This window comes from Desulfoscipio geothermicus DSM 3669 (assembly GCF_900115975.1).
Taxonomy (GTDB): Bacteria; Bacillota; Desulfotomaculia; order Desulfotomaculales; family Desulfallaceae; genus Desulfoscipio; species Desulfoscipio geothermicus.
The window spans coordinates 57,672-115,342 of record NZ_FOYM01000007.1 but is presented as its reverse complement, the minus strand read 5'-3'; the positions used below and the strand labels follow the sequence as shown (position 1 = coordinate 115,342).

61 protein-coding genes and 1 riboswitch (2 of these 62 cut by a window edge) are annotated in these 57,671 nt (G+C 51.3%); of the genes, 10 read left to right on the top strand and 51 right to left on the bottom strand.

The annotated features are described in order from the left end of the window. Nucleotides 1-1,123 carry the 5' portion of a sigma-54 interaction domain-containing protein gene (locus tag BM299_RS06010; RefSeq protein ID WP_131820611.1) on the bottom strand. Its footprint begins 335 nt before the window's first position, so the window shows 1,123 of its 1,458 coding nt (coding positions 1-1,123); its start codon is at nucleotides 1,121-1,123; its stop codon lies off the left edge, out of view. Nucleotides 1,124-1,395: 272 nt separating this feature from the next. On the opposite strand from BM299_RS06010, the gene BM299_RS06005 reads away from it, so the two are divergent. Next, a complete protein-coding gene (locus BM299_RS06005) occupies nucleotides 1,396-2,028 on the top strand; it encodes a septum site-determining protein MinC (RefSeq protein ID WP_165608203.1) in 633 nt (210 codons plus the stop codon). A gap of 17 nt (nucleotides 2,029-2,045) precedes the next feature. Here the strand turns inward: BM299_RS06005 and BM299_RS06000 are convergent, their stop codons facing one another. Beyond that, nucleotides 2,046-2,579 carry an NUDIX hydrolase gene (locus BM299_RS06000; protein ID WP_092482551.1) on the bottom strand — a complete coding sequence of 178 codons (534 nt, stop codon included), beginning with the start codon at nucleotides 2,577-2,579 and terminating at the stop codon, nucleotides 2,046-2,048. Between the two features lie 17 nt (nucleotides 2,580-2,596). Then, on the bottom strand, nucleotides 2,597-3,214 hold the full coding sequence (locus BM299_RS05995) for a DUF3786 domain-containing protein (RefSeq protein WP_092482550.1): 618 nt from the start codon (nucleotides 3,212-3,214) through the stop codon (nucleotides 2,597-2,599). A gap of 264 nt (nucleotides 3,215-3,478) precedes the next feature. Here BM299_RS05995 and BM299_RS05990 point away from each other — a divergent pair, with 264 nt between their 5' ends. The 8 genes from BM299_RS05990 to icmB all read left to right on the top strand — a co-directional run bounded on the left by BM299_RS05990 (nucleotide 3,479) and on the right by icmB (nucleotide 10,763). Next, nucleotides 3,479-4,456, top strand: coding sequence for an acyl-CoA dehydratase activase-related protein (locus BM299_RS05990; protein WP_092482549.1), 978 nt, complete (start codon nucleotides 3,479-3,481; stop codon nucleotides 4,454-4,456). Further along, the gene (locus tag BM299_RS05985) at nucleotides 4,456-5,568 is read left to right on the top strand and encodes an acyl-CoA dehydratase activase-related protein (RefSeq protein ID WP_092482548.1); all 1,113 of its coding nucleotides are present in this window, start codon (nucleotides 4,456-4,458) and stop codon (nucleotides 5,566-5,568) included. Before BM299_RS05990 ends, BM299_RS05985 begins: the two co-directional genes overlap by 1 nt. Before the next feature lie 37 nt (nucleotides 5,569-5,605). Beyond that, complete coding sequence (locus BM299_RS05980) at nucleotides 5,606-6,562, top strand: acyl-CoA dehydratase activase (RefSeq protein WP_092482547.1); 957 nt, start codon at nucleotides 5,606-5,608, stop codon at nucleotides 6,560-6,562. An 11-nt stretch (nucleotides 6,563-6,573) separates the two neighbouring features. Continuing rightward, nucleotides 6,574-6,783: a hypothetical protein gene (locus BM299_RS05975; RefSeq protein WP_092482546.1), complete on the top strand. Its 210-nt coding sequence runs from the start codon at nucleotides 6,574-6,576 to the stop codon at nucleotides 6,781-6,783. Nucleotides 6,784-7,144: 361 nt separating this feature from the next. Next, nucleotides 7,145-7,684 carry a cob(I)yrinic acid a,c-diamide adenosyltransferase gene (cobO, locus tag BM299_RS05970; protein ID WP_092482545.1) on the top strand — a complete coding sequence of 180 codons (540 nt, stop codon included), beginning with the start codon at nucleotides 7,145-7,147 and terminating at the stop codon, nucleotides 7,682-7,684. 21 nt (nucleotides 7,685-7,705) lie between these two features. Then, on the top strand, nucleotides 7,706-8,668 hold the full coding sequence (gene meaB, locus BM299_RS05965) for a methylmalonyl Co-A mutase-associated GTPase MeaB (RefSeq protein ID WP_092482544.1): 963 nt from the start codon (nucleotides 7,706-7,708) through the stop codon (nucleotides 8,666-8,668). A 3-nt stretch (nucleotides 8,669-8,671) separates the two neighbouring features. Further along, entirely contained in the window at nucleotides 8,672-10,336 is a 1,665-nt protein-coding gene (locus BM299_RS05960) for an acyl-CoA mutase large subunit family protein (protein WP_092482543.1), read from the top strand. A gap of 25 nt (nucleotides 10,337-10,361) precedes the next feature. Further along, nucleotides 10,362-10,763: a coenzyme B12-dependent isobutyryl CoA mutase small subunit gene (gene icmB / locus BM299_RS05955; RefSeq protein ID WP_092482542.1), complete on the top strand. Its 402-nt coding sequence runs from the start codon at nucleotides 10,362-10,364 to the stop codon at nucleotides 10,761-10,763. A 40-nt stretch (nucleotides 10,764-10,803) separates the two neighbouring features. On the opposite strand, the gene BM299_RS05950 is transcribed toward icmB, so the two are convergent. The 3 genes from BM299_RS05950 to BM299_RS05940 all read right to left on the bottom strand — a co-directional run bounded on the left by BM299_RS05950 (nucleotide 10,804) and on the right by BM299_RS05940 (nucleotide 15,217). Next, a complete protein-coding gene (locus BM299_RS05950; RefSeq protein ID WP_092482541.1) occupies nucleotides 10,804-11,976 on the bottom strand; it encodes an aminotransferase class V-fold PLP-dependent enzyme in 1,173 nt (390 codons plus the stop codon). A 134-nt stretch (nucleotides 11,977-12,110) separates the two neighbouring features. Continuing rightward, entirely contained in the window at nucleotides 12,111-13,706 is a 1,596-nt protein-coding gene (locus tag BM299_RS05945) for an ASKHA domain-containing protein (RefSeq protein ID WP_092482540.1), read from the bottom strand. Nucleotides 13,707-13,822: 116 nt separating this feature from the next. Then, nucleotides 13,823-15,217, bottom strand: coding sequence for a coiled-coil domain-containing protein (locus BM299_RS05940; protein WP_092482539.1), 1,395 nt, complete (start codon nucleotides 15,215-15,217; stop codon nucleotides 13,823-13,825). A 205-nt stretch (nucleotides 15,218-15,422) separates the two neighbouring features. Here BM299_RS05940 and BM299_RS05935 point away from each other — a divergent pair, with 205 nt between their 5' ends. Further along, the gene (locus BM299_RS05935) at nucleotides 15,423-16,055 is read left to right on the top strand and encodes a GNAT family N-acetyltransferase (protein WP_245779669.1); all 633 of its coding nucleotides are present in this window, start codon (nucleotides 15,423-15,425) and stop codon (nucleotides 16,053-16,055) included. A gap of 129 nt (nucleotides 16,056-16,184) precedes the next feature. Here the strand turns inward: BM299_RS05935 and guaB are convergent, their stop codons facing one another. From guaB to dut, 45 genes are all read right to left on the bottom strand, one after another. After that, the gene (gene guaB / locus BM299_RS05930; protein ID WP_092482538.1) at nucleotides 16,185-17,642 is read right to left on the bottom strand and encodes an IMP dehydrogenase; all 1,458 of its coding nucleotides are present in this window, start codon (nucleotides 17,640-17,642) and stop codon (nucleotides 16,185-16,187) included. A 169-nt stretch (nucleotides 17,643-17,811) separates the two neighbouring features. Further along, nucleotides 17,812-18,036 (bottom strand): hypothetical protein, encoded by a 225-nt coding sequence (locus tag BM299_RS05925; protein WP_092482578.1) that lies wholly within the window; start codon nucleotides 18,034-18,036, stop codon nucleotides 17,812-17,814. A gap of 53 nt (nucleotides 18,037-18,089) precedes the next feature. Further along, nucleotides 18,090-18,569: a sporulation membrane protein YtrI gene (locus tag BM299_RS05920; RefSeq protein ID WP_092482537.1), complete on the bottom strand. Its 480-nt coding sequence runs from the start codon at nucleotides 18,567-18,569 to the stop codon at nucleotides 18,090-18,092. Next, nucleotides 18,566-18,892 carry a YtrH family sporulation protein gene (locus BM299_RS05915; RefSeq protein ID WP_092482536.1) on the bottom strand — a complete coding sequence of 109 codons (327 nt, stop codon included), beginning with the start codon at nucleotides 18,890-18,892 and terminating at the stop codon, nucleotides 18,566-18,568. The genes BM299_RS05920 and BM299_RS05915 overlap by 4 nt, the downstream gene beginning before the upstream one ends. Nucleotides 18,893-19,191: 299 nt before the next feature. After that, on the bottom strand, nucleotides 19,192-19,827 hold the full coding sequence (gene cobC / locus BM299_RS05910) for an alpha-ribazole phosphatase (protein ID WP_092482535.1): 636 nt from the start codon (nucleotides 19,825-19,827) through the stop codon (nucleotides 19,192-19,194). 1 nt (nucleotide 19,828) lies between these two features. After that, entirely contained in the window at nucleotides 19,829-20,923 is a 1,095-nt protein-coding gene (gene cobD, locus BM299_RS05905) for a threonine-phosphate decarboxylase CobD (protein ID WP_092482534.1), read from the bottom strand. A gap of 25 nt (nucleotides 20,924-20,948) precedes the next feature. Then, nucleotides 20,949-21,716, bottom strand: a complete 768-nt coding sequence (cobS, locus tag BM299_RS05900) for an adenosylcobinamide-GDP ribazoletransferase (protein ID WP_092482533.1) — start codon at nucleotides 21,714-21,716, stop codon at nucleotides 20,949-20,951. A gap of 1 nt (nucleotide 21,717) precedes the next feature. Next, the gene (locus tag BM299_RS05895; protein ID WP_092482532.1) at nucleotides 21,718-23,103 is read right to left on the bottom strand and encodes a cobyrinic acid a,c-diamide synthase CobB; all 1,386 of its coding nucleotides are present in this window, start codon (nucleotides 23,101-23,103) and stop codon (nucleotides 21,718-21,720) included. Nucleotides 23,104-23,123: 20 nt separating this feature from the next. Then, on the bottom strand, nucleotides 23,124-24,104 hold the full coding sequence (gene cbiB, locus BM299_RS05890; protein WP_092482531.1) for an adenosylcobinamide-phosphate synthase CbiB: 981 nt from the start codon (nucleotides 24,102-24,104) through the stop codon (nucleotides 23,124-23,126). 7 nt (nucleotides 24,105-24,111) lie between these two features. Further along, entirely contained in the window at nucleotides 24,112-25,644 is a 1,533-nt protein-coding gene (locus tag BM299_RS05885; RefSeq protein ID WP_092482530.1) for a cobyric acid synthase, read from the bottom strand. Between the two features lies 1 nt (nucleotide 25,645). Beyond that, a complete protein-coding gene (cobU, locus tag BM299_RS05880) occupies nucleotides 25,646-26,371 on the bottom strand; it encodes a bifunctional adenosylcobinamide kinase/adenosylcobinamide-phosphate guanylyltransferase (RefSeq protein ID WP_245779668.1) in 726 nt (241 codons plus the stop codon). Between the two features lie 27 nt (nucleotides 26,372-26,398). Then, nucleotides 26,399-26,622: riboswitch (cobalamin riboswitch) on the bottom strand. 31 nt (nucleotides 26,623-26,653) lie between these two features. Continuing rightward, the gene (locus tag BM299_RS05875) at nucleotides 26,654-27,067 is read right to left on the bottom strand and encodes a DUF3842 family protein (protein ID WP_092482529.1); all 414 of its coding nucleotides are present in this window, start codon (nucleotides 27,065-27,067) and stop codon (nucleotides 26,654-26,656) included. 73 nt (nucleotides 27,068-27,140) lie between these two features. Then, entirely contained in the window at nucleotides 27,141-27,404 is a 264-nt protein-coding gene (locus BM299_RS05870; RefSeq protein WP_092482528.1) for a translation initiation factor 2, read from the bottom strand. Nucleotides 27,405-27,477: 73 nt separating this feature from the next. After that, nucleotides 27,478-28,650, bottom strand: coding sequence for an LL-diaminopimelate aminotransferase (locus BM299_RS05865; RefSeq protein WP_092482527.1), 1,173 nt, complete (start codon nucleotides 28,648-28,650; stop codon nucleotides 27,478-27,480). Nucleotides 28,651-28,707: 57 nt separating this feature from the next. Beyond that, nucleotides 28,708-29,562 carry a PHP domain-containing protein gene (locus BM299_RS05860; RefSeq protein WP_092482526.1) on the bottom strand — a complete coding sequence of 285 codons (855 nt, stop codon included), beginning with the start codon at nucleotides 29,560-29,562 and terminating at the stop codon, nucleotides 28,708-28,710. A gap of 103 nt (nucleotides 29,563-29,665) precedes the next feature. After that, entirely contained in the window at nucleotides 29,666-30,613 is a 948-nt protein-coding gene (locus BM299_RS05855) for a dipeptidase (protein WP_245779667.1), read from the bottom strand. 97 nt (nucleotides 30,614-30,710) lie between these two features. Continuing rightward, nucleotides 30,711-30,971 carry a stage V sporulation protein SpoVS gene (gene spoVS / locus BM299_RS05850; protein WP_012032475.1) on the bottom strand — a complete coding sequence of 87 codons (261 nt, stop codon included), beginning with the start codon at nucleotides 30,969-30,971 and terminating at the stop codon, nucleotides 30,711-30,713. A 122-nt stretch (nucleotides 30,972-31,093) separates the two neighbouring features. Beyond that, nucleotides 31,094-31,873 (bottom strand): TIGR00282 family metallophosphoesterase, encoded by a 780-nt coding sequence (locus tag BM299_RS05845; protein WP_092482575.1) that lies wholly within the window; start codon nucleotides 31,871-31,873, stop codon nucleotides 31,094-31,096. Between the two features lie 15 nt (nucleotides 31,874-31,888). Next, complete coding sequence (locus BM299_RS05840; RefSeq protein ID WP_342741316.1) at nucleotides 31,889-32,416, bottom strand: hypothetical protein; 528 nt, start codon at nucleotides 32,414-32,416, stop codon at nucleotides 31,889-31,891. A 200-nt stretch (nucleotides 32,417-32,616) separates the two neighbouring features. Then, complete coding sequence (gene rny, locus BM299_RS05835; RefSeq protein WP_092482524.1) at nucleotides 32,617-34,185, bottom strand: ribonuclease Y; 1,569 nt, start codon at nucleotides 34,183-34,185, stop codon at nucleotides 32,617-32,619. Between the two features lie 287 nt (nucleotides 34,186-34,472). Beyond that, on the bottom strand, nucleotides 34,473-34,967 hold the full coding sequence (locus BM299_RS05830; protein ID WP_165608202.1) for a regulatory protein RecX: 495 nt from the start codon (nucleotides 34,965-34,967) through the stop codon (nucleotides 34,473-34,475). Between the two features lie 4 nt (nucleotides 34,968-34,971). After that, entirely contained in the window at nucleotides 34,972-36,018 is a 1,047-nt protein-coding gene (gene recA / locus BM299_RS05825) for a recombinase RecA (RefSeq protein WP_092482522.1), read from the bottom strand. An 80-nt stretch (nucleotides 36,019-36,098) separates the two neighbouring features. After that, nucleotides 36,099-37,343, bottom strand: coding sequence for a competence/damage-inducible protein A (locus tag BM299_RS05820; protein ID WP_092482521.1), 1,245 nt, complete (start codon nucleotides 37,341-37,343; stop codon nucleotides 36,099-36,101). A 205-nt stretch (nucleotides 37,344-37,548) separates the two neighbouring features. After that, entirely contained in the window at nucleotides 37,549-39,030 is a 1,482-nt protein-coding gene (locus BM299_RS05815) for an AAA family ATPase (RefSeq protein WP_092482520.1), read from the bottom strand. Then, nucleotides 39,023-39,589, bottom strand: coding sequence for a hypothetical protein (locus tag BM299_RS05810; RefSeq protein WP_131820610.1), 567 nt, complete (start codon nucleotides 39,587-39,589; stop codon nucleotides 39,023-39,025). The genes BM299_RS05815 and BM299_RS05810 overlap by 8 nt, the downstream gene beginning before the upstream one ends. A 163-nt stretch (nucleotides 39,590-39,752) precedes the next feature. Continuing rightward, nucleotides 39,753-40,298, bottom strand: coding sequence for a CDP-diacylglycerol--glycerol-3-phosphate 3-phosphatidyltransferase (gene pgsA, locus BM299_RS05805; protein ID WP_092482518.1), 546 nt, complete (start codon nucleotides 40,296-40,298; stop codon nucleotides 39,753-39,755). Continuing rightward, nucleotides 40,295-41,626, bottom strand: coding sequence for a 30S ribosomal protein S12 methylthiotransferase RimO (gene rimO / locus BM299_RS05800; protein WP_092482517.1), 1,332 nt, complete (start codon nucleotides 41,624-41,626; stop codon nucleotides 40,295-40,297). The genes pgsA and rimO overlap by 4 nt, the downstream gene beginning before the upstream one ends. 104 nt (nucleotides 41,627-41,730) lie before the next feature. Beyond that, nucleotides 41,731-42,531 (bottom strand): helix-turn-helix domain-containing protein, encoded by an 801-nt coding sequence (locus BM299_RS05795; RefSeq protein ID WP_092482516.1) that lies wholly within the window; start codon nucleotides 42,529-42,531, stop codon nucleotides 41,731-41,733. A 6-nt stretch (nucleotides 42,532-42,537) separates the two neighbouring features. Beyond that, complete coding sequence (mnmH, locus tag BM299_RS05790) at nucleotides 42,538-43,599, bottom strand: tRNA 2-selenouridine(34) synthase MnmH (RefSeq protein WP_092482574.1); 1,062 nt, start codon at nucleotides 43,597-43,599, stop codon at nucleotides 42,538-42,540. Nucleotides 43,600-43,684: 85 nt separating this feature from the next. Further along, nucleotides 43,685-45,982, bottom strand: a complete 2,298-nt coding sequence (locus tag BM299_RS05785; RefSeq protein WP_092482515.1) for a DNA translocase FtsK — start codon at nucleotides 45,980-45,982, stop codon at nucleotides 43,685-43,687. A gap of 98 nt (nucleotides 45,983-46,080) precedes the next feature. Further along, nucleotides 46,081-46,227 (bottom strand): undecaprenyl-diphosphate phosphatase, encoded by a 147-nt coding sequence (locus tag BM299_RS05780; RefSeq protein WP_281246361.1) that lies wholly within the window; start codon nucleotides 46,225-46,227, stop codon nucleotides 46,081-46,083. Between the two features lie 408 nt (nucleotides 46,228-46,635). Next, a complete protein-coding gene (locus BM299_RS05775) occupies nucleotides 46,636-46,851 on the bottom strand; it encodes a YlzJ-like family protein (protein ID WP_092482513.1) in 216 nt (71 codons plus the stop codon). Then, nucleotides 46,848-47,669, bottom strand: coding sequence for a ClpP family protease (locus BM299_RS05770; RefSeq protein ID WP_092482512.1), 822 nt, complete (start codon nucleotides 47,667-47,669; stop codon nucleotides 46,848-46,850). The genes BM299_RS05775 and BM299_RS05770 overlap by 4 nt, the downstream gene beginning before the upstream one ends. An 85-nt stretch (nucleotides 47,670-47,754) precedes the next feature. After that, the gene (locus BM299_RS05765) at nucleotides 47,755-49,419 is read right to left on the bottom strand and encodes a ribonuclease J (protein WP_092482511.1); all 1,665 of its coding nucleotides are present in this window, start codon (nucleotides 49,417-49,419) and stop codon (nucleotides 47,755-47,757) included. Between the two features lie 266 nt (nucleotides 49,420-49,685). Further along, nucleotides 49,686-50,570, bottom strand: a complete 885-nt coding sequence (gene dapA, locus BM299_RS05760; protein ID WP_092482510.1) for a 4-hydroxy-tetrahydrodipicolinate synthase — start codon at nucleotides 50,568-50,570, stop codon at nucleotides 49,686-49,688. Nucleotides 50,571-50,608: 38 nt separating this feature from the next. Next, a complete protein-coding gene (dapG, locus tag BM299_RS05755) occupies nucleotides 50,609-51,835 on the bottom strand; it encodes an aspartate kinase (RefSeq protein ID WP_092482509.1) in 1,227 nt (408 codons plus the stop codon). A gap of 6 nt (nucleotides 51,836-51,841) precedes the next feature. Further along, entirely contained in the window at nucleotides 51,842-52,861 is a 1,020-nt protein-coding gene (locus BM299_RS05750) for an aspartate-semialdehyde dehydrogenase (protein WP_092482508.1), read from the bottom strand. Nucleotides 52,862-52,902: 41 nt separating this feature from the next. Continuing rightward, a complete protein-coding gene (locus tag BM299_RS05745) occupies nucleotides 52,903-53,490 on the bottom strand; it encodes a dipicolinate synthase subunit B (protein WP_092482507.1) in 588 nt (195 codons plus the stop codon). Between the two features lie 34 nt (nucleotides 53,491-53,524). Continuing rightward, nucleotides 53,525-54,406, bottom strand: a complete 882-nt coding sequence (gene dpsA, locus BM299_RS05740) for a dipicolinate synthase subunit DpsA (RefSeq protein ID WP_092482506.1) — start codon at nucleotides 54,404-54,406, stop codon at nucleotides 53,525-53,527. A gap of 92 nt (nucleotides 54,407-54,498) precedes the next feature. Beyond that, nucleotides 54,499-55,299: a 4-hydroxy-tetrahydrodipicolinate reductase gene (dapB, locus tag BM299_RS05735; RefSeq protein ID WP_092482573.1), complete on the bottom strand. Its 801-nt coding sequence runs from the start codon at nucleotides 55,297-55,299 to the stop codon at nucleotides 54,499-54,501. A 170-nt stretch (nucleotides 55,300-55,469) separates the two neighbouring features. After that, nucleotides 55,470-55,649: a hypothetical protein gene (locus tag BM299_RS05730; protein ID WP_092482505.1), complete on the bottom strand. Its 180-nt coding sequence runs from the start codon at nucleotides 55,647-55,649 to the stop codon at nucleotides 55,470-55,472. Then, complete coding sequence (locus BM299_RS05725; RefSeq protein ID WP_092482504.1) at nucleotides 55,636-56,628, bottom strand: SDH family Clp fold serine proteinase; 993 nt, start codon at nucleotides 56,626-56,628, stop codon at nucleotides 55,636-55,638. The genes BM299_RS05730 and BM299_RS05725 overlap by 14 nt, the downstream gene beginning before the upstream one ends. 95 nt (nucleotides 56,629-56,723) lie before the next feature. Next, on the bottom strand, nucleotides 56,724-56,993 hold the full coding sequence (locus BM299_RS05720; RefSeq protein ID WP_092482503.1) for a YlmC/YmxH family sporulation protein: 270 nt from the start codon (nucleotides 56,991-56,993) through the stop codon (nucleotides 56,724-56,726). A 26-nt stretch (nucleotides 56,994-57,019) separates the two neighbouring features. After that, a complete protein-coding gene (locus BM299_RS05715; RefSeq protein ID WP_092482502.1) occupies nucleotides 57,020-57,355 on the bottom strand; it encodes a hypothetical protein in 336 nt (111 codons plus the stop codon). A 107-nt stretch (nucleotides 57,356-57,462) separates the two neighbouring features. Then, nucleotides 57,463-57,671, bottom strand: partial view of a dUTP diphosphatase gene (gene dut / locus BM299_RS05710; RefSeq protein WP_092482501.1) — the end only. 250 nt of this gene lie beyond the right edge of the window; only the last 209 of its 459 coding nucleotides appear in the window; the start codon falls outside the window, past its right edge — the gene reads right to left on this strand; its stop codon occupies nucleotides 57,463-57,465.

Here is a 57,671-nt window from a genome sequence, read left to right as displayed (position 1 = left end):
CCGGCCAGGAATATTTTTGGAAAGCGGCCTCCACTTCCGGAGTCATCCCGGTAACCCGCAGACCGAACAGCCGGTTAAATTTTTTAATAAAGCTATGGGCCAGATCTATAATATCCTCTCTTCTTTCCCGAAGGGGTGGGATGGTTAAATTGACTACATTCAAACGGTAATATAAATCTTCCCGGAACTTTTTGTACTTTACCATGTGTTCCAGGTTGACGTTGGTCGCCGCCACCACCCGGACATCCGAAACCTTAACCTCACCGCCGCCCAGCTTTTGAATTTCTTTTTGTTGGATAAACCTGAGCAATTTGGCCTGCAAGGCAAAGGATAAATCCCCTATTTCATCCAGGAATACTGTTCCACCGTTGGCCAACTCCAGTTTGCCAACCTGGCCGCCCTTTTTGCCGCCGGTGAAAGCCCCTTCTTCGTAACCGAAAAATTCCGATTCCAGTAAGGTTTCCGGAATGGCCGCGCAATTAATCTTAATAAAAGGACCCGACCTGCGCAGGCTGGCGGCATGAATGGCCTGGGCAAAGAGCTCCTTACCGGTGCCGCTTTCTCCCGTGATCAAAATGTTTGAATTACGCGGCGCCACTTTAAGCAGGGTTTCTTTCAAATCAATCATCTGGGGGCTGTTACCGATGATGTTGTCCACGGTGAATATGACATTTAAACCGCCTCTGGACGCCGGCTGCTTTTTTCGCCTAATTCCATCTTCACCGGAAACCATGTCCCGCTCCGGGTTTAAAAAAATTAGTTTCGCTAGAGCTCCCTGAATGCGCCCGTTTTCTTTAATCGGTATATAGTCACCCCAAAAACTGCGCCCGTCAATGGTATCGATTTTACCAAACTCAGGCGCTCCGTTTTGCACAACCTTTAAAAGCCTGCGCAGGCCGCTATTTTTACAAATATCCGCCAGCCGCCTGCCGATCAATTTATCCGGATAAGTTTTAAAAGCCGCGGCCAATGTGGTATTTACCTGCTGGATGACGCCGTTTTCCCCAATCACCAGCAGGCCCTCGTTGCTGTTTTCAAAAATGGTGTTAAGAATTTTTTCAGCGGAATAATCCATATTGCAGGCTTTGTCCGCCGAAACATCCGTGGTCTCCGGATAAAGCACCCGCACCACCTCGTTTAAATATTTAGATTTGTTTAAATATTTTATCAATTGCACTTGCAAAATGCACAGACCAAAAAGCAGGCTTTAAAATTGTTTATCACCTTGTGGCGCTTTAATTCTGTGGCTTTTGCCCTGTGTCACAAGTGGCTACACTTTTTCGTTTACAATGGTAACAGCCCGGAAGTAAAACGACAATGTTGGCCATACATAGAAGGAAAACAGGATTTTTTAGCGAATAATAAATGCAAATCCTGGTAGAGGTTGTGAGTTTCTTGCCGAATAAAGCCGTAGACATTAAGGGAACCAGACAAGGTCTGGTCATTTTATTGGATGCCAACCGGGATTTTGAAGATATCAAGGCCGGGTTGAAAAATAAAATGGAGTCGGCACGCGGATTTTTTACCGGCGCCAAGTTTACGTTGCATGGCGAAAAAACACTTTTCCCGGCGGAAATAAATGAACTGGAAGCTATTTGCAAGGCATACGGGCTTATTCCCAACCCCGATGCCCGCTGGCCCCTGGAGCAGCTTCCCCAAGCCACGCCCGGAACAGCCAATAAAAAAATAGCGTTGCCCGGAGAACCGGCGCTTTTGGTCAAGCGCACCCTGCGTTCCGGACAAATCGCAGCGCATCACGGCCATGTCACGGTGCTGGGTGATGTCCACCCGGGAGCCAGGGTGGTGGCCGGCGGCAACGTAATCATTTTCGGCAACTGTTCCGGTCATGTTCATGCTGGCGGTGAGCGAAACCGCCAGGCATATATCCTGGCAATGTCCATGCGCCGCGCCCAATTGAAAATAGCCGATAAGTTGCTGATGGAGACCCCCGGGCACTTGCCCGGCATCCCCGTTATAGCCAAGGTTATACGGAACGAAATTGCCCTGTCAAGGTATATAGAGAAATAACCGGACGGAAAGTCCGGTTATTTCTCTATATACCTAACGGCCGCCAACAGGCCGGTGATGGTTTTAGCATCACATATTTCATTGCTTTCAACCATTTGCAAGGCTTTTTCAAGCGGTATTTTGATTACCTCAATAAACTCGTCCTGGTCTGGATTCTGATTGTGTGCCGTTAAGTCATACGCCAGGTATAAATGGATTTGTTCGGTGCAAAAACCCGGCGATGTATAAAACCGGTACAAATCACGCCAGTTACCGGCCCGGTAACCGGTTTCCTCTTCTAACTCTCTTTGGGCACATTCGAGCGCCTGCTCACCCGGTTCTATTTTGCCCGCAGGTATCTCCAGCATTTCTTTGCCGGCCGGATAGCGGTATTGACTGACCATCAGCACTTCCCGGTTTTCCGTGACCGCCACCACCGCCACCGCGTCGGCGGAGCCCACCACCTCCCTGGTCCCCGGCCGCCCGTCGGGTAGCAGTACATCATCCCGGCGCACGTTTATAATTTTCCCGTGAAAAACCGTTTCCGAAGTCATAGTTTTTTCCGTTGCCATTACACATCCTCCAGATATCAGATTTGGGCGATCTTCTTCATCTCCCAGACGGCCAGCCCGGGTAAAAGCGCATAGTCTTCAGTATGCAAATGGCTCGGCGCCGAAGCGTCAAACAAAACATTGCCCGAAGGGGGAAATTCATCGTCCCCTTCCCATAATACAAAGGTAATCGGTATCTTGGGCAGCACCGGCACCGTGACCGCCACGTCCCCCATGTTTTCCTCCCACCCGCCCAGCTTGGCCGCCGCTTCCTTCAATTTCCCGGTACGGGCAGCGAAAATGCCTACCAGCGGCTTAATGGCCCGGTTGTTGAACGGCCCTACGTAAATAGAGCCACTGGGCAATTCGGCAAACGCCAGCTTGGTTCCTTCCACCGCCCTGGGCCCGCAGTGGGTTAGATAATGCAATAACACCACCTTATAAGCCAGCGGCACTTCCCCCTTTTCATCACAGTATTCCACCTCCCCGCCGGGAAAATATATGCGGTACTGCTTGCCTAAAAAGGGGACGGTAAAAAAAGAACCCTCCTCACAAAATTGCACCAGGGCATTATCGGCCACGACGCCGGGCAATACCCGGGCAAAGTCCTCTTTGGCCTTTTTATGGGCCGGGTCCAAGTTTATCTGGGCTGTCATGACAATGCCTCCTTAAACCTACGGTAATTATTTAAAGTACATTGTATAACACTTGCAGACGTTATTCCAAGCATATATTACCATAATTTTGTTGCCGATTTCCCTAAAAACCCTTATAACCCGGCCTTTATAATTTGTTGAAATTTGCAAAAGGATTTTTTTAAATAAACAAGAAATATATTTTTTATTGACATAAATATGGTTATAACCGCTACCCGCCTTAATAATATATTTAATAACGCACCCAAGCAGGAGTGTAGGAGCATGCGCATCGGTATTCCCAGCGCTCTATTTTACTATGTATACTTTCCCATGTGGAAAGTCTTTTTCGAAGAACTCGGCGTGCAAGTAATTACTACCGGAAAAACCACCCGGCGAATGCTTGACAGCGGCGTGCGCGAAGCACTGGCCGATGCATGCGTACCAATCAAGGTTTTTTTCGGACATGCGTTGGCCTTGAAGGGCAAAGTTGACTTTTTATTTATCCCGCGGATTGTCTGTTTAAATAAAAAAACGGTTTACTGCCCCAAATTTCTGGGCTTGCCGGACATGATCCGGCATGGACTGGCCGACATGCCGCCGGTTATCGATGTGCGCATAGACAACCGTGACCGTAAAAATGGCATATTCTCAGCCTATTACGCAGTGGGCAAAATGCTCAATGCCAGCCCGCTCAATATTATTAGGGCTTACCTGAAAGCCCGGCTGACCCAGCTAAAATTTCAAAGGGTATTAAACAGCGGGCTGCAACCACTGGAAGCCATGGATGTTATTTTTAAGGGGAAAAAATATCAATCGGTTAAACAACCGGGACAACTAACCTTTGCTTTAGTGGGCTACCCTTACGCCATTCACGACCCGTACATCAGCGTGGGCGTAGTGGAAAAGTTACGGCAAATGAGTGTGCAGGTTCTAACCCCGGACAATGTTCCGCCCGGCAAGTTAAATTGGCAAAAACATGGCTCGGGCAAGCGCATGTTCTGGACGTTCAGCGAAAGAACCCTACGGGCGGCCGCGTATTTTGCGCGACGCAGCGGCGTGGACGGCATCATTCATCTCACCGCATTTGGCTGCGGACCAGATTCAATTGTTGACCGGTTCATTCGATTCAATAACAAAAACGGCGGTAATATACCCTTTATGAGCCTGACCATTGATGAACACAGCGGCGAAGCCGGCATAGGCACCAGGTTGGAGGCGTTTGTCGACATGGTTAAAAGAAAGAAAAGGGGTGACCGGTAGTGCGCAAGGTAACATTCCCGCATATGGGTGAATCTTACCGTACCTTTAAAATGCTGTTAAATGACCTGGGCAATGAAGTAATCTTACCCCCTCGCCCCAGTCGCCGGACGTTAAACCTGGGCGTGCAAAACACACCCGAATTTGCCTGCTTTCCTTTAAAAATATTAATGGGTACATATTTGGAAACCATTGAAATGGGTGCCAACGTAATAGTCACCTCGGGCGGCGTCGGGCCATGCCGGGCGGGGCTTTACGCTGAATTGCACAAAAAAATACTGCACGACCTGGGGCACCCCGTGGAAATGATCGTATTTGAACCGCCCAGACTATATCCCTTTAATTTTATTCGTAATGTTTACAAACTGAACCCCTGCCGCCTGTCCATCAAGGCCATTATTGAGTGCATCAAAAGGGCCTGGCGCAAGTTGCAGGCCCTGGATAACGTGGAAAAGGCCACGCATATCATCAGGCCCCGGGAACTAAAACCCGGCGCCACCACCAAAACATATAAAAAAGTGCTGGAATGGATTGACAAAGCCTATACCACCCGGGAAATCATCGATGCTGAAACTGCGGCGTTGATTGAACTGGACAATATCCCCCGGGACCCGGAACGGCTGGTTTTAAAAGTAGGTATTGTGGGAGAGATTTACGTCCTGCTGGAACCGGCCAGCAACCTGGAAATTGAAGAAACTCTGGGCAACCTGGGCGTGGAAGTGGAACGGTCCATGTTCCTGACCGGGTGGACCCGGGACAACACCTGGAAGGAAACCGTTGAGGGGCTGACCGTAAAGGATGCCGCCAAGCCATACCTGCCCGAATTAATCGGTGGCCACGGCAGAGATTCCATCGGCAATACCATCCTTTATTCCAAGCGTAATTTTGACGGAGTTATTCAACTGGCACCCTTTACCTGCATCCCGGAAATAGTGGCGCGAACCATTCTGACCTCTGTCAGTCGCGATTATAATATCCCCGTGCTCACCTTTTTCCTGGACGAACAGACCGGAAAAGCAGGTATGACCACCCGTTTGGAGGCGTTTGTCGATTTACTGCGGCGCAAAAAGCTGCAGGCCCCGGACAATAAACTACTAACCGCCAGCACCTTTTAAACCGGACAATTGTACCATTTTGCAAGGAAGTGACTTTATGAAAGCCTACCTGGGAATAGACGTGGGATCGGTAAGCACGAACATTGTAGTGCAGAACGAGGCCGGAAAAATAATAACCGGCCTTTACTTACGGACCAGGGGCCGCCCGGTGGAAACCATCCAGGCCGGCCTGAAGGAAACAGCTCGGCTGCTGCCCGAAAACACGACCATTTGCGGCTGCGGTACCACCGGCAGCGGGCGTTACCTGGCCGGGGTCATGGTGGGGGCTGATGTCATAAAAAACGAAATCACTGCCCATGCGGTGTCTGCCGCACATTTCGTGCCGGAAGTGCAAACAGTGCTTGAAATAGGCGGACAGGATTCAAAGATAATCATCATCAGGGATGGCATAGTAACAGATTTTGCCATGAATACAGTTTGTGCGGCCGGCACAGGATCTTTTTTAGACCAGCAGGCCTCCAGACTCGGTATTCCAATAACCGATTTCGGTGAACTGGCCCTACAATCGAACAACCCGGTACGCATTGCCGGGCGCTGCACCGTGTTTGCCGAGTCGGACATGATCCATAAGCAGCAAATGGGCCACCCGCTTAAAGATATTATTAACGGACTATGTGAAGCCCTAGTGCGCAACTACCTGAACAACGTCGGCAAAGGTAAGGACATTTTGCCACCGGTCATGTTTCAGGGCGGGGTGGCCGCCAACGCCGGCATCAGGTCCGCATTTCAAAGAGCGCTGGACATGGAAATTCTGGTGCCCCCGCACCATGATGTCATGGGCGCCATCGGGGCGGCCCTGCTGGCCCGGGAAGAACTGGGCATAAGCAAAAGAAGCACCAGATTTAAAGGTTTTGCCATTACCGAACTGGCTTACCAGACCAGCAGCTTTGAATGCGACGGCTGCCCCAACGCCTGTGAGATTGCCGAAATTTACGAAGAAAACCGCGTTATCGGTCGCTGGGGCGCCCGGTGTCCCCGGTGGGATATCGTATAGGAGGTTAAAGCGTGACAGAAAACGACCTGAAAATATTAGCCGTTTTTTTTAATGCAACCATCATCATCATCATGCTTGTCTCGGGCATCTGGGTGGGCGTGGATGCCCGAAAAAACGGTCGTTCACGGGCCGAGTCGATAATCTGGGGTTTTTTTGCCGGCTGGTTTCTCATTATCGGTCCTATTTTTTATTATTTTTTCAAAAGCAGATTTTATAAATAAAAGCGCGTTTAAATCAGTTCCCTCGGCGCGCGCTTTTTAATACTTTTATCCTTAGCCCTTGCCGTATATATGGCAGGGTATAGTTTAAAGTATAAATAAACCGCTGCCCGGGCGGTTATTTTGCTGTACGACATATGTCAATGATCGTAAACAAAGATAAAATTTTTTCTGAAATAACATAACTTTAAAAAATTTTTAAATTGGGCGGCCGTTTTATATTACTTTGCCGATTTTGCTGCTCAAGGCAGGAAAAAATAAGCCATTGCGGAAGCAACCGGCCGCACCCACACTTTGTGGCATAAATCTTGCTTAAACATTTTACAAATTGCATATCGCATTTGCTTTGTAGGGAGGTGGTCCTGTGTCCCGACCCCGGTTAACCAAGGCTTTGGTTCAGGTCTATACAGGCAACGGTAAGGGCAAGACAACAGCATCCCTCGGCCTGGCTTTAAGGGCCGTTGGTCACGGATATAAAGTCTTTATGATACAATTCATGAAAGGAAGCAAAGATTACGGCGAGCTACAGGCTGCGGAAAAATACTTACCTAACCTAATTATAGTCCAGAGCGGCCTGGAAACCTTTGTCAGCAAGGAAAATCCCGCCCGGGCCGATATCGATCTGGCCAAACGGGGACTGGAAACAGCCAAAAAAGTGATTGACGAAGGGCATTACGATCTGGTCATTCTTGATGAAATCAATGTCGCCCTTGATTTTAATTTAATTGACCTGGAAGAAGTGCTGGAAATCATAAAAAATAAGCCGGAACACGTTGAACTGATCTTAACAGGTAGGTACGTACCCAGAAAAATTATTGACCAGGCCGACCTGGTAAGCGACGTGACCCTGATCAAGCATCCCTATTATCAGGGAGTTTCCGCCAGGCAGGGGATAGAATATTGACGGATAGGCGGGTGTGGGAGCATGTTGGAGGTTTCTAAACTCATTCAGGGTGATAAGCGCACAGCTGCTAAAATAATTACACTTATAGAAAACGATGAGCCGGGTAAACATGAACTGCTCAGCCAGATATACCCTTATACGGGCCGTGCCCATGTGATAGGCGTAACTGGAGCACCCGGCGCGGGTAAAAGTTCGCTGACCGATGAACTGATTAAACAAGCTCGGAAAAATAACCTAAAGGTCGGTGTTATCGCGGTAGACCCCACCTCACCGATATCCGGCGGGGCCTTGCTGGGCGATAGGATCCGCATGCAAGAACATGCCCTGGATAAAAATGTATTTATCCGCAGCATGGGTACCAGGGGGTGCTTGGGCGGCCTGGCCCGGGCCACCAAGGATGTGATCAAGGTACTGGACGCCTATGGCTGCCAGGTGGTGCTCATTGAAACTGTCGGTGTCGGCCAGAGCGAACTCGATATCATGCATTACGCCGATACCACCCTGGTGGTGCTGACCCCGGAAGCCGGCGACCACATTCAGACCATCAAAGCGGGCATTATGGAGATAGCGGATATTTTTGTAGTAAACAAAGCAGACCTGGGCAACACCAAAAAAATGATTACCGATATAGAACAAATGCTGGATATGAGCCCCCGGTTTAAAAACGGTTGGCGTCCACCGGTACTTATCACCAGCACCCTGACCCAGGAAGGCATTGCCGAACTCTGGTCGACGATCGGCCATCACCTGGCGTCTACCAGCGCAAGCGGTGAACACCAGGAAGTCGTGCGTAAAAGGTTGGCCATGGAAGTGATGGAAATGGTTGAAGAAAACCTGCGCAATGCATTATGGAATTATTTTACAGTAAAAAACAACCTGACGGAACTGATAGATCAACTGGCTGATCGCCATACAGACCCGTATTCGGAGGCGCAAAAGTTTGTCCGGGAAATATCAGATAAAATTTTTGGAAAGGAGCATTGATATATGTCTGGGAATAAAATTGATGAAATAAAAGCCACCCGGGAAAAATGGCTGACTCAAAGGAGTAAAAGGAAAGACCGGGATATAAACTTTGATACGGTTTCCGGCATGCCGGTACAGGACATTTACACCCCGGAAGATATTAAGGGTTTTGATTACCTGCAAGACCTGGGCTTCCCAGGTGAGTACCCCTTTACCAGGGGCGTACAGCATAACATGTACCGCGGCCGTCTGTGGACCATGCGCCAGTTCGCCGGGTTCGCCACCGCCGAGGAATCCAACCAGCGCTACAAATACCTGCTGGAAAAAGGCCAGACCGGCCTCAGTGTGGCCTTTGACATGCCCACCATCATGGGCTATGACAGCGACCATCCCCGCTCCCTGGGCGAAGTCGGCCGGGTCGGCGTGGCTATAGACAGCTTGGCGGACATGGAAACGTTGTTTGACGGCATCCCCCTGGATCAGGTCAGCACGTCCATGACCACCAACGCGCCGGCGTCTATACTGTGGTGTATGTATATCGCCACCGGCGAAAAGCAAGGCGTCCCCTCGGAAAAATTAACCGGCACCATTCAAAATGATATTTTAAAGGAATACATTGCTCAAAAATCATGGATTTTCCCGCCGGAACCATCCATGCGTCTGATTACCAATATTTTTGAATACGCCGCCAGACACGTGCCCAAGTGGAACACCGTTAGCATCAGCGGCTACCACATTCGCGAAGCGGGATCTACAGCCGTACAGGAACTGGCTTTTACCCTGGCGGACGGCTTTGCTTACGTGGAGGCGGGCATCGCGGCCGGTTTGGATGTGGATGATTTCGCCCCCCGGCTGTCGTTCTTCTTCAATTCGCACATTGACTTTTTTGAAGAAATTGCCAAGTACCGCGCCGCCCGGCGGATCTGGGCCCGGCGCATGAAAGAAAAATACGGGGCTAAAAATCCCAAGTCCTGGCTGCTGCGATTCCATACCCAGACCGCCGGCTGCAGCTTGACGGCTCAGCAGCCGGAGAACAACATCATCCGTACCGCCTACGAAGCTCTGGCAGCGGTTCTTGGCGGCACCCAGTCGCTACACACCAACTCAATGGACGAAGTGCTGGCTCTGCCCACTGAAAAGTCCGTACAAATTGCGCTACGTACTCAACAGATCATTGCTTATGAGACAGGCGTAGCCAATGTCATCGACCCGCTGGCCGGCTCTTATTTCGTGGAAGCATTGACCAATAAAATGGAAGAAGAGGCGGAAAAGTATTTTGCGGAAATCGAACGCCGGGGCGGTGTGCTGGCGGCCATAGACCAAAATTTCTTCCAGCAGGAAATCGCCGACGCCGCCTACCAGTATCAGCGGGCTATCGACAAGAAACAGCGCATCCAGGTAGGGGTCAACGAATTTATCAACCCCGATGAGCAAATGGATATTGAAATCCTTACCATTGACCCCGCCATTGAACGCAAACAAGTGGAAAAAGTGCAAAAACTGCGCCGGGATCGTGATAATATCCGCGTGCAAGAAACCCTGGAAGCGCTGCGCAAAGCAGCCGAAGGTACGGAGAACATGATACCCTACATCCTTGAATGCGTCCGGGCTTACGCCACCGAGGGCGAAATTGTGCAGACCATGCGCGAAGTATTCGGTGAATATAAGGAAAAACCTACATTCTAAATTGATATACAAAGGAGGTAAAATCATGGCCAGGAAAATAAGGGTATTAGTCGCCAAACCCGGACTGGACGGCCACGACCGGGGAGCCAGGGTAATCGCCCGCGCGCTCAGAGACGCCGGGATGGAGGTAGTATATACCGGGTTGCACCAAACCCCCGAGCAAATAGTGGAGGCCGCCATCCAGGAGGATGTAGATGTAGTGGGCTTGTCCATCCTCAGCGGCGCGCACATGACGTTGTTCCCCAGGGTTTGCGAATTACTCAAAGAAAACGACGCGGGGGACATTGTAGTGATAGGCGGGGGCACTATCCCGGAAGCGGATGTTAAAACCCTCAAAGAAGGTGGCTGGGCCGCCCAGCTGTTCACTCCCGGCACGACCATAGAAACCATCGTGGACTGGATCAACGCTAATGTCAAGGTGAATTAGACCCTAACCGCCCGGGCGCCCCCGGGCGGTTTGTATTAATCTAACAGCTGCAGCCGGTGCCTTGTACGGCGGAAAGGTCCCTTTCTTTGATGTCCCGCAGGCATTGCAGTGCAAAATCCACTTCTTCCAGGGTATTGAAATAAGAAAAGCCGAATCGCACCAGCTTGCTGTCAAAGGTGCCCAGCGTACGGTGCGCGTCGGGGGCGCAATGTAGGCCGGCCCGGCAAGCAATGTTATACCACTGATCCAGAGCGCTGCCTACCGCCTCAGTATTCTTTCCTTCCAACAGAAAAGAAACCACCGGCGCTCGTTCCACCCCCTTACCTGGCCCGAATATTTTTACTCCCGGAACCCTTTCCGCTTGTTCGATAAACCTGCGTACCAGCATCGTTTCATGTTCCCTGATTCTTTGGATCCCGGTTTGCTTGATGAATGCAATGCCGGCGCCCAACCCGGCAATACCCACCGAATTCAACGTACCGCTTTCATATTTTTCCGGCAGCAAGTCGGGCTGGCCGGGCACTGCAGATTTGCTGCCCGTCCCCCCTTCCCGAAAGGTTTTTAATTTTACACGCTCCCCCACAAACAGTGCTCCGGTTCCCGGCGGCCCCATCAACCCTTTGTGGCCCGGCATGGCCAGCAAGTCTATATTCATGTCCCGAACGTCTATATCCAGAATACCGGCAGTCTGGGCCGCGTCCACGATAAATATTACATTAGCATCCCGGGCCAGCCCGCCTATTTCTTTAACGGGCATGATCGTGCCGGAGACATTGGAGGCATGGGTCATAATGACGGCCCTGGTATTGGGCCGGATGGCCCGTTCCACTTCTCGGTAGTCCAGGGACCCGTCAGGGGCGCAGGGCACTTTGGTAACCTCTATTTTTTCCAGCAGCCCGTAGAGCGGCCTGGTTACCGAATTATGCTCCATGGAGCTGGTGATCACATGATCACCGGTGTCGAGCACGCCTTTGATGGCCATATTCAGGGCATCCGTGGCATTGAGGGTAAATATCACTCTGTCCGGTTCGGAAATATTAAATAAAGCAGCCACGTCCTCCCTGGCGGCATCAACCAGTTTGCCGGCTGCCAGCGACATTTTATGACCGGACCGGCCCGGGTTGGCCCCGGCTTCCTCCAGGCAGCGGCGCATTGCTTCCATCACTCCCGGGGGTTTGGGCCAGGAAGTGGCCGCATTGTCAAAATATATCACAACAACACCTCCAGCTTAGTAACACAACAGTATTATTTATTGTTGTAATATCACTTCAGCTTTTATACCCAAAAAATAAAGCGCCGCCGGGCGCTTTACCAGTATACAAAGTAATATAAGCAATGAGTGAACTTTTATTCCTGGATCAACCCCCGTTGCATCATTTTTTGTTTAACGGTGGGGTAATAATCCAGGTTGGTATGCGGCAGGAACTTACTGCCGACAAACCTGTTCATGAATTCCTCCTTGGCGTTGAGTTCAAAATAAGTTATACTGCGGGCTATTTTCTCCACTTCCCGTCTGCTGGCATCGGATATCAACACCAGCCTGGCCCCTTCCCCGGAACTGTTCCCCAGGCGAATCATATGCTCCCGAGGTAGGTCCGGGTAAAGACCGATAATGATGGCTGATTCCAGATTCAGATACTGCCCGAAAGCCCCGGCGGCGTAAAAGGTGGTGATATCGGTCAATCCACAGCCCACGCCTTCCAATAATGTTTCCAGGGCCGCGTTGACGGCACCTTTGGTGCGCATCAAATTATCTATATCGGTTTGCGTAAAAGTAATATCCCTGCCGGTAGCCGACTCAGCCGCCGGCACAACTACAAATTCCCTGCTACGGCTCCTGAATTTACCCGCCCGGTCAATGATGCCGGCCAGCAATAATTCCGCCAGGCAGTCCACCAGCCCGGAACCACATATGCCCACCGCCTTTTGCCCGGCTATTGTCTTATAATTAACGTCCTTGGTCTCCGGGTCTATGCGCACCTGGTAAACCGCCCCCGGTTCGGCCCGCATGCCGTCGTGGGCGACGTCACCTTCCAAAGCAGGGCCGGCCGCCCCGGCACAGGCCATCAGCCATTCCTCATTTCCCAAAACCATTTCCCCGTTGGTGCCGATATCTACAAAAAGGGCCAATTCCGGCTTTTTGTGCAGCCCGCTGGCCAATATGCCGCCCAGCACATCACCGCCCACGTAGCTGCCCACGCCCGGCAGGCAATATAATGGTGCGTGGGGGTTGACCTGCAGACCGATATCACTTACTTTAAGGTAACCGGGCAGGTTCACCACCGGGATATAAGGAGCCTGGCAAATGCGGGAAGGGTCAAGGCCCAACAACAGGTGAATCATGGTGCTGTTGGCACCCACGGTTACGGCGCTGATTTCCCTTCGCTCAACTCGGCACTTTTGCGCCAGGCCAAGTATAATCTTATTTAATGTCTCCACCACTGCGTCTTGCAATTGCTTACAGCCCCCGGGCGTACCGGCCAGATAAATCCTGGTCAAAATATCCATACCATATTGTATTTGCCCGTTGTAATCCGCCTCTGTGGCCATAATTTGACCAGTAGACAGATCCACCAGGTAACCAACTACGGTAGTGGTCCCCAAATCCACCGCCAGACCGTAATGACGCGCCATCCGGTCGCCGGGCTCAATATCAATGACTTGCCACACTGCGCCAAACCGGGCCAGGGTGGCGGTGACCCGCCAATCTCCTTCACGCAGCGCTTCCCCTACTTTATTCATCATCTTCAGCGGCACCGTCACCTGGTCGCCACAGCAGGCGCGCAAAGAATCCACAAGCCTGTCTACATCAGCCTGGTTGTTCAATAAACTGGGCTGCTCCAGTTCTATGTAAACCTTTCGGCTCATGGGATCTATATCTACATCTACCAGAACGCGGTTTTGCAAAATAATGTCATTATTTTCGGTCAAAGACAATTGCATTGTCACCTCTTTATCCGGTTAATGATTTTCAGTACTGACAATCAATTAAAATTTTTTTATATTTTAACTATACCATACTAATATAAAACACAAAAGAGATACCAATCCGGTATCTCTTAAACCGCCTGTTGGGGGTTTCTTTTCAATCTGCCGAAGAGTTTCGCTGCCAGTCGTACCACTGGGTGCGCCAGCTGCATCTCCAGCGCCTTGTATTCTTTTTTAACCTTGGCCAGTTCTTGCTGGGCCAGGCGCAATGACTTGTTCAACCTATCGCTTTCGGCCATGGCATGTTTCAAGTCGGCGCTCAAGGTATTGATTTCCTCGCGCCAAATTTTTTCCTCCTGGTCGGAATTCCCTTTCCATCTTTCTAATTTTTGCTTCAGTTCAACAATTTCGGTCTGCAGTTCGGCAATTCTTTCAGCGTGTTTTTCTTTCATCTCCAACAGTTTAGCCTTATTTTCCCGGTCCCGTTCCTTATACTGCTGCAGTTTGGTGAACATTGATTCCAGACTGGATTGGTTTTTCTCCAGCATATCCTGCAGCCTTTCATTTTCCGCTTCTTTGTCCCGGGTCCTTTTAACCCAGAGGCGGCACTGGTATAAAATGCTGTTCGCCTTTGCTTCCAGTTTTTGTAGGTGCTCCTTGTAACGGTATATTTCTTTCTTTCTCAAAGCCAGCAACAGATCTTTTTCAGCCATCTGGGTGGCCATTTGCTCGTACCGGTTCATTTCGTCATGCCGCAAAGCCAGCGCAGCAGCGGCCTCCCGGTGGGCCGCCGACACTTCCGCCAGCTGTTTCTGCAAGCCGGCATTTTTACGAACCCAGCGCTCCCGATCCCGGTGCCACCTCTCCCGCTGTCTTTGCAGTGCCGCCAGGTAGCGCTTCAAAATGCGATCGTAAATTACTCTGGCCTCTGCATTATAATACCAGACCCCTTCCCCGATCTGTTCAAAGAAAGGAAATTTATGCAATACTTCCTTGACTTCTTGCTCGCCTGTAGCGCGCCAGGCGCTTACCACATCACGTAACTGCTTGAGCGAAAGACCGGTGGGATGCAGCTTTAAAGCCTTGACGACCAGGTGTTTCAGGGAATAATGGCCGGTTTCCACTTCCCACTCAGTCAACCCCCAATAACCGTTTTCCAGTTGAATAAACCGGCCGTCATTAATCAGCTCCGCATGTTCTGCAACCGGCTTGCGTTTTTTCTTTTTATTGCCGTTTTTAGTCAGTTCGTTCAAACTGAGGGGTTTTTGCTTTTTCAGCAACAGGTTGTAAAATTGATCATTATCCCGGTGCCCTTCCAGGTCCAGGGACCATATGTAATTTTTGTCGCAGGAGAAACATTTGTGTTGCTCCAGACATATACGTACCTTTTCTTCCACCTGCTCCCGTGCATAATCCGCCAGCATTTGCCTGTGCACATAGGGCGCCAATTCTGCAACCGTTAATGATTCAAAGAAAAACAAGGTTTTTTTCAAAACATCCGTCAGGGAGTGCAATTTTCCACTCAACTAAAAACACCACCTCTAACAAATTTCCATATTTTGTTTATATATATTATTTCATGATTAATTTTCTATATCCTTCCTTTGAATAAAAATTTTGCATTTTTTTCTTGACGGAAGTTCGAATTTTTTAAATTTATTCTGTTCAAGAATTATAACAACCAGTATAATTAGATAAACAAATTGTTGTTATATTTAGAGGTGGTTATCATTGGACTCAGCCAGCCATTCATCAAACTTAAAAAGACATGATGTAACGGAGGATCAGATTGTTATTGAAGGACCGGTGGAGCCGGCATATTTAGCCAAGCTGAATATGTCCGCAGACCTTAATGTTTTCCGGGAAGCCCCCAAACAACACCGAGCTTTAATTGACATTGCCGGTTCCAGCGACGGGCTGGTTTACATCATCCGCAACCGGAATACCATTATCGGTTATGTAACTTTTCACGAGCCGGATAAATACAGCCGCTGGTGCAAACACCCCAACATTCTGGAATTGGGAGCCATAGAAATCAGTCCGGCGTGGCGCAAGCATAAATTAGGCAAAAAGCTGCTGAAATACGCCTTCTCCAATCCCGTTATGGAAGAAAAAATTGTAATCACCATTGAATTTTGCTGGCACTGGGATCTTGATCATACCGGACTGGATATCTGGCAATACCAGAAAATGTTAAGCAAGCTTTTCGGGAGCGCAGGATTGGTGCGAGTCGCCACCGACGATCCCGAAATCCTGGAGCATATCGCCAACGTGCTAATGGCCCGCATCGGGTCCAGGGTATCGGAAGCAGACGTACAAAAATTCGAAGACATGAAATTTCAGGGCACCAGTATTTTCAGTTAAAAAAGCAAAAAGGGGACAGGCCGTAAAAGGGGACTGGCTCCGATTCGTTTTGTGAATCGGTGCCTGTCCCCTTTTTGCGGCCTGTCCCCTTTTTACTGCCCCGATAACCGGGGCTGGTTGATACTATAATTATCGCAGGCTGTAATTGGGCGCTTCCTTGGTAATGACCACGTCGTGGGGGTGGCTTTCGCGCAATCCGGCAGGGGTAATCCGTACAAATCTAGCGTTTTTCTTGAGTTCCTCAATGTTGGCGGCGCCGCTATAGCCCATGCCGGCCCGCAACCCGCCAATAAGCTGAAATACCGTATCTCCCAGCGTGCCTCTGTATGGTACCCGGCCTTCCACCCCTTCCGGAACCAGCTTTTTCTGATCCTCCTGGAAGTACCTGTCCTTGCTGCCCTCTTTCATCGCCCCCAGGGAACCCATACCACGGTAAACTTTGTAACTGCGTCCCTGGTAAATCTCCATATCGCCCGGGCTTTCTTCCGTCCCTGCCAGCAAACTGCCCAGCATAACTACATCAGCGCCGGCGGCGATAGCCTTGGTAATATCACCGGAATACTTGACCCCGCCGTCGGCTATGATGGGAATATCATGCTTGGCCGCTTCCTGGGCGCAGTCGTACACCGCGGTAATCTGCGGCATTCCGGCGCCGGCCACCACTCTGGTGGTGCAAATGGAACCGGGGCCGATACCGACTTTCACCGCGTCGGCGCCGGCTTGAATCAGGTCGCGCGTTCCTTCCGCGGTCCCAACGTTACCGGCCACAACCTGCATTTCCGGATATTTATTCTTTATTTTTTCAACTGTATCCAGAACACCGCGGGAATGCCCGTGAGCGGTATCTACGACTATAACATCAACTTTGGCGTTAACCAGCGCCTCGACCCGATCCATGGTATCGGCGCTGACACCGACGGCGGCGGCCACCAGCAACCTGCCCCGCTCATCCTTGGCGGACAGGGGGAACTGGCGAGCTTTTTCAATATCCTTGATGGTGATAAGACCCCGCAAATTAAAATCATCATCCACAATGGGCAGTTTTTCAACTTTATACTTTTGCAGTATTTCCTTGGCTTCTTCCAGAGTGGTCCCCACCGGCGCGGTAACCAGGTTATTCTTGGTCATTACGTTGCCGACTTTTTGATTGAAATTTTTTTCAAAACGCAAGTCACGGTTGGTTAAAATACCCACCAGTTTACCGTTCTCCGTAACCGGAACGCCCGAAATGCGATAGCGTTCCATGAGCACCAGCGCCTCGTTGATGGAACTTTCCGGTGATAAGTAAATAGGATCGGAAATTACACCGTGTTCCGATCTCTTTACCCTGTCCACTTCCAGGGCCTGGCGTTCAATGGACATATTTTTATGGATTACGCCAATGCCGCCTTCCCGGGCCATAGCGATGGCCATGCGGTACTCTGTTACCGTATCCATGCCGGCGCTGATTAGGGGAATGTTCAAGCTGATCTTTTTAGTGAGGCGGGTGGAAGTATCCACATCGCGGGGCAAAACTTCCGTAGCCGCCGGTATTAATAGCACATCGTCAAAGGTTAGTCCGGTTTTACTGAATTTTTCGGGATAAATGTCCCCTCACTCCCCTCTTTTTCGGATAATTTTTTTCAATAATATATTTGTTTATTATAGCACAACGTCCGGAAATAAGGGGACCTAAATTCTATACATTAAAAAAAGTTTTTCCCGGCTTCCCGAAGCGGCAATCCAATACCACCCGGCATATATAGAATCAGTCCTGCTAATCCTGGCCCATGATATGCCCCAGACCGTAACGCATGAAATGATCCCGCAGGTGATAGATCAGCTTTTCCGTAACATCAAACTCCTCAGCCATTTCAGCATCGGACTTGCCGTCTTTCAGCCCGTCAATAAACTCGTCAAATTCAATACCCACTTCCTCGGTCTTAAACTTTAAACTGGGTTCTGTACTCCATGGTACTCTGGAACGAATATATTCTTCCACTGGCGGAACACTCCCTTTTTTCAACTTATTGTGTCCAGCCGGCAGAATCATTATCATACCTTGTCCTTTATGGGAATAATTTCTAAGTAAACCACTACATTCTCGGCTATGACCACCAGGTTGACTTTTAGCTGGATTTTATTTCCATCAACTTCCATTTCCCGATTATCCACTATGCGGGGAACCAACTGATAATTAATCGTTTCCACTTCCTGCCCCGAAATTATTTTCAGCCATTCGCGCACTTTTTTTTCTACGGTCAGTTCAATAGTGCTTCTTTCGTACTCTGAATAATCGCATTCCTCGCTGAAAGCAACGCGCGTGGTTATTTTGGATATCACCCGTTTGTGAGTGGTTTTACTGTTTTCCCGGAGTTGCTGCAATTCCTTTTCCGCCACCTGCAGGTTATCCTGCAAAGCCCGGTTTTCAATATACAGAGCATCCACCTGGCTGCCTATGGAAATTCCCGTCAACGCTGCCCCGGTAAGGGCACCCAGAATAAAAACGGCCAGACCGAAAAGCAGCCGTTTCATTGCCCCTCACCTGAAAGCAGCAACAGCAGGTAATAACCGGTCTGGGTGCCGGCCAGGGCGCTGATGATATAGATCAGCTGCTTGATGACCGCCCGCACCTCACCCTGAAAAAGGCCGGATTCCAGCACCTCGAAAGTTGAAAACGTCCCGCCGATAGCGGCAACGATGGCCCATATTTTTATCTCCCTGGCCAGCTTCAACATGGTGCTGACGGGAGGCTCTTTGACCATTACGGCCGCCAGGGAACCCACCAGCGCAGCACCGAGAATTATGCCCAAGGCGGTACAAAAAATCAATACCGTTTTATTTACAAACGTTTCCATAGCCATACCTTCCCTTTCAGACGAATCACCTAAAACACCGGTCCCCGCCAATGACCGACGGGCCATGGGCCCGAGCTACGGTATTGCCCGTTTTAAATATTTCTATGACCCAAATATATGAAGCACACCGGTAAATAATAACAAAAAAGGTGTGCATCAAAATCAGTTCCCTTAATGCATACCTTTCACAGTAATTTATTCCCTTCCCCGGCCATAGTTATAGCCAGCTTCACTTTTCTGGCAAAGCATATAAAAAACCGGGCGCACTGCCCGGTTTTGCAGCTTGGAATACATAGTTTTTAATCTGCCGGCGGCACCAAACCCGGCCGCAGGTGACTGACATCGTTGTATAACATGATTATACCTTTTTCCCACTGGTAAAATTCAATAATTGAAAGGGAGGCATTGTCCTGGCGCAGGCGCCAGTACTGGTTTAAATCAAACCCCAACACGGTACCTACAATACTTCTTATGGTGCCCCCATGGGCCACTACCACCACCTGCTGCCGGGGATACCGCTCAATAATTGTTTTTATGGCCCGAACGGATCGTTCGGCCAGCTCAGCCAGGTTTTCCCCGCCCGGTATCCTGGTTTCCAGCGGACTGGCCCACCAGGCCGAAGATTCCTGCCGGTATTGCCTGCGGATCTCCTCGATGGTCATTCCCTCCCAGTGCCCGAAATTTAATTCTTGCAGGTCATTAAGCACCTGCACGGGTTGGTTGTGCGGCCGGGCTATGATGGCCGCTGTTTCCCGGGCCCGGGATAGGTTGCTGGAGAAAAAAGCGGCAAATTCCTGCCCGGCCAGCCGATTGCTCAACGCCTCCGCCTGCCTGGTGCCGTTATCGCTTAACGGTACATCCGACTTCCCCTGTATCCGGAAATCCTTGTTCCACTGCGTTTCGCCATGCCTGATTAAAAACACCCGACAGCCCATACTATTCCCCTTTCACGGCCTTTGCCAGCGCATTCAACAACGCCACGTTTTCCCGCCTGGTTTTTACCGCCACTCTGATGTAATTGTGCCCCAACCCGGCGAAATTGGCGCAATCACGCACCAGGACGCCCCGCTGTGCTGTTCTTTCAGCCAAAACTGAAGAAGAAATTCGGTCATCCTCAATCTTGATCAACAAATAATTGGCGTCGCCCGGAAATGCCTGGAGACCCGGTATGCGGGTAATGGCCCTGAAAAGAAATTCCCTTTCCTGCCAGACAAGCTGCCTGGTTTCTTCCATATACTTAGTGTCCGCCAGCGCCGCCGTGCCGGCGATTTGCGCCAGCATGTTCACATTCCACGGGTCTTTGGCCGGCTCGAGTCTTTTTACGAGGGAATCAGTGCCCAGTAACACGCCCAGCCGCAGGCCGGGGATGCCGAAAAATTTGGTCATGGAATACAACACAACCAGTTTGGAGTACTTGGGCAGCAGCGACATGACACTGTATTGTTCCCGTCTTTCCACAAAATCAATAAATGCCTCATCCACCACCACAACGGCATTTCTATCCTGCGCCTCCTTGATAACGGTCTGGATAATCGGTTTCTTCTCAGCCCGACCGGTGGGGTTGTTGGGATTGCAAATAAAAACACTGTCTGCCTCCCGCAGGGATTTTTTTATCTTAGACACCGGCAGGGTAAAGTTGTCCCTTTCTTCCATGGGCACTTCCACCACCGTCCCCCCGGCGGCGACAACCGCCGCACCGTATTCCACAAACGTGGGCGAGCAAACCACAGCCCGGCGGAAAGCCAAAACACGGGCCAGAAGGTAGATTAATTCCGAGGCCCCGTTGCCCAACAACATATTGGCCGGCGGAATATCCAGGTAACGGGACAGCGCCATTCTCAATTCCGCACAGCGCGGGTCGGGATAATGACTTATCAGGTCCAGGTTGTCCTTGATCGCCTTTAACGCCTGATGGGAAGGACCCAGCGGGTTGATGTTTGCGCTGAAATCGTATATTTCCCGGGGCTGGCGGTTAAATTTGCGGGCGGCACCGAATACATCGCCGCCGTGCCTGTATTCCGTATAAATCATAATCTACTCCTCGGCAATAAATTTTTTAAAACCTTAAGCTGTAAAATAACCCGGGCCAGTAACCGTAAAGAGGGAAAACCGCCAGGTAGACCAGCAGTTCCGTCATTTCGGCCGTGGCCCCATATGTATCGCCGGTCAGCCCACCCAACTCGGCAGTCAACTTGCCGCCGGTAAAGCGCACCCAGGCCCAGGCAATCGGCAGCAGTAACAGCCCGGCGATGCCGGAAACCAGGCCGGTTATTATAAGTGTACTGGCGGTGGCCAGCAATAATTCCCTCCCGCCGGTATACTTTTTATACAGGGTGCCCAGGCCTGACGGGCGGGCGTAGGGGAAACGGGCAATGGCGTAAACCATTGCCCACCGGCTCAACACCAAAGCCGGTATTATGGCCTGCCATGTCAGTGTATCGCTTAGCGACAAAAAAATGTTATATTTAAGCAAAAGCAGGCATACCATGGCCAGCGCCCCAAAAGCGCCCACTCTGCTGTCCCGCATGATTTCCAGTTTTTTTTCCCGCGGTCGCCCGCTAAATACACCATCCACAGTGTCCATAAAACCGTCCAGGTGCAGGCCACCGGTCATCACCACCATGGCCGCCACCAACATGGCCGCCAGCAGCGGCGCAGGGAAAATATAGCTCAATACCGCCCTGACCAGAATCAACAGTACCGCCAACAACAATCCAACGGCGGGGAAATACACCGTGGCCCGGCCAAAGGCCGTTTCATCAAATGCTCCTTTATATAATGTTATTCTGGTCAGGTGCTGAAGGGCAAAACAAAATTGTTTCATATTACTCCCTCACGACGCGGCGGCGGTAATCAGCGCATGACTTTATAAACCCGCGGGCCGCATCCGGTGAACCGGCAAAGTGAATGTGCAGATAGCCGGCCAGCACATTCCCGGCGGCATGACCGTCCGGGCGACCGGTAGCTGCGCCGGGTTTGCGCAATTCCCAACCAGGCGTCAAATTTTGCCCGGTGATACTGGAATAATGAAACTCATGCCCCCGTAGCGCGGCCCCCTTGGGCACCAGCACATTGTCCCGCAGTGCGGTGGCCTTTACATACCCCAGAGCCACCCGTTTTTTCTCCATCCGACACCGGGCGGGCAGTATTCCCGCACCGGCATGCTCCCGCCCGGAAAAATCCGCGATGGACCGGCACAGGTACATTAACCCGCCGCATTCGGCGTAAACGGGCAACCCCGTGATAACCCGGCGTTTAAGATCATCAATGAAGGGGCGGTTATCCGCCAGTTGCTCAATAAACATTTCCGGGAAACCACCGCCAATATAAAGCCCGTCCACCCGCTCCGGCAAAGCTCGATCCGCCAGAGCGCTGCAGTACACCAATTCGGCCCCCATGGCCGATAGCAAGTCCAGGCCGTCCTGGTAATAAAAGTTAAAGGCACTGTCCCTGACAATGCCCAACCGAACAGGTTCACCGGGCTCAACCGCGAAAATGTTTTCCTCCGCGCCCAACGCCGGAGCGCTCCGAGCCAGGTTAACCAGTTTTTCCGCGGATACACCTTTGGCCACCCGTTCCGCCAGAATATCCATAACCTCTCTTATTTGTTCATTTTCTACACTGGGCACCAGCCCCAGGTGCCTTTCCGGCATATGCAGGGCGTGATCCCGCAAAATACCGCCCAGGACCGGCACACCGGTCTTTTCCTCAATGGCCTCGGTTAAAATATTGAAATGCCGCTCACTGCCCACCCGATTTAATACGACACCGGCCAAGGAAACCCCGCCGGGCAGGTTGGCGTACCCCCAGACAACTGCCGCAGCGCTGCGGGCCATGGACCGGGCATCCACCACCAGAATTACCGGGCAACCCAAAATTTTGGCCACCCGGGCGGAACTGCCTTCGTCCCCGGCGCCGATTCCGTCGTACAGCCCCATAACCCCTTCAATTACGCAAATATCGGCGCCGGCCGCCGACCTGACAAACACTTCCTTGACCCCGGCCTCGCCCAGGAAAAAAGTATCCAGGTTGCGGGATACCCGGCCGGTGGCTGCCCGGTGAAAACCCGGGTCAATGTAATCGGGACCCACCTTGTAGGGTTGCACCCGCAAGCCCTTTCCGTGCAACATAGCCATTACAGCCGTGGCAATAGTGGTTTTGCCGGCCCCACTGTGCGTGCCGGCGATCATAACGCGCGGTATTTTATGCACTACCCATTCTCCTTCCGACCTCACCTGGAAAAACCCGGGTAAAATGTCTGTACAATCAGCAACAGCGCCGTAAAGGATATTACTGCCGCAGCGGCCGCTTCGTAAAGCATGTCCACGGACCGGGTGATGTGATCAGGCCTGAATTGCTCCACCTGGTCGCCCATGTAAGCACGAAATGTAACAACCCCGCCGTAAACATTTCTGCCGCCCAACCTTATCCCCAATGCGCCGGCCATTACCGATTCGGGAATCCCGCTGTTCGGGCTGGAGTGCAACGCGGCGTCCCGCCGCCACACCGCCAGGGCCCGCCGCCAGTCCCGGTTGGACAGCCAGGCGACCATTAACAGCAGCAATCCCGTCAGGCGGGCCGGAATATACCCGGCTATATCGTCCAGCCTAGCTGACGCCCACCCCAGGTGCAAGTATTTTTCATTCTTGTAACCCATCATGGAATCCAGGGTATTAACGGCCCGGTAAGCCATGGCCAGGGCGGGGCCACCGATGCAGGCATAGAATAACGGCGCCACCACGGCATCATTTAAATTTTCAGCCACCGTTTCCACGGTGGCGCGCACCACGTCATTACCAGACATGGTTCCTGTATCCCTGCCCACTATCCACCCCACCCGCTGCCGGGCCAGCGCCAGATCTCCGGAAGCCAGCACGCGCCTGATTTCCAGCGCAGCGTCGGCCAGGCCCCTGGTGGCTATGGTTGTGGAAATCAACCAGGTCCCGGCCATCAAAAACAAGTAATAGTGCACCTGCCAGGCAGCCCACAGAATCAAGGCGGTGGTTGCATAACTTCCCGCCGTGATTATCAGGGCTATGCCGACACCCGCCACCTTCAAACCCGCGGGTTTGTTGAACCATTTACGCGCCGCCCTTTCCAGGCAGGCGATGCCCCGGCCGATGAACACCACGGGATGAGGTATCCGGGGCGGGTCACCCATCATTAAATCTATTATATAGCCAATGACGATTTGCAGCGCAATAATTTCCATACACAACCTACTTATTCAATAATTTATAAATTAGTTCCATATTCAAGCTTCGGCGCACCATGTCGGCCAGCCTGTTATATTCTGTTTCTTTGATGTCTGCTATTTTGGTTACCGGCACCTCAACTTCTTCCTTCAGGCCCTTCCGTCTGCGCAACACATTGATCAGGTGCCGTCTGAAAGCATCATTGTCAAAAATGCCGTGAATATACGTCCCCCACACGGTGCCCCCGTTGCCTTCGGCGCCGTCCGGCACATGCATCTCCCGGCCCGAGCGGTTTTGGATGATAAATGCAGCTTTGGTCCCGTCGCCTAATTCGGACTGGCCCATATGGATCTCATAACCAGCCAGTTGGCCCCTAAAACCCGCCAAAAATTCACCTTGCCCGGCCACCACGGCCCGAACCTGATTGGTAATCTTCTCCCGGTTGAAAGTTGTCTTGATGTCCAATAGTCCCAGGCCGGAAATATGTTCTATACTGGATTCTGTGCTGTCGGGGTCATGCAGTTCGTTGCCCAACATTTGAAAACCACCGCAAATACCGACCACGGGCACACCGCTTTTAGCCAAACGCACTATTTCTCCCGCCAGACCCTTTTTTTTGAGAAATATTAAATCCTCAATGGTATTTTTGCTACCCGGTATAATTACCAGGTCGGGCTGGCCCAGTTCACTTTTGTTTGTCACGTAACGCAGACTCACATCCGGTTCGTTTTCCAGGAGGTCAAAATCTGTAAAGTTGGATATGCGGGGGATTCGCATTACGGCCACTTCTACCGGGCCGGCCTTATCATCGACCCGGTAAATCTTCTCATCAATAACCACCGAGTCCTCATCCTGGATGCGCAGTCTTTCCATGTAAGGCACCACTCCACACACCGGCACCCCCGTTTTCCGTTCCAAAAAATCTATAGCCGGTTGAAACAAGGATACGTCGCCGCGAAACTTATTTATCACCACCCCTTTAACCCTGGCCCGGTCTACGGGGTCAAGCAATTCCAGGGTGCCCACCACCGAGGCCATGGCTCCGCCCCGGTCTATATCGGCCACCAGCAGCACCGGTGCCCCGGCCTCCCGGGCCACCCGCATATTGACGATTTCTGTACTCTGCAAGTTGATTTCCGCCGGGCTGCCGGCTCCTTCAATAACTACAATATCATAGTTTTGCCGCAGGCGGGACAGTGCTTGGACAACCACCCCCCACAACTTTACGGTTAGCTCGTTATGATAGTTATGAGCCGTGTAATTACCCAACGGCTTGCCCAGTACCACCACCTGGGAGGAGGCGTTGCCGGTAGGCTTTAATAAAACCGGGTTCATATCTACATGCGGCGGAATACCGGCCGCCTCGGCCTGCACCACCTGGGCCCGTCCCATTTCCCCACCGTCGGCGGTAACATAGGAATTCAGGGCCATATTCTGCGACTTGAAAGGAGCCACTTTATAACCATCCTGTTGAAAAATGCGGCATAGCGCTGCCGCCAAAACGCTTTTGCCGGCATGCGAGGCCGTTCCCTGCACCATGATTGTTCTGGCCGGCATATTACACCCTCCCCTTTGCTTTAGTTATTGCCAGCGCCTGCAAATCCAGCGGTATACCCGCCACCACATAATACACCCGGTCGGCCAGTTCTGCCAGCCGCCGGTTGACCCGGCCGGCAATATCCCGGTAAAGCCTACCCAGCGCATTATCCGGCACCAGGCCACAGCCCACCTCGTTGCTGACCATTACCAAATAAAGTTCTCTGCGGCGGGCAGCGTCCACAATCCGCCCCGCCTCTTGCAAAATGTATTCTTCCTTTTCAGCACCGGCGGCCCCCCGGCGGGGGAGCGATTCATCCAACAGCAAGTTCGACATCCAGACAGTCAGACAATCAATTAAAACTACTGAGCCGGCAGGCGCAGCGTTTAAAACACCGGCCAATTGATGCGTTTCCTCTACGGTCCGCCAGCCCGCGGGGCGGCGTTCGCGGTGCCGTCTAACCCGCTCGGCCATCTCAGCATCGTTAATTCCAGCGGTGGCAACGTAAATCACACTGTCGCCCCGCGCTTTGACCAATTCCTCGGCCCACTCGCTTTTTCCGCTACGTGCGCCACCGATAACCAGCATTATTTCTCCCCTGGGCAAAATACAATCCTCCTCCGGCATTTTCACATGCGTTATGCTTGAAGCATCCTCGCCGTTAACGCTGTTCCCGCCCCAAGACACTGTTACAAAAAAGCAAAAACCCCAGCTTTCCAGACTGGAGTTTTCAGCGCCGCCAATCAAAGAAAGCCACTCCCTTTCTCACGCAGGGTGCTGGCCCGTTCACAGGCAGGTATCCTGGCTTACGGGTCACTGTCAACCTTACGCCTTCCTCCGCAGAGTGGCTTGCACTAGCATTTAGGAACTACTAGCTAAGGTAAACTACCCGTTTACAGTGGCGGAGACCGCTCAGGCTTAACCTGATTCCCTATTCTCCCCGGGTGCGGTCGCTAAAACCGTACCATGACCGGGGCACCTGTGAACCCGATATTCCCCAATATTCATTTCTTATATAGCAGTAAATTATCAGTTTTCCACCAATTCCTTGACCTTTTTAACCAATTCATCAATCAGGTGCGGCAGGGGCTCTGCTTTCATCCCCACAATGTTCACCCCGGAACGAGTCAGTGGAAGCAGCACTTTCGGCGCCGGGCTGCCGGCAATAGCCTCGGCCATGCGTGGGGTCATTTCCCCGGACATGGCGTGGGGAAACATGATACTAATGGGCCCGACAATCAGGTCAACCTTGTCGGCATTATAAATCAGCGCGTTTTCCCCCGTCGCACCCTCATTGGCTCCGGAGCGGATCATTACCGACGTCGCCAGGGCGTTGGTGCCCAGGGCCAAAAGTTCAATATTATCAGGCAGTTCCCGCCTCAGCCTGTCCATGATGTGTTTACCGATACCGCCACCCTGGCCGTCTATAACGGCAATCTTCATAATAACACCTCATACTGCATTATACCATATTTCGCAAAAAAAAGACCCTTTATCCGGGTCAACAGGTTCAATTTTAAGAATTCGACTGTCCCTCCAGTTTTGATTGTAGTTCCACGATCTGCCTGTTTTTCTTCAACAACCAGCAAGCATACTTATAATTATCTTTATGCAAACGACGGTTTTCCTTCTCCAGCCTGGCCAGAAAGAAAGCCCTTTCTTTTTCCATTTTTTCTATTAAATTCATTAGCACCCTGCGGCTGAGACGGAGTTGGTCGACTTTTTCTTCCAGTTCCTGTATTCTGCGCTGGAAATACTTCACATCCGGGTACTCCTCCATCGCACCACCACCTTGACCGGCTTTTTCGTTATTATTATATGCCGGGGGGCGGTTAAATAGACATGATGCCGGTTTATGCCCCGGCGCGCAGAAATTCCCCAATACGGCGCACCGCCCGGGCCAGTACATTCTCTTCCCTGACCAGCGCGATCCGCAGGTACCCCTCGCCCTGCTCCCCGAAAGCAGTGCCCGGTATAACCAGCACGCCGGTCTGGTGTAATAACTGCAGGGCAAATTCCCTGGCCGTGCAGTTAAATCCCTCCGGCAGCGGGGCCCAAACAAACATTGACGCCCTGGGGCGGGGCACCTTCCAGCCCAGCCGGGCCAATCCGTCCACCAGCACATCCCTGCGCCGGCGGTAAGTTTCAGCATTTTCGCGCACACAATCCTGAGGACCTTCCAGCGCGGCTATACCCGCTTCCTGAACCACATTGAAAACCCCGTAATCAATATTTGTTTTCACCCGGTTCAAACCCTGCAATATTTCCGCATTCCCCACCGCAAACCCGATGCGGCAGCCGGCCATATTATAGGTTTTGGACAATGAGTAAAACTCTATCCCCACTTCCCGGGCACCGGTAATTTCCAAAAAACTAATTGGTTTGAAACCATCAAAGGCAAGTTCGCAGTATGCGATATCATGGCAAACCAGGATGTCGTACTCCCGGGCAAAATCCACCAGGGAAGTGAAAAAATCCCTGTCGGCTGCGGCCGCCACCGGATTATTGGGGTAATTGACCCATAGTAATTTGGCCTGTCTGGCCACCTCCTCCGGAATGGCTTTGAGGTCCGGCAAAAAGTTGTTTTTCGCCAGCAGGGGCATGGGGTAAATTTTCCCCTCCGCCAGCAGTATGCTGCATGCATAAATGGGGTAACCGGGGTCGGGAACCAAGGCAATATCCCCGGGGTTGATGTAGGCCATGGCAATATGGGCCAGACCGTCCTGTGAGCCCATCAAAGCCAGCACCTCATTATCCGGGTCCAGTTCCACGCCGAATCTTTTCCTGTACCACGCGGTCACCGCCCGGTGCAATTCCGGCTTACCCACCAGCGGGTAGTGGTAATTACCCGGGTTATCCAGCGCCCGATGCATGGCCTCAACAATATGCGGCGCCGGCGGTAGGTCCGGGCTGCCCACCCCTAAATTAATTACTTCAATTCCCTTTTGCTCCACCTGTTTCTTTATTTCTTCCATCTCATTGAAAATAGCCGAACTTAAATTCTGTATTCTACGTGCCAGTTCCATAATGTTTATCTCCCCCACAACAAGATCTACAACAATACTATTTCAGCACCCCGGTGCTCAAGGGCGGTGCTGCCCGGCTACGGTGCCGCGGCCGTTTTGCAAGGCCAGTTTCCGCAACTGCAAAACCACTTCGTATGGCGCCACTGCCTCGCCCAGCTTACCGTGCCCCGTGACCCCCACACCGTGGAAGTCAGACCCACCGGTAGCCAGCAAATTGAATTTCCGGCATAAATCCAAATAATATTTTTCCATATCCCTTGCGTGCTGCGGGTGGTAAACCTCCAGCCCCTGCAGGCCTTCTTTAATCAAGGTTAATACCAGAGCTTCATTACAGGATATGCCGGGATGCGCCAGTACCGGCACCCCGCCCAGTTCCCTGATCAACTTAACCATGGCCACGGGATGGTACTTGAGCCGTGGTTCATAAGCCGGCTTGCCGACCCCGATATAATGTTCAAATGCTTCCGCAATGCTGTTTATTATCCCAGCAGCCAGCATGGCCTGGGCAATATGGGGCCGCCCCACCGACCCGGGCCCGGCCAGTTCCAAAACACTGGCGAAATCAATCATAACGCCCATTTTACGCAGCTTGTCGACTATCTTTTCGGCCCGGAGCAGCCTGGCATTACGAAATAGGTTAAGGTGCTCCTTGAAATCAGCGTTTGCGGGGTCGATACAGTAGGCCAGCACATGTACTTCCATCCCTTCATGCTCGGTGCTCAGTTCAACCCCTTCGATAATTTCCAATTGCCGCCGATCGGCTTCCTGCCGGGCGGCGGGAATTCCCTCCATGCTATCATGGTCGGTGATGGCTATAGCCCGCAGTTTTGCGCGCGCGGCCATCCGTACCACTTCTTCCGGCGTACTGGCACCGTCCGAAGCGGTTGTATGTATATGCAGGTCTGCAAACATTATATCACCTTACCGTACCCTCTTCTGGTGCACCAATACAAGCAAGTACACATATTATCTATTTTACCACAGATAAATAATCATGTTTTCATTAAATTGCACCTCACTGAATAACCCTTTCCAGCAGCCTGAGCCAGTTTCCACCCATTATACCAGATACTTCGGAACAACTGTAACCCCGCTTCAGTAAAGATTCGGCCAGGCGCGGTGTACAGGTGACATCCCGCAAATCGGCCAAAAACGTATCCATACCGTCAAAATCAGATCCCAGCCCGATGCATTGCGGGCCGAAACGCGAGGCAATATGGTCTACATGGCGCAGCAAAGATTCCAAGTCAGGTTTTTCTTCGGCCACAAATTCCGGCACAAAGGTCAGGCCAATTACTCCCCCGGTCCGAGCCAGGTGCTCTATCTGCCCATCGGTAAGATTGCGGGGATGATCGCATAGGGCCCGGCAGTTGGCGTGGGTGGCGGCAAAGGGCTGCCGGGAGGTTTCCGCCACGTCCCAGAAACCTTTTTCCGCAAGATGGGCCACGTCGATCAGCATCCCCAGTCTGTTCATTTCCCGCACCACCGAGCGCCCGAAAACACTCAGGCCACCCGCGTTCGGCCCTTCGCCCACCCCGTCACCGAGTTCATTACGACCATTCCAGGTAAGGGTTATGGAACGTACCCCCAAACGGTGATAGATACGCAAAACAGCCAGATCACCGGCCAGCGCTTCCCCGCCTTCTATGGCCAGCAGGGCGGCGATCTTTCCCGCTGAAATAATGCGGCAGATGTCACCGCTATTTAAAGCCAATTCCACAGAATTTTGGTTGCGCGTGATTTCCGCGTGAAATGTATCGATTAACTGCAGACATCTTTTCAAAGCCCTGTCTTTGTATTCAGGAGCAATAAAAGCGGCAAAAAATTGCACATTGACCCCGCCGGCAAGCATACGCGGCAGATCCAACTGACCCCGGGGGGATTTCTTACCCAGGGTGCGATTTTGGCTTTCCACAGCCGTCAGGGTATCACAATGCCCATCGACCATCAAATTAAAAGTCAAACTTTTCGCCACCTTTCACTTTACAGGAAAATTAAAAACCTGTTTATTCACTGGCCGAATAAACAGGTTACTGGCAAATTAACTACAATCCATACAATTAACGGGGTTCGACAATCAGTTTGATTGCTGTTCTCTCTTCTCCATCAATTATTATGTCCGTAAAAGCCGGAATACAAATCAGATCAACACCACTGGGAGCGACAAATCCCCTGGCAATAGCTACTGCTTTTACTGCTTGGTTCAAAGCCCCTGCACCGATAGCCTGGATTTCCGCGCATCCCCTTTCCCTGAGCACTCCGGCAAGGGCACCGGCTACAGAGTTTGGATTGGATTTTGCTGAAACTTTTAACACTTCCATTCATCGAACCTCCTTCTTCTCTGGAAAGACTGTTTCCTTATATCCCTGTTTTAAAAATATATTCTGCAGTACCGGGAAAATTCCTTTTTTGGCTTATTTTTTTTTTAACTTTTGTCAATGAATCACTCGTAGTTTTGAATTCGTTTGATATTTAAAGCCCGACCGGATTCCTGGTCCACATCAATAACCACTGCGTTAAACTGGTAAAGCCCGGAGGCCACTTCAAACTTTCTGGGCATTTGGGTCAAAAATTTTTCAATCACCAGTTCTTTTTTAACTCCGATCACTGAATCCTGCGGCCCGGTCATCCCCACGTCGGTGATGAACGCCGTCCCCTTTTCCAAAATACGTTCATCCGCCGTTTGCACGTGCGTATGGGTACCGCAAACAGCAGAAATTCGGCCATCCAGGTAGTAGGCCATGGCCGCCTTCTCGGAAGTGGCTTCGGCATGAAAATCAAGCAATATAACGGAACTCTTCCCCTTGAACGCCTCCAAAATGGCATCTGCGCACCTAAATGGGCAATCCATATCCGGCATGAACACCCGACCGGATAAATTTACAACCCCCACGATTACACCTTTTCTGGTCTGGAAGCGGCCGAACCCCGCACCAGGCGCGCCGGGCGGGTAATTGGCGGGCCTGATGACCCTGTTTTCCCGGTCAATGTAATTGATTATTTCTTTTTTATTCCACACGTGATTACCCATGGTAATCACTTCCACGCCCGCAGCAAAAAGTTCCAGGGCCACCTCCCTGGTAATACCGTTCCCTCCGGCGGCATTTTCACCGTTGGCAATCACCAGATCAATCTGTTCATCCCGCACCAGACCGGGTAAATTTTCTTTTACGGCCCGCCGGCCGAGACGCCCCACCACATCACCAATCATTAACAGTCGTATCACTATAATTACCACCTATTTATTAAAAACAAGCACCTTGCCCTCTTCCCGGAAAGCATACAGACGTTTGTCTTCCGCCGACCCCCTGACGCTCTCCAGCATATGTTCAATAATTTCTTCCTGCATAATTAAATCCTCTTCAATTATAGACTCATTTATATCAGATACCAAAATGCCTTCCCAAAACTGGTTAAAAATTTCCACCACCAGCGCTATTTCTTCCTGCACCAGCGTTTTTACGTCTCTTTTGATTTCTATTAAAGTCAACTCTTCAAATACCTGGTGGGTAATTTCAACCAGCGCCGCATCTTTTCTTTCCAGGTAGTTGAAAGATTGGATACAGTTTAAAAGATAAACTTTAAATTTTTCCAATTCAGTATCATTTAATAACCTGGAGCATATGAAATTAAACTTTAGCAATTGCTTCCAGGGATCAAAATTTATAGCAGCCACCTGGGGATAACGGACCAGTATGGATATCAATAGCCCCACGCAGTCTGTCACATCTTCGCTGCCTTTAAAATTAGCCGACAACAAGCACACCTTCCTTCTGCACACACATGTTGCGTTTAATTTCGTTTTTGCATGAGCATATTCCTGCCTCAATATAAAGCAAAATAAATATAAAAATATACCAGAATTAAAAAAACGATCTCTTTTTATCAATATTTTTCCGCAGTTGAAACCGGCAGGTCAACCGGGAAAAATATTGATAAGTATAACAAAGAGACCGTTTTGCTTTCTTATTTAGCGTAATCAACAACTCTCGTTTCGCGAATAATCATAACCTTTATTTGACCGGGATAATCCAATTCATTTTCTATTTTTTTGGCAATCTCCCTAACCAGCTTTATAGAACCTAAATCGTCAACTTTTTCGGGCTTGACCATAATTCTAATTTCCCGTCCCGCCTGGATAGCGTATGATTTTTCGACCCCGTCGAAGGTACCGGCAATTTCCTCAAGTTTTTGCAAGCGTTTGATATAGGCCTCCAGCGTTTCCCGGCGCGCCCCAGGGCGTGCCGCTGAAATGGCATCCGCGGCCTGAACCAAACCCGCCACAATTGTTTTGGGCTCTTCGTCACCATGGTGCGCGGCAATGGCATGAATAACTTCTTTCCCTTCCCGGTATTTTTGCGCCAGTTCCACCCCTATGGCCACGTGCGGCCCTTCAACCTCGTGGTCCACCGCCTTGCCGATATCATGCAGCAGTCCCGCCCGTTTGGCCAACTGTACGTCCATACCCAATTCGGCGGCCATCAAGCCCGCCAGATGGGCCACTTCAATGGAGTGCTTTAAAACATTCTGCCCGTAGCTGGTGCGGAATTTAAGGCGGCCCAACAGGTTTATCAATTCAGGATGCAAGCCGTGAATACCGGTTTCAAATACGGCTTGTTCGCCTGCTTCCCGGATTTGCTGGTCCACTTCTTTGCGGGCTTTGTCCACCATTTCCTCAATCCGGGCCGGGTGAATACGCCCGTCAACGATTAATTTTTCCAGGGCGATCCGGGCCACTTCCCGGCGTATGGGATCGAAACCGGATAAAATAACGGCTTCTGGAGTATCATCGATAATCAGGTCTATACCGGTTGCCGTTTCAAACGCCCTGATGTTCCGGCCTTCACGCCCGATGATCCGGCCTTTCATCTCATCGTTGGGCAAAGGTATGACGGCCACCGTTGTTTCGGCCACATGATCGGCGGCGCACCGCTGGATCGCGGAAGTAATAATCTCCTTGGCCCGTTTTTCTCCTTCTTCCTTGGCCTTGTTTTCTATCTCCTTGATCAACAGCGCGGCTTCATGCTGAATTTCCTTTTCAATATCGGTCAGTAATATCTGCCGGGCATCTTCGGAAGTTAACCCCGATATCCTTTCCAGCTCAGCCACCTGGCGACTGTATGCATTGGAAAGGTCGGCTTTCAGCGAATCAACCTCCGCTTCCTTGCGGTTTAAAATATCTTCTTTTTTTTCTATGCTCTCCACTTTACGGTCCAGTGTTTCTTCCTTTTGTACCAGCCTGCGTTCCAATCTTTGTAGCTCGGTTCTTCGTTCCTTGTTTTCACGCTCCATTTCATTGCGTTGTTTTAAAATTTCTTCCTTTGCTTCAAGTATTGCTTCCCGTTTTTTACCTTCGGCCTCCTTTTGCGCCTCTTCAATAATTTTTCTGGACAGAGCTTCAGCGGAGGCAATTTTGGATTCGGCAATCAGTTTTCTTACCAGATACCCAACCCCGAAGGCAATAAGAGCTGTTGTTGCTGCAACAATTATAGTGATTGTCAGGTTGGCCTGCAATGTGTCACCTCCTAACTTCAATAACTTTATGATAAGTTTGCTCAGTTAACAAAAAAAACACCGAGCGTAACTCGGTGAGAAATAGAATCGGACCTGGAAAACAGTTTGTCCCCGGCAACGGTCAGCAAAAACACCCACCTGGCACGGCTAAGATAACGCAGTGGTTAGCAATATCACACTGTCGTTCCAAGGAATGCTTCCTGGTACCCCAGTACATATATAATTTTAAAATATATGTGAACCGAAAACCGGATAATTCCAATTCTATTTTCTCCCAGCATTAATTGTACTTTTTTTCTGCTGTCATGTCAAGATATATCTACCCGGTCCCCATCTATCCGGCCTTCATCAGCAAGTAAACGTAAAACTTTAGTCACCACATGGCTGGAAAATCCCCGCCGGGCCAAAAAACCAGCCAGTCTACGCAGAGCCGGCCCGTCGCCTTTCCTGGCCAATCTTTTCCGCGCCAACGCCAGCGCCTTTTCCATTTCACTTTCGTCATCGTAATCAGCCAAAGTGTTTTCGATTATACTTCTTTCGACACCCTTATGGCGTAACTCCGCCCGTAAATATGCCTTGCCCACCGGTTTGGAACAAAGACGCCAACTAACCCAGTCCCTGGCAAACAACGCGTCATTTATCAATCCTTTTTCTTTCAAATCCGCCAGTACTCGGTCCGTAACCCGGGCAGGGTAACCTGATTCATGCAACCGGCTTCGCAATTCATATTCCGTCCGGGGCCGTAAGGCCAGTAACCGGTAACATTTGTTCCTGGCCACCTGCACCTGTTCTGCAAGCGTCAATTTATCATTCCACCTTGGTGCCGCCGGCCTCGGCAGCGGCCTGTGCCAGTTTACCCTGCAGAGCAGGCAAGCCGACTTTCCGGCGTACTGCGGTTTCCAGTTCCTCAGCCAGTTCAGGCCTTTCTTTCAACAGTTCTTTGACGTTTTCCCGGCCCTGACCCAGCCTTTCATCCCCGTGCGAGTACCAGGCGCCGCTCTTGTTAATTATGCCCAGATCCACGGCCACATCCAGAATACAGCCCTCCCGGGATATGCCGGCGCCGTACATGATATCGAAATCGGCCTGTTTAAAGGGGGGAGCCACCTTGTTTTTGACTACTTTCACCCTGGTACGGTTGCCAATAACGTCGGTGCCCTGCTTTAAACTCTCAATTTTGCGCACATCCAGGCGCACAGAGGCGTAAAACTTGAGCGCCCGCCCGCCGGGGGTCGTTTCCGGGCTGCCAAACATGACCCCCACCTTTTCCCGTAACTGGTTAATGAATATGGCCGTACAGCGGGACTTACTGATGACGCCGGTCAACTTCCGCAAGGCCTGTGACATCAACCGCGCCTGCAGGCCCACATGCGCGTCGCCCATTTCACCTTCAATTTCCGCCCGGGGCACCAGGGCGGCCACGCTATCAATAACCACCACATCCACAGCTCCGCTGCGCACCAGGTGTTCGGCAATCTCCAGCGCCTGCTCCCCGGTATCGGGCTGTGAAACGTACAGATTGGCGATATCCACGCCGATATTGCGGGCGTAATTGGCGTCCAGAGCGTGCTCGGCGTCGATGAACGCCGCCGTTCCGCCTGTTTTTTGCGCCTGGGCGATAATATGCAGGGCCACCGTGGTTTTACCAGAGGATTCCGGTCCGTATATTTCCACTACTCTGCCCCGGGGCACCCCGCCCACACCAAGGGCCATATCCAAAGATAAGGAACCTGTGGGGATAGCTTCTACGTTAATCCTGGCCGAAGCCTCGCCCAGCTTCATTATTGACCCCTTGCCGAATTGTTTTTCAATATGCGCCAGAGCATTATCCAGCGCTTTTTGCTTATCGGTCAAAAAAAATACCCCCTCATCAAAAACAAATGTTCGGTATAATTTTATCTGCCGCAGCCGTCGGTGTCAATAAACATTTGACATTAATTTCGGTTACACGTTAAATACTGCCTGAGCATATGTAATGCGGCGTTTGCCGCGCCGGCGCGCACTCCCGCCCGCTGTCCGGGAAAACGATAACCGCGGCAAACAGTCTTTTCCCGGCCCGCCAGTGCAATATACACCAGACCCACCGGCTTTTCCGGGGTACCGCCGTCCGGTCCGGCTATACCGGTCACCCCGATGCCCAGGGTGGAACCGACAGCCCGCCGGACGCCCTCGGCCATCAGTCTGGCCGTCTGCTCACTCACCGCCCCGTACCGGTCAATGGTTTCCCGGGGAACACCAAGCTGGCTGGTTTTTATTTCGTTACTATAGGCCACTACCCCGCCCGCCAGGTAACGCGAACTACCGGCGACATCGGTTAACAGCTTCATAATATAGCCGCCGGTGCATGACTCCGCCAGGGAAACAGTCATTCCCCGATCAGCCAGTAAAACCCCGACTATTTCTTTCAGTTCCTCATCCCCGGTGCTGAATATGTACTTGGCCAACCTTTTTTCCACCCGCCTGGCCAGCGCGTCCACCATATCCTTCGCCGCTTTTCCACTGGCGGCCCTGGCCGACACGCGCACATGCACTTCCCCTGGCATCGCCACGTAAGAAATCACCGGGTTATCCCGCCCGTCGATGTCGGCCAACCGATCCTGCACCTGGGACTCGCCCAGGCCGGTCAGCTTGTAAACCTGGCTGTGCATGACCGTGCCCTTGCCAGCCACGAATTTTAGACGCTCTTTCACCGCACCGGCAAATACCGCCTGCAATTCGCGGGGCGGCCCGGGCAGCAAAACAACTATCTTATCATCCTTTTCAATCAATAAGCCGGGCGCAGTACCGACAGGGTTCGGTAAAACCCGTGCACCCCGCGGCACCAGGGCCTGTTTTTTCATGCTTTCCACCATGGCAATGCCGCGCCGGGCCAAAAATTTTTCCAGCCCTTGCAGGGTTGGCTTATCCGGGACCAGGTCCAGCTGTAAAAAATCCGCCACGGTCTCCTTGGTCAGGTCGTCCGTTGTGGGACCCAGACCGCCGGTAATAATAAGCAGGTCGGAGCGGTCCCACGCGTTTTGGAGCACCGCCCGGAGCAATGCCCGGTTATCGCCGACAGTGGTGTGCAATAACACTTCAATCCCCATTGCGGCCAGTTCCCGCCCCAGGTATTGCGCGTGGGTATTTAAAACCTCGCCCATGAGCAGTTCGTCACCGGTAAAAATTATTTGCGCCTGCAATTTTTTTCACCCCGTTTGAATTTGACTATTCGCGCCGGGTCGGAGCATTCCCTGCTTGCATTCACCCGGCAAAGCCAATAATTTTAGGAATGCAAAATACGCAGCTTGCATAAAAAGCCAGCATTTAATATACTGCCGTAATAAGTATAACAAATACCTATCCGGCATTTGGGGCTTTTATGCAGCTGCGCAAAACTAAATCAGTTTATTGAATTAAATGCTGTTTTATCATTAATCGGAAACGCTCACCGGATATTTTCTCCTCCGCCAGTAAAGTGTGTACAATGTGTTTGACGGCGTCCTTCATGCGGCCCAGAAAATCCTTGACCTTCTTTTCCTGCCCCCTGATGATACTGCTGACCACCCGGTAACGCAGATCCGGCGGCAGTATTTCCGGGTCCACCACGCCCAGTTCGGACATGCCCGAGCGGATTATTTGCCCGGCCATTTTTATGGCCTGCTGGAAATCGTTGCCGGCACCGGTACTGCGATTGCCCAGCACCAATTCTTCGGCCACTGACCCGGCGAGTAAAACCTGAATTTGATTTTCCAGGTACTCCCTGGTATGCAGGTAAGTGTCGTCTTCCGGCACCTGCCGCATATACCCAAGCGCCTGGCCGCGCGGCGTAATGGTGAGCGTTGAAACCGAACCCGGACGAATGCGCTCGCTGACCAGGGCATGTCCCACTTCGTGCACGGCCACCCGCTCCAACTCTTCCCTGGCCGGGCGCCTGTCCAACTTCTCACCCATCATCACCTTGTCGATGGCTTCAAGAAAATGCCTCTGCTCAATTTTTACGCATCCCTCGCGCATGGCCAAAATAGCGCCTTCATTGGCCAGGCTTTCCAGGTGAGCCCCGCTGAAACTAAAAGTTTCCTGTGCTATCTTTTCCAGGTCGATATCATCGGCCAGGGGTTTGTTGCGGCTGTGCAGCTTCAATATTTCCAGGCGGCCCGCCTTGTCCGGCAGGTCCACCTTTACCTGGCGGTCAAACCGCCCTGGACGCAACAGCGCCGGGTCCAGCATGTCCACCCGGTTGGTGGCGGCCACCACCAGAATACGAACCTTATCGTTGACTTTCATTCCGTCCATTTCCACCAGCAGCTGGTTCAGTGTCTGGTCATACTCGTGATGGCTGGTATTCTGTCCCCTTTTACCGCCCAGGATGTCAATTTCGTCAATGAAAATGATGGCACTTTCTTTCTTCTGCTTGAGTGCGTTGTCCCGGGCCGTTTTAAACAGCTGACGCACCCGCTGCGCGCCCACGCCGGCGTACATTTCAATAAATTCGGAGCCGCTGCAGGCCACAAAAACCGAGTCGGTATAGCCCGCGGCCGCCTTGGCCAGCAGGGTTTTACCGGTTCCCGGCGGCCCGGTGAGCAAAATGCCCTTGAGCGGTCTGATACCCAGTTTTATGATTTGCTCGTGGTTTTTAATAAAATCCAATGCTTCCTTTAATTCATTTACGGCGGTTTTCTGTCCACCGATATCGGCAAAGCAAACCTCGGGCCTGCAGGCGGCCGGCGCAGCGTTAAAAGTTGCCGTCAGCATGCCGCGGGACCGGGCGATATAAAACAGCAACCCGGCGGCCAAACCCATAAACAATATCGGGGTGACATCATAGCCGGATATCACTAGAAACAAAATCGCCGCCAGACCCAGCCCCATACCAACTTCTTTAAGCACCGTCATACCCCCTTTCCAAACCCAATGCTCCACCGCCGGTAGACACTCCCCTGGGCACTACCTCATAAAGGTAATTTGCGCCGTCCCGCATCTGCCAGTAAACGTAGTCATCGTCAATATAAACCCTTGATTCCACGCCGGCCCGGCGGGCGTACCGATGCAAAGCGTCAAACATCTCCCGGAAGTTGCCTTTCACCAGCGCTTCATGAATGGCAAACCGCCCTTGGTTCAGTACACCGTTCAACCGGTCATTCGGCCGGTTGACCAATTCAATGGTAAACGGGCGGTTGCCCATTATCTCCCGTACTTTATCGTATATCTGACGGTAAGACTGCATTAAATTCATGTTTTCGCGGTTCCGCAAAGAAACAATAATTTTGTACCGGTCCCCGTTTTCCACAATCTTATAAGAGGCCACCAGGCTGTTGTTATCCATTTGCTTTTGCAACGGCTGTTGGAAATTCAAGCTGGTATACAGCCAGTGCGCTCCCATAAACGCCGCCAGTCCGACGACCAGAGATATAATTACCACATGAATTTTAAAGCCCTGCCAGCGCATTTTATCATTCCTTTCTACCCGTGAAGCCCCGGCTGGAAACAAAAACAACCGGCATACATACTTGTTCTGACAATGAATTATTATAACATAACCGGGGCGCCCTTTTGGCAGGGAATTGTCTCCAGCAAAAATAAAGCCTTGCCGTCGGCAAGGGTACATGCACTTAATTTCTTTGCTTGCGTAACAGAAAACCGGCTTGCTGAAAATAATCCATGCCCGACCAGATAGTGAATATAACGGCCACGGCCATAGCTATATTACTGAAGGGTACACCAATCAAGCTAAAGGGAAAGTTGCGTAAAAACATGGCCACAATGGCCACAATCTGCGTAATGGTCTTAATTTTACCCAGTTTACTGGCCGCAATGACCACCCCTTCCGCAACGGCCAGAGAACGCAACCCCGTTACCGCGAATTCCCGCCCGATAATCACCACCGCCACCCACCCGGATAACCGGCCAAGCTCCACCAGGGCGATAAGTGCTGCTGATACAAGCAACTTATCAGCTAACGGATCCAGCAATTTGCCCAAACTGGTAATTTGTTTATGTTTGCGAGCTATATATCCGTCCAATCCGTCGGTGCAGGCGGCCAGGACAAAAACGCCCGCCGCGATATAATCGCCCAGGGGTAAGCGTAACGAGAGCAGCACCAGAAAGACCGGCACCATCAAAATCCTGAGCAAGGTCAGTTGATTCGGTAAGTTCATTTTGTCCGTACTCCCGATAAATCGTATTCCGCGGCAGCCAAAATTTTAACCTGCACAAAATCTCCCGCCCGAACATCATCATAAGAAGTAAAAAATACCCGGCCGTCTATTTCCGGAGCGTCAGCCCTGGTTCTGCCCCAGTACATTTTTGCTTCATCGTCCCAGCCTTCCACCAGCACCTGCACTTCCCGCCCGACTTGCTGCCGGTTGTAAGCCAGTGATATGCCCTGTTGCAGGCGCATGGCCTTGTCCACCCGCGCCGCGATGGTTTCTTCATCCAGCCGGCCCGGCAATGCCGCCGCCGGCGTGCCCTCTTCGGGCGAAAAACCGAATACACCGGCCCGCTCAAACTTAACCCGCTCCATAAAGTCAAGCAGTTCGGCAAATTCTTCCTCGGTTTCACCGGGGAATCCGGCAATAAAGGTGGTGCGCAAAACCAGTCCGGGTACGGACCGGCGCAATTTCGTAATTAAATTGACAATGACTTCCTTGTTTCCCCGCCTGTTCATCATTTTTAAAATACGGTTATTAATATGCTGCAGAGGTAAATCAATATAAGGGCATATCTTTTCAGCGGAAGCTATGAGTTCAATTAAATCATCCGTAAAAGAAGTCGGATAACAATACATCAGCCTGATCCACCGACAATCTTCCAGGGCCACCAGTCCCTGCAGCAATTCCCTCAAAGCATATCTGCCATAAAGGTCCAACCCGTACCGGGTGGTCTCCTGGGCTACGACGACCAGTTCCCTGACCCCCCGGGCGCACAAATCCTGCGCCTCGGCCAGAACAACATCCATCGGTCGGCTGCGATAAGGGCCCCTGATGGCGGGGATGGCGCAATAGGAGCAGCAATTGTCGCAGCCCTCGGCGATCTTCAGGTAAGCGGTATGTCCGGGCGTGGTCAACTTCCTGGGCGCCGGCGCGTGATCTATATAACCCGGATCATGTACCGCCAACACCCTTTCGTCCGCTTGCATCCTGTCCAGCGCAGCAATTATTTCGGGCACCGCCCCGGTGCCCATAACGCCGTCTATTTCCGGCATTTCTTGCAACAACTCCCGGCCGTACCGCTGGGGCAGGCAGCCTGCTACCAGTAAGTAACGGCATCGACCGGTTTTTTTGTATCGCGCGGCTTCAAGAATGGCCTCTATGGACTCCTCCTTGGCCGCAGTTATAAAGCCGCAGGTATTGATGACAATTATTTCGGCCTCTGCCAGGTCCCCTGTTAAAGTATAGCCGGCCCCTTCCAGGCACCCGAGCATGGTTTCGGTATCCACCCTGTTTTTGGGGCAGCCAAGACTGATAAAACCAATTACTGTGGACATCTACAACACCTTTTCCAATTCTTCACACCAGTATAACTTAGAAAAACGGCTGCTGTCAAAAGAAATAAACGTGGTGCATATAAAAAGCCGGAAGGCATGTTGGATCATCCCCCGGCAGCTTGTTTACCGTCCTTTTTCAACGTGAATACCCTTTTGACCACATCTCCGGGCCCGCCCAGATAACCATAGTCCTTGCCGTTGGCCCAGACCTTAACGGCACCGGCATCGCCCAGTTTCACCCAAATACTTTCCCGGCCCGCAAATTTTTTAACGTTATTGGGTCCCACCGTGCCCTCGAAAACACTTTCATTATCCACTACCACGCGCATCCAGCATTCCCGGTCCGTAACCTGTAAAACCATGTCCACACCTTGGGCATCAGCGCCGGTATCGCCCTTGTTATCTCTTTCAGCCGCCGAACCCGGCGCCTGCTTTTGGTTTCCGGAAGGCCCGCCGTTTGAATCAGGCGACTTTTCGCCAAGGGATTTGGCCGGTCCTTGATATTGGCCGTCGTCGGCCATTTCATCCCGTAAATTTCTATCCAGTATCCCGCTCCAATATAACGCCAGCCCCACCAGAATTACCGCCACTGCAACGGTCAGGCCCCTTCGCCAACCCGTGGGCCGTGCGGGTTGCTCCATAAACGGCTCCTGGACCGCCTGTTCCCCTTTCAGTGGCGCAAAAAGTTCGTTATACTGGTTAACCAGAGCTTCCCCGTCCATTCCCAAAAAACGCGCGTAATTGCGCAAAAACCCTCTAACGTAAACGCGACCGGGCAAAACGTCAAAATTATCCTTTTCCAGGGCAATGATATATTTGCGGCGAATTTTGGTTTCTTTTTCCACGTCTTCCAGAGTGGCCCCCATATCTTCCCTGGCCCGCTGCAATACCTCACCAATGGACAAATGCCGTCACCTCCCCGGAATATTGTATTCCGGCAAATTGCAGGCAAAATCTTCAATTACCTGCACCGCAGCCGCCATATCACCGGTATTTACCGATAAATCATATGCACCGCTTGGCCCGTCGGGATAATTGTACAACGGATCATAATAATGCAACAAGAGAAACTCAATGACGTTTGACAAATCACCCATATCCAGCATGTGATTTAATTCGACTACTTTATTCTTACCCAGGTATTTTGTCAACCGGCCGACCGCGTCCTGGAGAGCGGCCAAATTACCTGTCCCACCGTCCGCGTAATCCCTTATAATACGTGATATCCGCGTTGGGACCGGCGCATAAAGCAAAATCCGGTACCCCCTTTGCATGTTGTTTAATACCGAAGCCGGCACAGTCAATTTACCCAGTCTGCGGCTTTCACATTCCACGAAAAAAATGCCGTAATCCTCCGCCCGCCGCAATTCCCGCTCGATAAGCGCCTCAAACATCTTTTGGGTGGGGGAAGGGGGGTGACCAATCTTACCGAACACCGATCCCCTGTGCCGGGCCAGTCCCTCCAGGTCGAGCACGGGGAAGCCCCGGCGCCGTAGTGCCAACAAAACATCGGTTTTACCCACCCCGGTCAAACCATGAATGACCACTGCACGCAGCGGCAGCGTATCCCTTTCCAAATATTCAATGACATAACGGCGGTAAGCCTTGAAACCGCCAAGTATCCGGTGCACCTTGAAGCCCATGGCATCCAGGATGCAAGCGGTAAAATGGCTGCGGTCGCCTCCCCGCCAGCAGAAAATAACTACTTCCTTTTGGGGAGCAATTTTTTTAAAAGAATAAACAAAATCGGGCAGCCGTGGGGCAATTAATTCCATGGCCAGTTCCCTGGCCTTATCCGGCCCCGCCTCCTTATGCGCGGTACCCACCAGGGCCCGTTCAATGTTGTCCAGCAGCGGAATGTTACAGGCGCCGGGTATGGTAGCCGTAGAGTACTCGCCCGGTGAACGGAGATCAACCAAAGGTATATCCTTTAATTCGATAAGGGCCCTTGTAATAGCAACGTCCCTGTACATAAACTGCAACTTGTCCTCCGGTAGCAAGGGATTAAAAACAAAGTTAGGTTTTCCCTTCGACACAACTCAATATTTATCCTCCTTTTTAATTGTCATTTCCTGCCTGAGCATCCGGCCGGCTGTAAAACTGCCGCATATATTCGTCCGGAGTAATTAGTACAGTCCTTGGTTTACTGCCCTCGTAACCGCCCACGTATCCTTTATTTTCCATGATATCGATCAACCTGGCCGCACGGGCATAGCCAATGTGCAGGCGGCGCTGTAAAAGTGAAATGGAAGCATGCCCCGTTTCCAAAAATATTTTAACCGCCAGAGCCAGCAGTTCGTCTTCCGGGTCTGGTGCATCGACCGTTTGTGCTGCCTCTTTGACAATGCTTTCATCATAATCCGGTTCGGACTGCTGCTTCCAAAACTGCACCAGCACTTCCACTTCCCGGTCCGACAAATATGCTCCCTGAACCCGGACCGGTTTGGACGCACCCACCGGGCAAAACAGCATATCTCCCTGGCCCAGTAATTTTTCCGCCCCACCCATGTCCAAAATGGTGCGCGAATCAATTTGCGATGATACGGCGAAACTGATTCGGGACGGAATATTGGCCTTGATCAGGCCGGTAATAATGTCGACGGAAGGGCGCTGAGTGGCCACAACCAGGTGGATGCCGGCCGCCCGGGCCATCTGGGCCAGCCGACAGATGGCGTCTTCCACATCTGCCGGCGCCACCATCATTAAATCCGCCAATTCATCAATTATGATAACCAACAAGGGCAAAGGATCATTCCCCTGACGGCGCATCAGGTTATTGTAACGAATTATGTCGCGCGTACCCGAGCGGGCAAAAAGCTCGTAACGGTATTCCATTTCCTTAACCGCCCAGCGCAAAGAAGTGGCCGCTTTTTTGGGGTCGGTAACCACGGGAGACACCAGATGGGGAATACCGTTAAACGTGGTCAGTTCCACCATTTTGGGGTCAATGATTAAAAATTTAACCTGTTCGGGCGTTGATTTGAACAAAAACCCGGCAATCAGGGTGTTCAAGCAAACACTTTTCCCCGCCCCGGTGGCCCCGGCGATGAGCAGGTGTGGCATGCGGGCCAGGTCATCCACGATGGGATTGCCCGCAATGTCCTTGCCCAGGGCAATGGTTAAATGCAACGGTGATTTTTGAAAATCAACCGTTTCCACCAGTTCGCGCAGGTATACCGTGGCTATTTCCTTATTCGGCACCTCAATACCCACCACCGCTTTGCCGGGAATGGGTGCCTCAATCCGCACATCCGGCGCCGCCATACTTAAAGCAATGTCATCGGCAAGGCCGACAATCCGGCTGACTTTTACTCCCGGGGGCGGCTGGATTTCGTACCTGGTAATCGCCGGCCCCCTGGAAACCTGGGTGACTTTGGCTTTGATGCCGAAGCTGACCAGCGTTTCTTCCAACCTTTTAATATTCTCGGTGATATCTCGGTTATTCTTGTTTATTTTACCACGCACCGGCTTAGCCAGTAACGATATGGATGGCAATTTATATACCTTTTTGCCTGTGGCCGGAGGGCTTTTTTTCAACTCCGCCCGGTTTGCCGGCGTCTCTTCATATTTTTCTTCGGCGTAGGCTTCCGCTTCCCCGTCTGCGGCCTGCCTGAACGGGCGATAGTAAATGATGTTGGATTTTCGCTCCTTTTGCAAAGTGGCCACCGGTTCCCCCGCTGCATCTTCTTCCCCATCTTCGGCCAGATAATCCTTGTCCACCGGGTTGCCGGGCATATCGTTTACATTGCACCGGTCAATGATTACGGGGGCATCTTCCTGCTCGTCCGCCTCACCGTCGCTGCTATTGACAAACAGAAAGTCATCCACCAGGCGAATTGTTTTTTTTAGCACCCCCGCAGTTTTATGCCAGACATAATTTATCAAAACTACAATGGATTGATTGGTCAGCAGCAGCAGGCCCACAAGCAACAGGGCGGCCAATATTATATACACGCCCCAGATACCAAATGACTTCAGCAACAAAAAATAAGTAACGCCGCCAATAATACCGCCGCCGTCACCCTGCAACCCGGCCTTTAAGACATAGTCCCCGGGTATTGAAAAATGCAGCAAGGTTAAAGCAACAACGGTAACGATCATTGCCCCGTATATATTGACGGGCATTCTCGCCTTGCTTTTGCGATATAACATTTTACAGCCGAAAAAAGCCAGCAAAACAGGTAATAAATATCGTCCTTCACCCGCCAAGCGCATCAATGAATTGTTGACCAGTTTCCCCACCATCCCGACGGAAGGATTGATGATGCTGATAAAAATTAATATGGCCAGAGCCAGCAGGGTAATGCCGGCAATTTCGTACTTTAATTCATCTTTCAACTTGTTACCACGCGGCATAATTTTCGCACCTCCTTTCTAAGTATAGTTATTCCATTATTGCAATATAATTCCTGCTTACATAGTTAAAAAAATACCGGCTTGCCAAACCGGTATTGTCACCTGAGAAAGTATGTTATAATTACCAGCGCACCGGCCAGCAGGCGGTACCAGACAAAAATGGAGTAACTGTGCCGGGATAAATAACTGAGCAGAAACTTGATGGCCAGAAAGCCGACCACCGCTGAAACTGCCACCCCGACCAGAAAGATCGCATTAATTTCACCGGGAGATATAAAAAGCTATGGTGTTTATCCGCAGATAAACACCATAAGCTGACAAATGTTTTTAATTTGTAACTATTCAGCAAGCCCGCTGTAGTATTGCTAGAGCGCCCACTCCAGTGCTTCGCGCCGACAGCACCACGCCTTGCTTCGGACCGGATTAGCGGCGCTGCAAAGGCGGCGCAATATGTTTTATTATTTTTGACATATTGACTTTAAAGCTCATCTGTTTAAACCGCAAACGTTAGTGAGCCGCCGGTTTTGCGCCGCTATCCGGTTACCTAAAAGCTTCGCCGGGTGCTGTTACGGCGCTACGCAAGTCGTTCGCTTATGGGCAATACCACAGCAGTCAAATGTTTCGGTGAATAGTTTCCTAAAATTAGACTATTTTTAATCGTCCGGTTTAACCGGCGCCCCCGGGTATAGGTCACCGCGCAAATAGTCAGCCGGATTGGTACTAAGTAGTTGTACCAGTTCTTCCCTGCCGCCGACTTTACGCACCAGGGCCGGCACGCCATGCACCGTGGTGGCCCTTTCCGGATGGTGGGTCATCTGCTCCAGGCCGGCCAAAACAAGTTCCAGTTGCATGGGCGTGTATAATATCATTGCAGCGGCACCTCGTTTCGCGTCTTCCTCTCTTCAATTAAATTCTTTAACCTGGCCAGGGCTTGCTGCATACCACCCACTTCGTTAATCAGCCCGCATTCCACAGCATCCTGTCCGATCAACACGGTGCCGATATCCCGGGCCAGCTCCCCGGTGCGGAACATCAATTCCCGGAATTTTTCCTCAGTGATTGCTGAATGGGCGGTCACAAATCGCACCACGCGATCCTGCATTTTATCCAGGTACTCATAAGTCTGGGGCACTCCGATAACCAGCCCGGTCAGCCGGATGGGATGAATAGTCATGCTGGCCGTTTCGGCAATAAACGCATAATCCGTGGCCACTGCTATGGGCACACCAATGCTATGCCCGCCGCCCAGCACCACCGACACGGTGGGTTTGGACATGCTGGATATTATTTCCGCGATGGCCAACCCCGCCTCTACGTCACCCCCCACGGTATTCAGGACAATCAATACGCCCTCTACTTCGGGATTTTGTTCCAGGGCGACCAGTTGCGGAATCATGTGCTCGTACTTGGTCGTTTTATTTTGCGGCGGTAGTACCAAATGGCCTTCTATCTGGCCCACAATGGTCAGGCAGTGGATATTGCTTTTTACTTCGGGTATCTGGGTGGCACCCATTTCCTTGACCGCTTCCATGGAACTTTTGGTTTTACCTACTACCTTGGTCCGTTCTTTATTCGGCTCATTGTCGGGGTTTTCTCGCCGGTCCGGGTCATTGCCGGGACCCGGAGGGGACGGCGGTTGGTAGGGAAAGATTCCGGGTACCTGCTCAAAAGATTCATAAAACGTCATTACTATCCACTCCGTTCCTCAGGTTCTCATTTTTATTATGATTAAAAACTGCCAAAAAAATACGCAGGCTATTCGCCTGCGTATTTTAAACCTCCATGATGATCGGTAAAATCATTGGCCTTCTCCTGGTTTTGTCAAACAAAAATCTGCTAAGATCGTCCCGCACCTGGGACTTGATTGATGCCCATTCAGAAATTTTCTTGGATGAACACTTTTCCAATGCCTGCTTTACTTTTGCCTTGGCCTGCTCCATCAGTTGCTCGGACTCACGAACATAGACGAACCCGCGCGAGACAATATCCGGCCCGGAAACAATCAGCCCCGTATCGCGGCTCATGGTCACCACCACGATTAATATCCCGTCCTGGGAAAGCTGCCGCCGGTCACGCAGCACAATGTTACCCACATCGCCGACCCCCAGGCCGTCCACCAGCACACGTCCGGAAGTGACCCGCCCGGCAAAACGACCGCTGCGCCTGGATATCTCCACCACCTGGCCATTTTCGCCCACAAAAATGTTGGATTCCGGGATACCCATTTCCCGAGCTAACTGGGCATGTTTAATCAACATGCGGCATTCACCATGTACGGGCATGAAAAACTTGGGCTTTACCAGGTTGATCATCAATTTCAATTCTTCCTGGCTGGGGTGCCCGCTGACATGGATGCCCGATACCGCTTCATAGATAACATTTGCCCCCTGTTTAAAAAGCTGGTCGATTACCCGGGACACCAACTTTTCATTACCCGGAATAGGAGTAGCGGAAATGATTATGGTATCCCCGGGCATAATTTCCACCTGGCGGTGGTCCCTGCTGGCCATTCTGGTAAGGGCGCTCATGGGCTCCCCCTGGCTGCCCGTTGTCAGGTAGACTATCCGGTTCCTGGGCAGTTTGGCCGCCTCGTCGAGTTCCACCAGCAAACCGTCCGGTACATTCAAGTAACCCAGTTCGCAAGCAATGCTGACCACATTGACCATGCTGCGGCCCACCACGGCCACTTTGCGGTTATAACGGTGCGCCGTAGTGATGGCCTGCTGCAGCCTGTGCACGTTGGAAGCGAAAGTGGCCACAATGATTCTTTCACTGGCCTGCCGAAAGGTTTCGTCAAAAGTTTGTCCCACGACCCGCTCCGACATGGTATAACCGGGTCTTTCCACGTTGGTGCTGTCGCTTAACAGGGCCAGAACGCCCTTTTCTCCCCACTGGGCAAGCCTGTGAAAATCAATTACTTCTCCATCCACCGGAGTTTGGTCGATCTTGAAATCGCCGGTGTGCACAATAACACCCACCGGGGTCTCAATGGCCAGGGCTACGGCATCGGGAATACTATGGGATACGCGGATAAATTCAATTTTAAACGGACCAATTTGCACTACATCCCGTGGTTTTACGCAATTCAGCTTGACGCTGTCCAACATATGTTGTTCCCGTAATTTTCCGCCCAGAATACCCAGGGTCAACTTGGTTCCGTATACCGGGACATTAAGTTCCTTAAGGACATAGGGCAGCGCCCCGATATGGTCCTCATGCCCGTGCGTCAGTACGATCCCGCGCACTAGATTCTTATTCTCCAGCAAATAAGTAATATCGGGAATGACCATATCAATGCCCAACAGGTCTTCTTCCGGGAACATCAATCCGGAATCAATAACCAGAATATTTTCCCCGTATTTTACCACCATCATGTTTTTGCCGATCTCACCCAATCCCCCTAACGGGATCAAAGAAACTTTTGGTTCGCGTGCCATATCACACCCCCCGCAGCTATGATGTTAACGAAAAAGTTTGTTATATTACGGTGATAATTTGGAGAAGGCGGGGAAATATTCTGTTTTATTAAAAATGTCCGTTCAAAACTCGCTAATCCATTATACTTTATCTGCGGGTCCAGAACAAGATTAACGCATTTATATAACAGACCTTTATAATACTATTTCCGGTATAAAATGTAAACAAGAAAATATAAAAGGGAGCTCTCATAGGCTCCCTCAAATAAAATATATTTATCCCAGGTTTAAAATAAATTGGCTTCGGCAAGAATTTTTTTGATGCTCTCCTTCTCCTCCGGCGTGGCCTCAACCAGCGGCAACCGGGGCGCGCCCACCTGCCAGCCCAGCATGTTCAGTGCGGCTTTCAGGGGTACCGGATTGGTGGTGATAAACATACCCTTGAAAACCGGGAATACGCTGCAGTGTATTTTGGTAGCCATGGTCACGTTGCCGGAGGTATAAGCATTGATCATTTCCTGGATGCGCGATCCGATCAAGTGCGCCGCCACGCTGATGACCCCCTTGCCTCCCAGGGCCATGATCGGTAGGGTCAGTGAGTCATCACCGCTGTATATGGCGAAGTGGTCGGGTAAAGAACGGCGCAGTTCGCTAACCTGATCCAGGTTGCCCGATGCTTCTTTAATGGCGACAATGTTGTCGATCTTGGACAAGCGTACAACCGTCTGCGGCTGCAGGTTCACTGCCGTACGCCCGGGGACATTGTACAGTATGACAGGCAAATTGGTACTCTGGGCAATGGTTTTAAAATGCTGGTATAACCCTTCCTGGGACGGTTTATTGTAATAAGGACCCACCAGCATTACACCGTCGACCCCTACCTTTGCCGCCGCCTGCGTCAATTCGATGCTGGCCGAAGTATTGTTGCCGCCCGTACCGGCGATTACAACGGCATCGCCGCCAACTTCTTCCACCACCACCCGAAACAATTCCACTTTTTCTTCCTTGGTCAGTGTGGGCGACTCGCCGGTGGTTCCGGCAACGACCAATCCGTCTGAACCTGATTGCACCAGGTACCGGGCCAATTTTTTGACTTGGTCGAAATCAATTGTCCGATCCTTTTTAAAAGGCGTTACCATGGCCGTTAATACGCGCCCGAAATCAATAGCCAAAACTTTCACCTTCCTTCCAGGTTGAACTTCCCTGCTTTTTACTGATCCAGTTTAAACTGCCTGTGCAGGGCCCTGACGGCCTTTTCCATTTCCTCGCGCCTGACCAGCACCCAAACGGTAGTGTGTGAGTCGTTGCATTGTAAAATCTGGATATCATCCTTGGTCAATGCTTCCACTATGTCCGCTATCACTCCGGGCACCCCGGACATGCCCGCCCCCACTGCGGAAACCTTTGCGCACCCGGTAATCACTTCCGACATATAGCCGGTATTTTCCAGCACCTTGACCGCCTTTTCAGCCACATCATCTTTGACGGTAAATAAAACCACTTCCGGCAGTATATTAATAAAATCAATGCTGATCCCGGCCAGCGCCAGCGCCCTGAACATGCGGCGCTGCTGTTTGAGCCCTTCGCCAGTAGCGCCGATGCGGACTATAAACTGCGCAATGCCCGATATATAGGTGATGCCGGTAACAATGCGATCTTTGGTAATGTCAATGGTACCTTTATAAACTTCACCGGAATTGGTTACCAGCGTACCGGGCGAATCAGAAAAAGTTGAACGCACGCGCAGCGGTATGCTCTTCTGCATGGCGATTTCCACTGCCCGGGGGTGCACCACCTTGGCCCCTTCATGCGCCAGGTGGCAAATTTCATCATAAGTAATGACCTCCAGGGCTTTTGCTTCCGCCACGATACGCGGGTCCGCCGTCATAATGCCGTCAACATCGGTGTAAATATCTACATAAACGGCATTTAACGCCACACCCAACGCCGCCGCGGTAGTATCGCTGCCGCCCCGGCCCAGTGTAGTGATTTCACCGTCTTCCGTGGTGCCCTGAAATCCGGCCACCACTACTATATAACCTTCCTGGGTATACCTGGTGACATTTTTGGCCTGCACCTGTAAAATCCTGGCTCCGGAATAATTGCGATCGGTAATTATCCCCGCCTGGGCCCCGGTTAGAAAAACGGCCGGGTACCCCATGGCTTGTAAAGTTGCGGCCATGACCACCCCGGAGATAATTTCCCCACAGGACATTAGCATATCCATTTCACGGGCGGGTAGATCGTGATATGTTTGTTTGACCAGGCTGATCAATGTGTCGGTAGCGTAAGGATCACCTTCCCGCCCGATGGCCGATACCACCACCACGGGAACGTAACCTTCATCTTTGGCGGCAATGATCTTGCCCGCCACCCTTTCCCTAAGTTCGGGAGATACCAGCGAAGTCCCCCCGAACTTGAGAACGATGTATTTCATCTCATACTACCTCTTTCCCAGACACCCGTATTTAATCACCAATTCGGCGATTTGCACCGCATTGGTAGCCGCTCCCTTGCGCAGCTGGTCAGCTACCACCCACATGTTAAGCGCATTGTCCAGGGAATTATCCTGCCTGATTCTACCGACAAACACATCATCCTTCTCTGATGTAAAGAGGGGCATGGGATACTTCTTGTTGGCCGGATCATCTTCCACCACCACACCCGGAAAATCTGCCAGAACCTTTTTCGCCTCATCCACGGTGATTTTGCGTTTGGTTTCTACGTTAATGGATTCCGAATGGCTTCTGTAGACCGGCACCCGAACAGTGGTCGCCGTAATGCCGACAGTATCGTCGTGTAATATTTTGCGGGTTTCCTTTACCATTTTCCATTCTTCCTTCGTGTAGTCCATTTCCTGGAAGACATCAATATGGGGAATCAGGTTAAAGGCGATCTGATACTGGAACTTGGCAGGTATTACCTCTTTACCATCCAGAACGGCCCGGGTATGTTCGGTTAATTCCGTGATACCCTCGGCCCCGGCACCGCTGACCGCCTGGTAGGTGGAAACCACCACCCGCTTGATGCCGGCGGCGTCATAAATCGCTTTCAACGGCACCACCATAATGATGGTCGAGCAGTTCGGGTTGGCGATTATGCCCCGGTGTTCTTTTACATCCTCAGGGTTAACTTCCGGGACTACCAGCGGCACCTGAGGGTCCAGGCGGAAATGACTGCTGTTATCAATTACCACCACGCCCTTTTCCGCCGCCAGGGGGCCGAATTCCTTACTTGCCGCGCCACCTGCGAACAAAGCTATATCCATGCCGTCAAAGGAAGCGGGCGTGGTTTCCTCCACAGTATAACTTTTACCTTTGAAAAAAATCTCCTTGCCGGCGGAACGAGCGGTAGCACAAAGTTTCAATTCGCCTACCGGGAAATTCCTTTCTGCCAAAACCTGCAATATCTCCTGCCCCACTGCTCCGGTTGCACCTACAATCACTACTTTATAATCGGCCAAGAATCTATCCCTCCATTCTTAATCTTCCGCCGGCGCGCATTTTATTCATAAGCTACTAAAACAGGTTGAATCTGCCTACCCTGCAAAGCATGTTCAATGGTATCCACCAACTTGCTAATCTGGGCCTTCAACGAATTTGGTTTGCCGGCGGGATTATCCTGTCCAAATGGAACCATATATATATTTTTGCAGTTTAATAGCAAACCAATATTTTTCGCGTTCATGGACAGGCCGTCATTGGTAGAAACGGCCAGCACCACCGGGCGCTGGTTGCGCAGGTGCGCCTTGATGGCCATCAGCACCGGCCCGTCGGTAATGGCATTGGCCAATTTGGCCAAGGTATTGCCGGTACAGGGAGCCACCACCAGTACATCCAGAGTCTTTTCCGGACCGAACGGCTCAGCACCGACGATGCTTTTGATAATTTTCTGCCCGGTTATTTCCATTATTTGGCTTTTCCAACGGTCGGACGCCCCAAATCTGGTATCCGTTTCATCAACAGCCGCGCTAATAATAGGATACAGTATCGCACCCTCATCAGCAACCCTTTTCATTTCCACCAGTACCTCATCCAGGGTACAATGAGAACCTGTTAAAGCAAATCCCACCTTAACACCCTTCAACCTCATCAAACAAGCACCTCCTAAAGCAAAACCGGAAAAACTAAGGTTTTACCTTCTGCAGCAAAAGACGAGGCACCACCCGCGCCAGTATCGTGCCGGCGGTTTTCGGTGCCACTTTGCCGGGCAGGCCCGGCGCCAGAACTGCTTGAATACCCAGTTCACGGGCCCTGGCAAAGTCAGTGCCTCCGGGTGCAGAAGCAAGGTCAATGATAAGGGTTGCCGGTGGCAGTTTTTGCAAAATATTCGCGGTGATCACCGGTGCGGGAATGGTATTGAATATAACATCTACATCGCGTAAATAATCTACTAATTCTTGAAAATGCGCTGCTTGTAAACCCATGGCCGATGCTCTGGCCAGCTGGGCCGGGTTACGGGCGATTACCGTCGTACGGGCGTGCATGGCCGCAAGCAGTTGGGCCAGCGTCTGGCCGGTACGGCCAAAACCCAGCACCACAGCACGACTGCCGTGGATGGTGATGGGCAGCCTTTCCATGGCCATTTGCACGGCTCCTTCAGCCGAGGGAATGGAGTTCAGGATGGCCACCTCGTCAAGTTTCATTACTTCCACGAGCTCCAGCCCGCACTGTTCCAGCAACTCACGCAGCGGTTTCCTGGCCATGCCCACCAGAACCGGAGTACCGGCGGGAAGCGGTGCCAGCAGTTCCCCGGTAATTGTTACCTTCTCCTCCTGATATGTCGAATGGAGCTGCATGTTTTCATTAACTCCCGGAACCGGTAAAATGAGAGCCTGCACCCCGGCCAAACATTTATCCGGTTCCCCGCAGGTTATAATATTATCACCTTGCACTGGCAATCCAAAGGTTTGGACTATTGCACCGGCACCAGCCAGATGTTCCACCAAAGTGACTTCCCTGGCATCCCCGCCCATTACTGCCAACGTTAGACCCGCCAAATATTGCATGGACGGCTAACCCTCCTCTAACCTTCTTGTACTTACACCAATATATGAAATGCCGGTTTTATAGGTGCTTGTTTGCAATTGATGGGACAAAATTATTCAAACAACAGGTTCTCTAAACCATACACCACTCCTTCCAGGCGCATTACCGCGCGCACGGCCAGCAATACACCGGACATAAAAGATTCCCTGGAAATGGAATCATGTCTTATGGTCAACGTCTGCCCCACGCCGCCGAAAATAACTTCCTGATGGGCGACAAATCCGGGCAATCTAACGCTGTGGATACGTAATCCGCCAGGCATTTTACCTCCCCTGGCTCCCTCAATTTTCTCTTCCTCGACATCCAAACCCTGCTTAAATTCACCGCGTTGTTCCAAAATGGCTTCCGCGGTTTTCACGGCCGTCCCGGACGGGGCGTCCAGTTTCTGGTCGTGGTGTTTTTCAATTATCTCTACATGCGGTAGATATTTGGCCGCTTCGGCAGCGAACTTAATCATTAACAATGCCCCAATGGCAAAATTTGGGGCAATAACGCAACCCAAACGCTTTTTTTGAGCCAAATCAACCACCTGCTCAAAATCTTCCCGGGACATGCCGGTGGTGCCGACCACCGGACGTACGCCCGCTTGCAGGGCCGTAATAGTATTGGCGGCTACCGATTGGGGTCTGGTAAAATCAACTAGTACATCCGCCCCGGACGTAGCAAGGGCTTCGGCCAGATCGGATGTTATCTGCACACCCTGCGGCCCGGTGCCCAGCAATGTGCCGACATCCTGCCCTTCGTTATAAAAATCAATAGCCGCGCATAACTCAGTGTCTTCAGCATTCAAGACAGTCTTGAGCACTTCCTGTCCCATACGTCCTGATGCACCGCTAACTGCAACTTTAATCACAATAATTTCCCGGTAATATCGAAAACACCTGGATAGTTTACCGGTTTTTTCCTCCCTTCCTGGCATTCTTAACTTTATACAAAAGAATGTTTTTAATAATTTAACATATACTGCCTTAATGATGTCAAGAAAAAAACCTTAACCGGTTGGAATCACCTGCCACCGAACGTTCATTTATCTATGTTGGCGGAACTTTCCCGGTCCTGCGGCACAATTATACCTCCGGTCAGTTTCGGGTTGTAAAAATCCGCCGCGGGCGCGCCCGAACATTGCGTTACCACACAATACTTCTTCCCGATTGTTTGAAAGTTTATTTTTACTCCTGCGCTTTGGCCGTTACGGCGCTCCATAAGCATACCAACCTTGCTTATTAATATTCACGTTAATCTGTCCGGTTTCCGGGTAATCCTTGCGCTCCACAATTCCGGAAAAAACAAAATAATCTACGCTTACATTGGATTCCACCAGACCGCTGGCTACCTCGAATTCTGTCCTGTTCCCCCTTAAAATGGTAGTGGGGTTAAAAGGTTCCCCCAGCTTTAATTCCACCGCGATATCCTCATACAAAGCCCACAACAGGGTATTTAATTCATCATCGGCGCACACCACCGGCAAGCCCAGTTCCTCAATAGCTTCGCGGCGGGGAATCATGTGGTTATGGGCGTAAAGCTTTTCGGTCAGGTAATCGACAATATTCTGCACCTTGGCCTGGGGCAGACTTTCCCGGCGCAGCCCCAACATTTTATTGGCCAACGACCTGATCAACATCCAGTTCCGGTGCACATTACCAAGCGCCAGCGGGTGAATTTTTTCAGCCAACAATAAAAAAGCCCGTGACATGACACTCTCGTCATAAATACCCATTTTTTCCGCGATAAGGTTCATGTAAGAATAAACATCTTCGATATTGACCGGTAACCTGGCGGATGGGTTGGACGGGTCCTGGGGATTAAAGGCATTGATCACACTGGGGTCAATGGGACCCAGTTCACCCATTTTACCCATTACTATTTCATCGGCGCCCAAACATAACAATGTTCCGGCGCTGTAAGCCCGAAAAGGTATCAATACCGAAAAATGGGCCGTGTATTCGCGAAATAGATTGACCAGACGCCATGGGGTGAGCACGTCACCCCCCCTGGTATAGAGGAACAAATCAATCCGCGGATTGTTGCCCACCATTTCCAGATGCTTATAAATTACCTGCACCACATCCGGAGCGATCCTGGTGCTCACGTTTTCCCGGTCACCGGTAACATAGGTTAACACAATTGATTCGCGTTTACGGCCGATTTTTTGCATGAGGTCCAATCTTTGCGGCCGGGCCATAAATTGCCTCCTTGTTTTTTCGATTATTATGGCCCGACGCTCAGCACATTATCTAAAATTATGCCAGAAAAAAAATCCGCGCTAAGACGGATCATTCAAATCATGTATTTACCGTACCTGGGAACAGCCTGATCCAGTTCCACGATAATCACTTCAAACCCAATTTTCTTGACCGCTTCCCATGGAATAACCAGTTCGTTTTTTTCCGCCCAGAAACTTATGATATTGCCTTTGCGTGGTATTATGATGGACTGTATCTTACCCGTTTCATCATCAATGGCCAGATCGGTTTCACCAATCACGCCCAGCCGGGCGCCGTCGTTCAAATTGATGATCTCCTTGCCGGCCAGCTCGCCCAGTTTCATTGCGATTTTCCCCCTTAACGTTATGATCAATACCTGCGCCCGATTAAATAACGCTGTGCAAAGGGCTGGATGATGGCCAGGGCTATAGATACGGTGGCCATGGGTTCCAGGGATATTCCACTGACATGTATGAAACGGGGTAATTCCAGTTCCAAAAAAGTCTGCACCAGAATCAGCGACAAATAAATACCGCCCGCCGTACCGACCATGCCGGTGATAGCCTGGGATAACGGAGACGCCTTGGCCTCACCGATCGTTTCCCAGTCCTTGTCCCGCATGGTTCGCAGCCTTATACGCTCCCGTAAAGATAAGATAACCAGCAATAGTACAATTAAAACAAACAGCAGCACACCCAGTTTCATATTTTCACCTCCTGTACCAAATTTATATTGCACAGAAGGCGAAATATTCCTGGAATTGGACAATTTATCCGGAAACTGATTGTTTCAAAAAAGACCGGCTGCGATCTTTACCTGCCGGTGGAACCGAAACCGCCCGCGCCCCGAGCGGACGGGTTCAAAACGTCGGTATAATCAATTTTGACTTGTAAAACCGGCAAAAATACCAGCTGGGCTATTCGGTCGCCCGGCCTGATTTCGTAAGGCCGGTCACCGTTATTCTGCACCGGGCACATTATTTCCCCCTTGTAATCGCTGTCAATCACCCCCACGGCGTTGG

Excerpts from the sequence above, each read along its gene's own strand:
- BM299_RS06000 (WP_092482551.1), bottom strand. The coding sequence starts at position 2,579 with ATGGCAACGGAAAAAACTATGACTTCGGAAACGGTTTTTCACGGGAAA.
- BM299_RS05995 (WP_092482550.1), bottom strand. The coding sequence starts at position 3,214 with ATGACAGCCCAGATAAACTTGGACCCGGCCCATAAAAAGGCCAAAGAG.
- BM299_RS05990 (WP_092482549.1), top strand. The coding sequence starts at position 3,479 with ATGCGCATCGGTATTCCCAGCGCTCTATTTTACTATGTATACTTTCCC.
- BM299_RS05980 (WP_092482547.1), top strand. The coding sequence starts at position 5,606 with ATGAAAGCCTACCTGGGAATAGACGTGGGATCGGTAAGCACGAACATT.
- meaB (WP_092482544.1), top strand. The coding sequence starts at position 7,706 with ATGTTGGAGGTTTCTAAACTCATTCAGGGTGATAAGCGCACAGCTGCT.
- BM299_RS05960 (WP_092482543.1), top strand. The coding sequence starts at position 8,672 with ATGTCTGGGAATAAAATTGATGAAATAAAAGCCACCCGGGAAAAATGG.
- icmB (WP_092482542.1), top strand. The coding sequence starts at position 10,362 with ATGGCCAGGAAAATAAGGGTATTAGTCGCCAAACCCGGACTGGACGGC.
- BM299_RS05945 (WP_092482540.1), bottom strand. The coding sequence starts at position 13,706 with ATGCAATTGTCTTTGACCGAAAATAATGACATTATTTTGCAAAACCGC.
- BM299_RS05920 (WP_092482537.1), bottom strand. The coding sequence starts at position 18,569 with ATGAAACGGCTGCTTTTCGGTCTGGCCGTTTTTATTCTGGGTGCCCTT.
- BM299_RS05915 (WP_092482536.1), bottom strand. The coding sequence starts at position 18,892 with ATGGAAACGTTTGTAAATAAAACGGTATTGATTTTTTGTACCGCCTTG.
- cobC (WP_092482535.1), bottom strand. The coding sequence starts at position 19,827 with ATGGGCTGTCGGGTGTTTTTAATCAGGCATGGCGAAACGCAGTGGAAC.
- cobD (WP_092482534.1), bottom strand. The coding sequence starts at position 20,923 with ATGATTTATACGGAATACAGGCACGGCGGCGATGTATTCGGTGCCGCC.
- cobS (WP_092482533.1), bottom strand. The coding sequence starts at position 21,716 with ATGAAACAATTTTGTTTTGCCCTTCAGCACCTGACCAGAATAACATTA.
- cbiB (WP_092482531.1), bottom strand. The coding sequence starts at position 24,104 with ATGGAAATTATTGCGCTGCAAATCGTCATTGGCTATATAATAGATTTA.
- BM299_RS05885 (WP_092482530.1), bottom strand. The coding sequence starts at position 25,644 with ATGCCGGCCAGAACAATCATGGTGCAGGGAACGGCCTCGCATGCCGGC.
- BM299_RS05875 (WP_092482529.1), bottom strand. The coding sequence starts at position 27,067 with ATGAAGATTGCCGTTATAGACGGCCAGGGTGGCGGTATCGGTAAACAC.
- BM299_RS05870 (WP_092482528.1), bottom strand. The coding sequence starts at position 27,404 with ATGGAGGAGTACCCGGATGTGAAGTATTTCCAGCGCAGAATACAGGAA.
- BM299_RS05865 (WP_092482527.1), bottom strand. The coding sequence starts at position 28,650 with ATGGAACTGGCACGTAGAATACAGAATTTAAGTTCGGCTATTTTCAAT.
- BM299_RS05860 (WP_092482526.1), bottom strand. The coding sequence starts at position 29,562 with ATGTTTGCAGACCTGCATATACATACAACCGCTTCGGACGGTGCCAGT.
- spoVS (WP_012032475.1), bottom strand. The coding sequence starts at position 30,971 with ATGGAAGTGTTAAAAGTTTCAGCAAAATCCAATCCAAACTCTGTAGCC.
- BM299_RS05810 (WP_131820610.1), bottom strand. The coding sequence starts at position 39,589 with ATGCGCTGGCAGGGCTTTAAAATTCATGTGGTAATTATATCTCTGGTC.
- pgsA (WP_092482518.1), bottom strand. The coding sequence starts at position 40,298 with ATGAACTTACCGAATCAACTGACCTTGCTCAGGATTTTGATGGTGCCG.
- rimO (WP_092482517.1), bottom strand. The coding sequence starts at position 41,626 with ATGTCCACAGTAATTGGTTTTATCAGTCTTGGCTGCCCCAAAAACAGG.
- mnmH (WP_092482574.1), bottom strand. The coding sequence starts at position 43,599 with ATGTACAGGGACGTTGCTATTACAAGGGCCCTTATCGAATTAAAGGAT.
- BM299_RS05785 (WP_092482515.1), bottom strand. The coding sequence starts at position 45,982 with ATGCCGCGTGGTAACAAGTTGAAAGATGAATTAAAGTACGAAATTGCC.
- BM299_RS05775 (WP_092482513.1), bottom strand. The coding sequence starts at position 46,851 with ATGATATTATACACGCCCATGCAACTGGAACTTGTTTTGGCCGGCCTG.
- BM299_RS05770 (WP_092482512.1), bottom strand. The coding sequence starts at position 47,669 with ATGACGTTTTATGAATCTTTTGAGCAGGTACCCGGAATCTTTCCCTAC.
- BM299_RS05765 (WP_092482511.1), bottom strand. The coding sequence starts at position 49,419 with ATGGCACGCGAACCAAAAGTTTCTTTGATCCCGTTAGGGGGATTGGGT.
- dapG (WP_092482509.1), bottom strand. The coding sequence starts at position 51,835 with ATGAAATACATCGTTCTCAAGTTCGGGGGGACTTCGCTGGTATCTCCC.
- BM299_RS05745 (WP_092482507.1), bottom strand. The coding sequence starts at position 53,490 with ATGAGGTTGAAGGGTGTTAAGGTGGGATTTGCTTTAACAGGTTCTCAT.
- dpsA (WP_092482506.1), bottom strand. The coding sequence starts at position 54,406 with ATGCAATATTTGGCGGGTCTAACGTTGGCAGTAATGGGCGGGGATGCC.
- BM299_RS05730 (WP_092482505.1), bottom strand. The coding sequence starts at position 55,649 with ATGGAGCGCCGTAACGGCCAAAGCGCAGGAGTAAAAATAAACTTTCAA.
- BM299_RS05725 (WP_092482504.1), bottom strand. The coding sequence starts at position 56,628 with ATGGCCCGGCCGCAAAGATTGGACCTCATGCAAAAAATCGGCCGTAAA.
- BM299_RS05720 (WP_092482503.1), bottom strand. The coding sequence starts at position 56,993 with ATGAAACTGGGCGAGCTGGCCGGCAAGGAGATCATCAATTTGAACGAC.
- BM299_RS05715 (WP_092482502.1), bottom strand. The coding sequence starts at position 57,355 with ATGAAACTGGGTGTGCTGCTGTTTGTTTTAATTGTACTATTGCTGGTT.